Source organism: Phenylobacterium sp. (assembly GCF_030697925.1).
Classification (GTDB): domain Bacteria; phylum Pseudomonadota; class Alphaproteobacteria; order Caulobacterales; family Caulobacteraceae; genus Phenylobacterium.
Map to the genome: position 1 here is coordinate 1 of NZ_JAUYOJ010000036.1, position 54867 is coordinate 54867.

At 67.6% G+C, this 54867-nt stretch carries 54 protein-coding genes, 1 tRNA gene, 1 pseudogene and 1 riboswitch (1 of these 57 only partly in view); of the genes and pseudogenes, 34 read left to right on the forward strand and 22 right to left on the reverse strand.

Annotated features, from left to right (window positions below; all coding sequences use genetic code 11):
• Positions 1-136: 136 nt before the first annotated feature.
• A complete protein-coding gene (locus Q8Q88_RS04135; protein WP_305673935.1) occupies positions 137-1249 on the reverse strand; it encodes an NAD(P)/FAD-dependent oxidoreductase in 1113 nt (370 codons plus the stop codon).
• Positions 1250-1335: 86 nt separating this feature from the next.
• Between Q8Q88_RS04135 and Q8Q88_RS04140 the strand changes: the two genes are divergently transcribed.
• Positions 1336-2517: a serine hydrolase gene (locus Q8Q88_RS04140; protein ID WP_305673936.1), complete on the forward strand. Its 1182-nt coding sequence runs from the start codon at positions 1336-1338 to the stop codon at positions 2515-2517.
• On the opposite strand, the gene Q8Q88_RS04145 is transcribed toward Q8Q88_RS04140, so the two are convergent.
• Positions 2514-3161, reverse strand: coding sequence for a TetR/AcrR family transcriptional regulator (locus tag Q8Q88_RS04145; protein ID WP_305673937.1), 648 nt, complete (start codon positions 3159-3161; stop codon positions 2514-2516). The two genes, Q8Q88_RS04140 and Q8Q88_RS04145, sit on opposite strands and share 4 nt — an antisense overlap.
• 141 nt (positions 3162-3302) lie before the next feature.
• Between Q8Q88_RS04145 and Q8Q88_RS04150 the strand changes: the two genes are divergently transcribed.
• Positions 3303-4610 (forward strand): tetratricopeptide repeat protein, encoded by a 1308-nt coding sequence (locus tag Q8Q88_RS04150; RefSeq protein WP_305673938.1) that lies wholly within the window; start codon positions 3303-3305, stop codon positions 4608-4610.
• Between the two features lie 16 nt (positions 4611-4626).
• Here Q8Q88_RS04150 and Q8Q88_RS04155 read toward each other — a convergent pair whose 3' ends face one another.
• Positions 4627-8049 carry an indolepyruvate ferredoxin oxidoreductase family protein gene (locus Q8Q88_RS04155; protein ID WP_305673939.1) on the reverse strand — a complete coding sequence of 1141 codons (3423 nt, stop codon included), beginning with the start codon at positions 8047-8049 and terminating at the stop codon, positions 4627-4629.
• Between the two features lie 141 nt (positions 8050-8190).
• Here Q8Q88_RS04155 and Q8Q88_RS04160 point away from each other — a divergent pair, with 141 nt between their 5' ends.
• From Q8Q88_RS04160 to Q8Q88_RS04170, 3 genes are all read left to right on the forward strand, one after another.
• Positions 8191-8688, forward strand: a complete 498-nt coding sequence (locus Q8Q88_RS04160; RefSeq protein WP_254834412.1) for an Lrp/AsnC family transcriptional regulator — start codon at positions 8191-8193, stop codon at positions 8686-8688.
• A gap of 110 nt (positions 8689-8798) precedes the next feature.
• Positions 8799-9695 (forward strand): pirin family protein, encoded by an 897-nt coding sequence (locus Q8Q88_RS04165; protein WP_305673940.1) that lies wholly within the window; start codon positions 8799-8801, stop codon positions 9693-9695.
• A gap of 74 nt (positions 9696-9769) precedes the next feature.
• Positions 9770-10387 (forward strand): glutathione S-transferase family protein, encoded by a 618-nt coding sequence (locus Q8Q88_RS04170; RefSeq protein ID WP_305673941.1) that lies wholly within the window; start codon positions 9770-9772, stop codon positions 10385-10387.
• Positions 10388-10433: 46 nt separating this feature from the next.
• Here Q8Q88_RS04170 and pgsA read toward each other — a convergent pair whose 3' ends face one another.
• The 4 genes from pgsA to Q8Q88_RS04190 all read right to left on the reverse strand — a co-directional run bounded on the left by pgsA (position 10434) and on the right by Q8Q88_RS04190 (position 15127).
• Positions 10434-11060 carry a CDP-diacylglycerol--glycerol-3-phosphate 3-phosphatidyltransferase gene (gene pgsA / locus Q8Q88_RS04175; protein WP_305673942.1) on the reverse strand — a complete coding sequence of 209 codons (627 nt, stop codon included), beginning with the start codon at positions 11058-11060 and terminating at the stop codon, positions 10434-10436.
• Between the two features lie 23 nt (positions 11061-11083).
• Positions 11084-11362 (reverse strand): hypothetical protein, encoded by a 279-nt coding sequence (locus Q8Q88_RS04180; protein ID WP_305673943.1) that lies wholly within the window; start codon positions 11360-11362, stop codon positions 11084-11086.
• A 65-nt stretch (positions 11363-11427) separates the two neighbouring features.
• Positions 11428-13296 (reverse strand): excinuclease ABC subunit UvrC, encoded by a 1869-nt coding sequence (uvrC, locus tag Q8Q88_RS04185; RefSeq protein WP_305673944.1) that lies wholly within the window; start codon positions 13294-13296, stop codon positions 11428-11430.
• A gap of 43 nt (positions 13297-13339) precedes the next feature.
• Positions 13340-15127, reverse strand: coding sequence for a long-chain-acyl-CoA synthetase (locus Q8Q88_RS04190; RefSeq protein WP_305673945.1), 1788 nt, complete (start codon positions 15125-15127; stop codon positions 13340-13342).
• 453 nt (positions 15128-15580) lie between these two features.
• Between Q8Q88_RS04190 and Q8Q88_RS04195 the strand changes: the two genes are divergently transcribed.
• The 3 genes from Q8Q88_RS04195 (at position 15581) to Q8Q88_RS04205 (ending at position 18862) form a co-directional block, all read left to right on the forward strand.
• Complete coding sequence (locus Q8Q88_RS04195) at positions 15581-16357, forward strand: hypothetical protein (protein ID WP_305673946.1); 777 nt, start codon at positions 15581-15583, stop codon at positions 16355-16357.
• Between the two features lie 177 nt (positions 16358-16534).
• A complete protein-coding gene (locus Q8Q88_RS04200; RefSeq protein WP_305673947.1) occupies positions 16535-18553 on the forward strand; it encodes an ATP-binding protein in 2019 nt (672 codons plus the stop codon).
• A 96-nt stretch (positions 18554-18649) separates the two neighbouring features.
• Positions 18650-18862 carry a hypothetical protein gene (locus Q8Q88_RS04205; protein WP_305673948.1) on the forward strand — a complete coding sequence of 71 codons (213 nt, stop codon included), beginning with the start codon at positions 18650-18652 and terminating at the stop codon, positions 18860-18862.
• On the opposite strand, the gene Q8Q88_RS04210 is transcribed toward Q8Q88_RS04205, so the two are convergent.
• Both Q8Q88_RS04210 and thiC read right to left on the reverse strand, forming a co-directional pair.
• The gene (locus Q8Q88_RS04210) at positions 18863-19603 is read right to left on the reverse strand and encodes a pentapeptide repeat-containing protein (RefSeq protein ID WP_305673949.1); all 741 of its coding nucleotides are present in this window, start codon (positions 19601-19603) and stop codon (positions 18863-18865) included.
• A gap of 73 nt (positions 19604-19676) precedes the next feature.
• Positions 19677-21509, reverse strand: coding sequence for a phosphomethylpyrimidine synthase ThiC (gene thiC / locus Q8Q88_RS04215; RefSeq protein WP_305673950.1), 1833 nt, complete (start codon positions 21507-21509; stop codon positions 19677-19679).
• A gap of 38 nt (positions 21510-21547) precedes the next feature.
• Positions 21548-21656, reverse strand: a riboswitch (TPP riboswitch).
• An 83-nt stretch (positions 21657-21739) separates the two neighbouring features.
• On the opposite strand from thiC, the gene Q8Q88_RS04220 reads away from it, so the two are divergent.
• The 3 genes from Q8Q88_RS04220 to Q8Q88_RS04230 all read left to right on the forward strand — a co-directional run bounded on the left by Q8Q88_RS04220 (position 21740) and on the right by Q8Q88_RS04230 (position 23018).
• The gene (locus Q8Q88_RS04220) at positions 21740-22135 is read left to right on the forward strand and encodes a hypothetical protein (protein ID WP_305673951.1); all 396 of its coding nucleotides are present in this window, start codon (positions 21740-21742) and stop codon (positions 22133-22135) included.
• Between the two features lie 65 nt (positions 22136-22200).
• Entirely contained in the window at positions 22201-22329 is a 129-nt protein-coding gene (locus tag Q8Q88_RS04225) for a hypothetical protein (RefSeq protein WP_305673952.1), read from the forward strand.
• The gene (locus Q8Q88_RS04230; protein ID WP_305673953.1) at positions 22326-23018 is read left to right on the forward strand and encodes an aspartate/glutamate racemase family protein; all 693 of its coding nucleotides are present in this window, start codon (positions 22326-22328) and stop codon (positions 23016-23018) included. Before Q8Q88_RS04225 ends, Q8Q88_RS04230 begins: the two co-directional genes overlap by 4 nt.
• Here the strand turns inward: Q8Q88_RS04230 and Q8Q88_RS04235 are convergent.
• From Q8Q88_RS04235 to Q8Q88_RS04255, 5 genes are all read right to left on the reverse strand, one after another.
• Positions 23015-23866 carry a neutral zinc metallopeptidase gene (locus tag Q8Q88_RS04235; protein WP_305673954.1) on the reverse strand — a complete coding sequence of 284 codons (852 nt, stop codon included), beginning with the start codon at positions 23864-23866 and terminating at the stop codon, positions 23015-23017. The two genes, Q8Q88_RS04230 and Q8Q88_RS04235, sit on opposite strands and share 4 nt — an antisense overlap.
• 73 nt (positions 23867-23939) lie before the next feature.
• Positions 23940-24290, reverse strand: coding sequence for a hypothetical protein (locus tag Q8Q88_RS04240; RefSeq protein ID WP_305673955.1), 351 nt, complete (start codon positions 24288-24290; stop codon positions 23940-23942).
• Positions 24291-24323: 33 nt separating this feature from the next.
• Positions 24324-24881 carry a tetratricopeptide repeat protein gene (locus Q8Q88_RS04245; RefSeq protein ID WP_305673956.1) on the reverse strand — a complete coding sequence of 186 codons (558 nt, stop codon included), beginning with the start codon at positions 24879-24881 and terminating at the stop codon, positions 24324-24326.
• A 162-nt stretch (positions 24882-25043) separates the two neighbouring features.
• Positions 25044-25946 (reverse strand): DMT family transporter, encoded by a 903-nt coding sequence (locus tag Q8Q88_RS04250; RefSeq protein ID WP_305673957.1) that lies wholly within the window; start codon positions 25944-25946, stop codon positions 25044-25046.
• Positions 25947-26017: 71 nt separating this feature from the next.
• Positions 26018-26452 (reverse strand): PaaI family thioesterase, encoded by a 435-nt coding sequence (locus Q8Q88_RS04255; RefSeq protein ID WP_305673958.1) that lies wholly within the window; start codon positions 26450-26452, stop codon positions 26018-26020.
• A 153-nt stretch (positions 26453-26605) separates the two neighbouring features.
• Here Q8Q88_RS04255 and Q8Q88_RS04260 point away from each other — a divergent pair, with 153 nt between their 5' ends.
• Positions 26606-27001, forward strand: coding sequence for an MAPEG family protein (locus tag Q8Q88_RS04260; protein WP_305673959.1), 396 nt, complete (start codon positions 26606-26608; stop codon positions 26999-27001).
• 177 nt (positions 27002-27178) lie between these two features.
• On the opposite strand, the gene Q8Q88_RS04265 is transcribed toward Q8Q88_RS04260, so the two are convergent.
• Entirely contained in the window at positions 27179-27658 is a 480-nt protein-coding gene (locus Q8Q88_RS04265) for a nuclear transport factor 2 family protein (RefSeq protein WP_305673960.1), read from the reverse strand.
• The gene (locus tag Q8Q88_RS04270) at positions 27655-28032 is read right to left on the reverse strand and encodes a DUF4345 family protein (protein ID WP_305673961.1); all 378 of its coding nucleotides are present in this window, start codon (positions 28030-28032) and stop codon (positions 27655-27657) included. The genes Q8Q88_RS04265 and Q8Q88_RS04270 overlap by 4 nt, the downstream gene beginning before the upstream one ends.
• 87 nt (positions 28033-28119) lie before the next feature.
• Between Q8Q88_RS04270 and Q8Q88_RS04275 the strand changes: the two genes are divergently transcribed.
• On the forward strand, positions 28120-28878 hold the full coding sequence (locus tag Q8Q88_RS04275; protein WP_305673962.1) for an AraC family transcriptional regulator: 759 nt from the start codon (positions 28120-28122) through the stop codon (positions 28876-28878).
• Between the two features lie 87 nt (positions 28879-28965).
• Positions 28966-29451 (forward strand): cytochrome P460 family protein, encoded by a 486-nt coding sequence (locus Q8Q88_RS04280; protein WP_305673963.1) that lies wholly within the window; start codon positions 28966-28968, stop codon positions 29449-29451.
• On the opposite strand, the gene Q8Q88_RS04285 is transcribed toward Q8Q88_RS04280, so the two are convergent.
• The gene (locus Q8Q88_RS04285; protein ID WP_305673964.1) at positions 29452-30168 is read right to left on the reverse strand and encodes a dienelactone hydrolase family protein; all 717 of its coding nucleotides are present in this window, start codon (positions 30166-30168) and stop codon (positions 29452-29454) included.
• Between the two features lie 127 nt (positions 30169-30295).
• On the opposite strand from Q8Q88_RS04285, the gene Q8Q88_RS04290 reads away from it, so the two are divergent.
• The 3 genes from Q8Q88_RS04290 to Q8Q88_RS04300 all read left to right on the forward strand — a co-directional run bounded on the left by Q8Q88_RS04290 (position 30296) and on the right by Q8Q88_RS04300 (position 32712).
• Positions 30296-30667 carry a YciI family protein gene (locus Q8Q88_RS04290; RefSeq protein ID WP_305673965.1) on the forward strand — a complete coding sequence of 124 codons (372 nt, stop codon included), beginning with the start codon at positions 30296-30298 and terminating at the stop codon, positions 30665-30667.
• A 509-nt stretch (positions 30668-31176) separates the two neighbouring features.
• A complete protein-coding gene (locus Q8Q88_RS04295) occupies positions 31177-32496 on the forward strand; it encodes a site-specific integrase (RefSeq protein ID WP_305673966.1) in 1320 nt (439 codons plus the stop codon).
• 131 nt (positions 32497-32627) lie between these two features.
• Positions 32628-32712, forward strand: a tRNA-Leu gene (locus Q8Q88_RS04300).
• A gap of 37 nt (positions 32713-32749) precedes the next feature.
• Here the strand turns inward: Q8Q88_RS04300 and Q8Q88_RS04305 are convergent.
• Both Q8Q88_RS04305 and Q8Q88_RS04310 read right to left on the reverse strand, forming a co-directional pair.
• A complete protein-coding gene (locus Q8Q88_RS04305) occupies positions 32750-33739 on the reverse strand; it encodes a nucleotidyl transferase AbiEii/AbiGii toxin family protein (RefSeq protein ID WP_305673967.1) in 990 nt (329 codons plus the stop codon).
• Positions 33736-34353 (reverse strand): type IV toxin-antitoxin system AbiEi family antitoxin domain-containing protein, encoded by a 618-nt coding sequence (locus tag Q8Q88_RS04310; protein ID WP_305673968.1) that lies wholly within the window; start codon positions 34351-34353, stop codon positions 33736-33738. The genes Q8Q88_RS04305 and Q8Q88_RS04310 overlap by 4 nt, the downstream gene beginning before the upstream one ends.
• Before the next feature lie 89 nt (positions 34354-34442).
• Between Q8Q88_RS04310 and Q8Q88_RS04315 the strand changes: the two are divergent.
• Positions 34443-34604: pseudogene (locus tag Q8Q88_RS04315) on the forward strand (multiprotein-bridging factor 1 family protein); the annotation flags it as partial.
• Between the two features lie 75 nt (positions 34605-34679).
• The gene (locus Q8Q88_RS04320; protein WP_305674018.1) at positions 34680-38504 is read left to right on the forward strand and encodes a hypothetical protein; all 3825 of its coding nucleotides are present in this window, start codon (positions 34680-34682) and stop codon (positions 38502-38504) included.
• Positions 38505-38569: 65 nt separating this feature from the next.
• Here Q8Q88_RS04320 and Q8Q88_RS04325 read toward each other — a convergent pair whose 3' ends face one another.
• The gene (locus Q8Q88_RS04325; RefSeq protein ID WP_305673969.1) at positions 38570-39010 is read right to left on the reverse strand and encodes a DUF1993 family protein; all 441 of its coding nucleotides are present in this window, start codon (positions 39008-39010) and stop codon (positions 38570-38572) included.
• 1 nt (position 39011) lies between these two features.
• On the opposite strand from Q8Q88_RS04325, the gene traA reads away from it, so the two are divergent.
• The 7 genes from traA (at position 39012) to Q8Q88_RS04360 (ending at position 45694) form a co-directional block, all read left to right on the forward strand.
• Complete coding sequence (gene traA / locus Q8Q88_RS04330; protein WP_305673970.1) at positions 39012-40856, forward strand: Ti-type conjugative transfer relaxase TraA; 1845 nt, start codon at positions 39012-39014, stop codon at positions 40854-40856.
• Entirely contained in the window at positions 40853-41521 is a 669-nt protein-coding gene (locus tag Q8Q88_RS04335; RefSeq protein ID WP_305673971.1) for a DUF6118 family protein, read from the forward strand. Before traA ends, Q8Q88_RS04335 begins: the two co-directional genes overlap by 4 nt.
• Positions 41522-41657: 136 nt before the next feature.
• The gene (locus Q8Q88_RS04340) at positions 41658-42206 is read left to right on the forward strand and encodes a sigma-70 family RNA polymerase sigma factor (protein ID WP_305673972.1); all 549 of its coding nucleotides are present in this window, start codon (positions 41658-41660) and stop codon (positions 42204-42206) included.
• Positions 42199-42960 (forward strand): hypothetical protein, encoded by a 762-nt coding sequence (locus tag Q8Q88_RS04345; protein WP_305673973.1) that lies wholly within the window; start codon positions 42199-42201, stop codon positions 42958-42960. Before Q8Q88_RS04340 ends, Q8Q88_RS04345 begins: the two co-directional genes overlap by 8 nt.
• Before the next feature lie 20 nt (positions 42961-42980).
• On the forward strand, positions 42981-44051 hold the full coding sequence (locus tag Q8Q88_RS04350; protein ID WP_305673974.1) for a 2OG-Fe(II) oxygenase: 1071 nt from the start codon (positions 42981-42983) through the stop codon (positions 44049-44051).
• A 10-nt stretch (positions 44052-44061) separates the two neighbouring features.
• Complete coding sequence (locus Q8Q88_RS04355; RefSeq protein ID WP_305673975.1) at positions 44062-44220, forward strand: hypothetical protein; 159 nt, start codon at positions 44062-44064, stop codon at positions 44218-44220.
• A gap of 145 nt (positions 44221-44365) precedes the next feature.
• Positions 44366-45694, forward strand: coding sequence for a hemolysin family protein (locus tag Q8Q88_RS04360; protein WP_305673976.1), 1329 nt, complete (start codon positions 44366-44368; stop codon positions 45692-45694).
• 42 nt (positions 45695-45736) lie between these two features.
• On the opposite strand, the gene Q8Q88_RS04365 is transcribed toward Q8Q88_RS04360, so the two are convergent.
• Positions 45737-45979: a hypothetical protein gene (locus tag Q8Q88_RS04365; protein WP_305673977.1), complete on the reverse strand. Its 243-nt coding sequence runs from the start codon at positions 45977-45979 to the stop codon at positions 45737-45739.
• A gap of 738 nt (positions 45980-46717) precedes the next feature.
• Here Q8Q88_RS04365 and Q8Q88_RS04370 point away from each other — a divergent pair.
• The gene (locus Q8Q88_RS04370; protein WP_305673978.1) at positions 46718-47107 is read left to right on the forward strand and encodes a SulP family inorganic anion transporter; all 390 of its coding nucleotides are present in this window, start codon (positions 46718-46720) and stop codon (positions 47105-47107) included.
• Positions 47058-47588: an STAS domain-containing protein gene (locus tag Q8Q88_RS04375; protein ID WP_305673979.1), complete on the forward strand. Its 531-nt coding sequence runs from the start codon at positions 47058-47060 to the stop codon at positions 47586-47588. Before Q8Q88_RS04370 ends, Q8Q88_RS04375 begins: the two co-directional genes overlap by 50 nt.
• A 17-nt stretch (positions 47589-47605) precedes the next feature.
• Here Q8Q88_RS04375 and Q8Q88_RS04380 read toward each other — a convergent pair whose 3' ends face one another.
• Positions 47606-47761 carry a hypothetical protein gene (locus Q8Q88_RS04380; protein ID WP_305673980.1) on the reverse strand — a complete coding sequence of 52 codons (156 nt, stop codon included), beginning with the start codon at positions 47759-47761 and terminating at the stop codon, positions 47606-47608.
• Between the two features lie 344 nt (positions 47762-48105).
• Between Q8Q88_RS04380 and Q8Q88_RS04385 the strand changes: the two genes are divergently transcribed.
• The 6 genes from Q8Q88_RS04385 to Q8Q88_RS04410 form a co-directional block, all read left to right on the forward strand.
• Complete coding sequence (locus Q8Q88_RS04385) at positions 48106-50076, forward strand: right-handed parallel beta-helix repeat-containing protein (protein WP_305673981.1); 1971 nt, start codon at positions 48106-48108, stop codon at positions 50074-50076.
• 462 nt (positions 50077-50538) lie between these two features.
• Positions 50539-51744 carry an acyl-CoA dehydrogenase family protein gene (locus tag Q8Q88_RS04390; protein ID WP_305673982.1) on the forward strand — a complete coding sequence of 402 codons (1206 nt, stop codon included), beginning with the start codon at positions 50539-50541 and terminating at the stop codon, positions 51742-51744.
• A 107-nt stretch (positions 51745-51851) separates the two neighbouring features.
• Positions 51852-52178, forward strand: coding sequence for a FeoA family protein (locus Q8Q88_RS04395; protein ID WP_305673983.1), 327 nt, complete (start codon positions 51852-51854; stop codon positions 52176-52178).
• Positions 52175-54052 (forward strand): ferrous iron transporter B, encoded by a 1878-nt coding sequence (locus Q8Q88_RS04400; RefSeq protein WP_305673984.1) that lies wholly within the window; start codon positions 52175-52177, stop codon positions 54050-54052. Before Q8Q88_RS04395 ends, Q8Q88_RS04400 begins: the two co-directional genes overlap by 4 nt.
• A gap of 98 nt (positions 54053-54150) precedes the next feature.
• Entirely contained in the window at positions 54151-54471 is a 321-nt protein-coding gene (locus tag Q8Q88_RS04405) for a hypothetical protein (protein WP_305673985.1), read from the forward strand.
• Positions 54472-54694: 223 nt separating this feature from the next.
• A protein-coding gene (locus Q8Q88_RS04410; RefSeq protein ID WP_305673986.1) for an alpha/beta hydrolase crosses the window boundary here: on the forward strand, positions 54695-54867 show its beginning. It continues 652 nt past the right edge of the window; only the first 173 of its 825 coding nucleotides appear in the window; its start codon is at positions 54695-54697; its stop codon lies off the right edge, out of view.

A 54867-nucleotide genomic window follows, 5' to 3' on the forward strand; every position in this document is an offset into this window, starting at 1 on the left:
CACGAACCGAGCCACGCGATCCCGAAGATCCAGAGAATACGGCCGACCCATCCAAGCTGGCCTCCTGCCCAGCCTGGACCTTGAATCATGATCCGCAGATATCCGGAATCCCGATTCAGCTAAGAGCGGTCACGCTCTAGATCCCCAGCCGCTCGGCGACCTCTTCGCCGATCGCCAGGGAAGATGTGAGGCCAGGGCTCTCGATGCCGAACAGGGCGACCAGGCCGTCCAGTCCGTGGACCTGCGGCCCATCGATGCGGAAGTCCGGCTGCGGTTCGTCCGGGCCATGCAGCTTGGGCCGTATGCCGGCATAGTCGGGCGCCAGCGCCCCGTCGGGCAGGCCCGGCCAGAACTTGCGGATATAGCGGTAGAATTCGGTCGCCCGCTCGGGGTCGACGCTGTAGTCCAGCGTGTCGACGAACTGCAGGTCCGGTCCGAAGACCGCCTGGCCGCCCAGGTCGCGGCGATAGTGGGTGCCCAGCGCGCCGTGGATCGGCGGCGGATAGATCAGCCGCGCAAACGGCGCCTTGCCGGTCAGCCGGAAGTAGACCCCCTTGCCGTAGTGCAGCGGCGGGATGGTCGCCTTGGGGAAACCCTGGATCGTCGCCGCCACCGCCTGGGCCGAGAGCCCCGGCGCGGTGACCAGCAGCCGGCAGGTGAGCGTGGTCGGCTCCTCGCCGCCGGCCTTCACCGAGAACCCGCCGCCGTCCAGCGGGCTGGCGCCCTCGAACGGCGTCGAGGTCACCACCACCCCGCCGGCCGCCTCGATCTCACCCTGCAGGGCCAGCATGTAGCCGTGGCTGTCGAACACACCGCTCTGCGGCGAGATCAGCGCGCCCTCGCAGGCCAGCTCGGGCTCCAGGGCCAGGACCTGGGCCTTGGTCATCCGCGCCATGCCCTCGACGTCGTTGGCCTGGGCCTGCTCCAGGATCGAATCCAGCCGCCCGACCTCGTCGCTGGTCGTCGCCACCACCAGCTTGCCGCAGCGGTCGTGGGGCACCTTGTGGCTGTCCAGGAAAGCATAGAGCGCGCGACGCCCCTGGACGCACAGCCGCGCCTTCAGCGAGCCGGTCGGATAGTAGAGCCCACCATGGATCACCTCGGAATTGCGCGCCGAGACCCCCTCGCCGATGATCGGCCCGGCCTCCAGCACCGCCACGACTAGGCCGCGCTTGGAGAGCGCATATCCGCAGGCCAGGCCCACCGCGCCCGCGCCCACCACCACCGCATCAAAATCGAAATCCGCCATGGGTCTGGGGTAGCCGAACCTGGCCCGTATGCAAACCGCCCCGCCCTCTCTAGCCTGATCGCAACAAGCAAGCCGGGAGCGGGACGATGCGTGGGATGAGGTTGGCCCTGGCGGCCGTGGCGGCGGCCTTGGTTCCGGCGACGGCGCTGGCCCAGGCTTCGCCGCCCCCGGCGGGCGCCTCGATCCTGATGTGGAGTCCCGAGCAGCAGCAGGCGGGCTACAAGGCCATGGAGACGCTCGCCGCCCACCAGGTGGTCAAGCGCGGGGCCGAGGTCTTCCCGCTGCCCGCCGGGACACCTCTCGATCCGAAACTGAAGATCGCCGGGACGCCCCACGACATCGAGGGCTTCATGGCGGCCTACCGGGTCTCGGGCCTGCTGGTGATCAAGGACGGCAAGGTGCTGCTGGAGCGCTACGGCCTGGACCGCAAGCCCACCGACCGCTGGACCTCGTTCTCGGTGGCCAAGTCGGTGACCTCGACCCTGGTGGGGGCGGCGATCCAGGACGGCTTCATCAAGAGCCTGGACGATCCGGTGACCGCCTACATCCCGGAACTCAGGGGCGGCGGCTATGAGGGCGTCACCGTGCGCCAGCTGATCACCATGACCTCCGGCGTGAAGTGGAACGAGGACTATACAAGCCTCGTGTCCGACGTGGCCAAGGTGGGGCTCTCGGTGATCGAGCCGGGGGTCAATCCGGTGGTCAGCTACATGCGCCGTCTGCCGCGCGATGTACCGCCGGGCTCGAAGTTCCACTATTCCACCGGTGAGACCGACCTGGTGGGGATCTTGGTCTCCAAGGCGGTGGGCAAGCCGCTGGCGCAGTATCTGTCGGAGAAGATCTGGGCGCCGTTCGGCATGGAGCAGGACGCCATCTGGATCGAGGACGTGGCCGGCCACGAACGCGGCGGCTGCTGCATGTCCATGACCCTGCGCGACTACGGCCGGATCGGCATGTTCATCCTGGGCGGCGGCAAGGCTGGCGGGAAACAGGTGGTCCCCGAGGGCTGGACCGCCGACGCCACCCGCGCGCACGTGCAGGTCAGCCCGGCGCATCCGGAATATGGCGGCTACGGCTATTTCTGGTGGATCAATCCCGCCGTCGGCGCCTACGAGGCCCAGGGCATCTTCGGCCAGTCGATCACCACCTTCCCGAAGGACAAGCTGATCATCGTGGTCAATTCCGCCTGGCCCGCAGCCGACACGCCTGAGCTGAACGCCGCGCGCGACCGGCTGACCGCGGCGATCCGCGCGGCGGTGGCGCGCTAGCCGCCGAAGGTCAGCCGGATCTGGTCGCGATAGAGCAGCAGGTCCCGGGAGACCAGGCTGGGATCGCCCAAGGTTTTGGACACGATGAGCGCCTGGGACGTGGTGCCGAAGACGCCGTCCGCCAGGCCGATCAGGTCCGTCGGGATCTTCGGGGGATAGGCTTCCGCGATCTCCTCCAGCCAGGTCAGGAAGGTCTTGCGCCACACTAGCACCCCCTCGGCGTTCATTCGCGTCACCTCGCGGTCGAAGGCCTGGTCCTGGAAGGTGATGGTCGCCACCAGGCAGCCGGGATGGTTCTGAATCATGTCCGACATCGCCTCGGCATAGAGCTTGATGAAGATCAGATAGGCGTGCAGCGGATCGGACGAGAGCTCCCGCGCCCGGGCGATCAGGGTCTGCTGGAAGACGTCGTTCTCGGCGTGGTAGCGCTCCAGGATCTGGCGGGCGAGATCGTTCTTGTCGCGGAAATGGTAGAAGAAGCCGCTCTTTGTGATGCCGGCCTCGGCCACCAGCTCCTCGATGGAGGTGGCGCTGAAGCCCTTACGGATGATCGCGTCATAGGCGATGTCGAGCAGGCGTTCGCGCGTGCGCGCGCCCTTCGACTGCACCGGCGGTGTGGTTTTCTCGGGTAGCTCGCTCGACATCGGCTTAGCCCACCACGGGATGCTGACCCAAGTCTTTCGGATAACACGAAAATCCCCGGTCAGCCAAAACCGACCGCGCGCTCGCTAGAGGCTGAGGGCGCAACGAAATACCTCTCCCCGCCCCGAGACGAGGAGAAGCAGATGTCACAGAAAGACCAGGCCGGACTGGCCCTGACCGGCGCCAGTCCCAAGGCCGCCAAGGCCTATTGCGAGGCGCTCAGCCTCTATCACCGCATGGGCGGCGATCCCTTCACCCTGCTGGAGCAGGCTGTAGTCGACAGCCCCGGTTTCATCATGGCCCATGTGCTCAAGGCCAACCTCATGCTGGTCGGGACCAATCCCGAGACCATGATGGGCGGGATCGCCGCCCTGGAGACGGCCAAGACCCTGACCGGCACCGACCGCGAACGCGGGCACGTGGCCGCCCTGGCCAGCATCGCCGCCGGCGAGATCCGCGACGCCGGGCGCATCCTGGAGGACCTGTCCATCGAATATCCGCGCGACCTGCAGGCCCTGCAGGCCGGCCAGCTGATGGACTTCCTGCTGGGCGACTCGCGCATGCTGCGTGACCGCATCGCCCGGGTCCTGCCGCACTGGTCGGACGCCATGCCCGACTATCACGCGGTGCTGGCCATGCTGGCCTTCGGTCTGGAGGAGAGCGGCTTCTACAGCCGCGCCGAGGCCGCGGGCCGTCGGGCCCTGGAGTTGCAGCCCCTCGACGCCTGGGCCCAGCACGCCGTCGCCCACGTTTTGGAAATGCAGGACCGTCGCGCCGATGGGATCGCCTTCATGCGGCGCGAGAGCACCGGCTGGCAGCAGGACAGCTATTTCGCGGTCCACAACTGGTGGCACCTGGCGCTCTTCCATCTGGGCCTGGGCGAGACCGACGAAGTGCTGCGGCTCTATGACGGTCCGATCTACGGTGAGGCCTCGACCATGGACTTCGACAAGCTCGACGCGGCGGCCCTGCTGTGGCGGCTGAAGCTGCTGGGGGTCGATGTGGGCGACCGTTGGAGCCGGCTGGCCGACGTCTATGAGCAGGGCATCCTCGGCATGTCGGCCTTCACCGACGCCCATGCCATGATGGCCTTCGTCGGCGCCGGCCGCGCGGACGGCGTCAAGGCGGTGCTCACGGCGCAGGACCAGGCCCTAGCGGCGCCGGGCGATAACGCCGTCATGGTGCGCGATGTCGGCCTGCCGCTGATCCAGGCCATCGCCGCCTTCGACGCGGGCGCCTACGCCGCGGCGGCCGACCGGCTGCGCGGCATCCGCAACCACTCCGGCCGGTTCGGCGGAAGCCATGCCCAGCGCGACCTGATCGACCTGACGCTGATCGCCGCGGCGCGGCGGGGCGGCGACGGGCGCCTGGAAAAGGCGCTGCTCGCCGAGCGCGCCAACGCCAAGCCGCTGTCGATCGGCGACGAGGCGCTGCTCAGCCGCGCCGCCTGAGGACGAGGGCGGCGGTTTAGGCCGCCGCCTTCTCCCACTCGCGCCACAGCTTGGCCTCGTCGGCCTTGGCGATCTTCACCGAGGCGTCCTTGATGTGGCCATAGCCGCGGATCGCCTGCGGCACGGCGGCGATCTGGACCGCGGTCGGCAGGGTCTTGGCGGTCAAGCCCGCCAGAACCTTGTCGAGGCCAGCCTGGTAGTCGACGATCAGGCCCCGTTCCATCTTCCGTTCCTCGGTGTAGCCGAAGATGTCGAGGGCCGTACCGCGCAAGCCCTTCATCCTGGCCATCAGGGGGAAGGCCGCATCCAGCATCCAGCCACCGAACTGGATCTTCCTCGGCTTGCCGTCCGGGCCTTTGGGCGCGAGCAGCGGCGGAGAGAGCCAGATCGTGGTCTTACCCCCCTTGAAGGTCCCGTTCCGCTCGGCGGCGAACCGGCCGTCGGTATAGAGCCGCGCGACCTCGTACTCGTCCTTGTAGGCCATCAGCTTGAAGAGGTTGGTCGCCACGGTGCGGGTCAGGGCCTCGGAGCCGAAGATGGCTTCAGCCTTGGAAACCTGCTCGACCCGTTCCAGGTAACGCTTGGCATAGGCGGCGTTCTGGTAGGCGGTGAGCTCGCGACCGCGATGGGCGATGAGTTCGGCCAGCGGCATGGTCTCAGGCGTCGGGACGTCAGCCTCGGCCGGCCCCCGCGCCGCGGGATCGTGCGCCACCCGGCGGCCCAGTTCGAAGGCTTGCAGATTGGCCTCAGCCTGGACGCCGTTCAGGCGGATCGCGCGGTAGATGGCCCGCGAGGACAACGGGACCAGTCCCTTCTGCCAGGCGAAGCCCACCATGATCATGTTGGAAAAGATGGCGTCGCCGAAGGTGGTCTCAGCCAGATGGTGGGCCGGGCATTCGTCATAGGACTTGGTCGCCGCCTTGATCCGGCCCGACATGCTCTTGGAATCGAAGCGCACGTCGCGGTCGGTGACGAAATCGGCGGTGGGCGAGAAGTCCTCGTTACCGCAGGCCACGGTGCGGTCCTTGGCGTAGAGGGCCAGCGCGTCGGCGCCGGCCGCCGAGAGGATGTCGCAGGCGATCAGCACGTGGGCCGAAGCCGCCGGGACGCGCCCGCCGACCACGCTGTCCTCGGTCTCGCCGATCCGGACGTGGGAGAACACCGCCCCGCCCTTCTGGGCCAGGCCGGTCATGTCCACCACCGACGAGGCGCGGCCGTCCACGTGGGCGGCCATGGCCAGGATCGAGGCGACGGTCGTCACGCCGGTGCCGCCAATGCCGGTGAAGACGATGTTGCGCACCCCCTCCAGCGGCTCGAAGGACGGCAGCGGTGTGGAGTCGGCGGTTAGCGCCGGCATGGCCTTCGCCTGGGCGTTCTCACCGCCTTCGATCGTGACGAAGGACGGGCAGAAGCCGTCGAGGCACGAATAGTCGGTGTTGCAGCTCGACTGGTTGATCCTCCGCTTGCGGCCGAACTCGGTGTTCAGCGGCTCGACGGAGACGCAGTTGGACGTCTTGGAACAGTCGCCGCAGCCCTCGCAGACCAGCGGATTGATGAACACGCGCTTCGTCGCGGTCTCCATCTTGCCGCGCTTGCGGCGCCGGCGCTTCTCGTTGGCGCAGACCTGGTCATAGAGCAGGACCGTGGCGCCGGGCGTGTCGCGCAGCATCTTCTGGACTTCGATCAGTTCCGACCGCGGGCGGACGTCCACGCCGGGGGCGAGATCCTTCACGTCGTCGTAGCGGCGGGGATCGTCGGCGACGATCACGGTCTTGGCTATGCCCTCGGCGGCGAGCTGGCGGGTGATCTGGGCCGGGGTGAAACCGCTCTCGGCCGCCTGGCCGCCGGTCATGGCCACAGCGTCGTTGAACAACAGCTTGTAGGTGACATGGCTGTTGGCGGCGATCGACGCACGGATCGCCAGGGAGCCGGAGTGATTGTAGGTCCCGTCGCCCAGGTTCACGAACACATGCGGTTCGGTGGTGAAGGGGGCCGACCCCACCCAGGTCAGGCCCTCGCCGCCCATATGGCTGTTCAGGTCGGTCGACGGGTCTGAGAAGCTGGCCATATAGTGGCAGCCGATCCCGGCCAGGGCGCGGGAGCCCTCCGGCAGGCGGGTCGAGGAGTTGTGCGGGCAGCCCGAGCAGAAGAACGGCTTGCGCTGCTGTTCCGCCGCCAGGGTCACGGCGGCCATGGAGGCGGCCGAGACGCGGGAGAGGTAGTCGTGGACCCGCTCCATGTGCGGGCCGGGAGGCAGTCGGTCGGCGATGGCCAAGGCCACCTCCGCCACCGAGAGGGCGCCGAGTTCCGAAAGCAAGGGGTGGCCCTGCTCGTCGGTCTTGCCGACGATCTTGGGCCGCGCGTGGGCGGGCAGGTCGTAGAGGGCGGCGCGCGCCTGGGTCTCGATCAGCGCGCGCTTGTGCTCGATGACCATCATGGTCTCGAGGCCGGCGGCGAAAGCGCGCAGGCCGGTCGGCTCCAGCGGCCAGGGCATGCCGACCTTGTAGATGGCGACGCCCAGGTCCGAGGCCTGCTGGCTGGTGATGCCCATGGCCGCGAAGGCCTCGATCACGTCCTTATAGGCCTGGCCCTGGCAGACGATGCCTAGCCGTGGCCGGCTCGAGCCCAGCATGACCCGGTCGATGCGGTTGGCGCGGGCGAAGGCGAGCGCCGCCGGGATCTTGAGCGTCCGCAGGCGGCGCTCCTTGTCCAGGGGCTGGTCCTTCAGCCGAATGCCGACCCCGCCGGCCGGGAACTTGAAGTTCGTGGGGACCACGATCTTGTGGCGGTCCAGCGAGATATCGATGGTGACGCCCGAGTCCATGGTGTCCGCCAGCGCGATCAGGCCCACCCACAGGCCGGAGAAGCGCGACATGGCGATGCCCATCAGGCCGTAGTCCAGCACCTCCTGCACGTCGGCCGGCGACAGCACCGGCATCTCGAAGTCCTGGAAGGCGAATTCCGACTGCGACGGCAGGGTGGAGGACTTGCAGGTGTGGTCGTCGCCGGCCACAGCCAGAACGCCGCCCTTTGGCCAGGTTCCGGCGAAGTTGGCGTGCTTGAAGGCGTCGCCCGTCCGGTCGACGCCGGGGGCCTTGCCGTACCACATGCCGGTGACGCCATCGAACTTGGCGCCGGGGAATAGGTTGGCCTGCTGGCTGCCCCAGACGGCGGTGGCCGCCAGGTCCTCGTTGAGGCCTTCCTTGAAGACCACCTGGGCTTCTTCGAGGAATTTCTTCGCCCGGCCGGCCTGTTGATCCAGGCCGCCAAGCGGGGAGCCACGATATCCCGAGACAAATCCGGCGGTGTTCAGGCCCGCGGCCAAATCCAGGCGCCGCTGGTCCATCATCACTCGCAGGAGCGCCTGGACCCCGGTGATGAAGACGCGACCTTCTTTGAGCAGGAATTTGTCGTCGAGCGTCACATCTGCGTGGCGCATAGCAATATCTTTCCTTTTCGGCTCCCTAGTGCCAATAGAAGATCATATAAGTACGATGCAATTGCTTGCTAAAGGCGTGCCCCCCGCCATGGGTTCCGGGGCAAGAATGACGCTCATATGCGCCGTATGAAGGAGGAAAACTTGTCCGAGGCCCTCGACGCCGTCGATGCCAAGATTTTGGACCTGATCCAGCATGACGCCGGCCTTTCGGTCGCCGAGATCGCAGAACGGGTCGGATTGTCCTCCAGCCCGTGCTGGCGGCGCATCAAACGCCTGGAAGATTCAGGCGTCATCCAGCGTCGCGTGACCATCCTGGACCGCGAACTGCTGGGCTTGGGCTTCGAGGTCTATTGCACCGTCAAGCTGTCGCTGCCGACCAAGGACAACCTGGACGCCTTCGAGACCGCCATCGGCAAGCTGCCGGAAGTGGTGCAGTGCGCCACCGTCACCGGCGCCGCCGACTACGAGCTGCGCATCGTCACCCGCGACATGCACGCCTTCGACGACTTCCTGCGCGAGAAGATCCTGTCGCTGGGCCTGGTCTCCAATATCGAGAGCCGGATCGTCATCCGCTCAGTCAAGCACACCACCGCCGCGCCGCTCGGACTGATCAGCCCCTACGTCAGCAGCCACGGCTGACCGAGCGGCGGTCGTTCTGACCGCCCTCGGCCGCGTGCGCGCAAGCCCGCCTTCTCGGTCATGGCGAGAAAGGGCAGTATGGCGGCCGGACAGAACCCGGAGCCCCGACCATGATCGACCTCGTCATCGACCAGCGGCGCAAGGACCTGGGCGGGTTCGAGGTCGGCCGGGTCCTGCCCTATCCCAGACGGCGGATGGTCGGGCCCTTCATCTTCTTCGACCACATGGGCCCAGCCCGGTTCGAGGCAGGCTTCCCGGCCAATGTGGACGTGCGACCGCATCCGCATATCGGGCTGTCGACCCTCTCCTACCTGTTCGAAGGCGAGATGACCCATCGCGACTCGGTGGGCGTCACCCAGCCGATCCGGCCGGGTGAGGTGAACTGGATGACCGCCGGCTCGGGCATCACCCACTCCGAGCGCTTCGAGACCCTGCGCGCCCAGGGCGGCTCGATGAACGGCATCCAGGCCTGGATCGCCCTGCCGGTCGAGGACGAAGAGACCGCCCCCAGCTTCGACCACTACGCCCCCGAGGTCCTGCCGACTCATGAGGCGAACGGCATGTGGGCGCGGCTGATCGCCGGCCAGGCCTTTGGCGCGAGCTCGCCGGTCAAGACCCACTCGCCGATGTTCTACGTCCATTGGGCGCTGAAGCCCGGCGCCCAGGCGCAGCTGCCGGCGGAGTATCCCGAGCGCGCGGCCTATGTGGCCCTGGGCATGGTCGAGGTGGACGGACGCCAGTTCCATGAGGGCCAGATGCTGGTGTTCGAGCCCGGCCAGCCGGTGCTGTTCACCGCCGTGAACGACGCCATCGTCATGCTGCTGGGCGGCGAGCCGATTGGGGGCCGGTTCATCGACTGGAACTTCGTCTCATCGTCCAAGGACCGCATCGAGCAGGCCAAGGCCGACTGGCGGGCCGGGCGCATGAAGTTGCCCGACGCCGACCACGACGAGTTCATTCCCCTGCCCAACGAACCGCCGCCGGCCCAGGCGAACCCGATGTCGTGAGGCGGCCGAAAGGGCTTGAACGCCCTGGGGGAAGCTTGCTTTGAATGCCACCAACCAGATCCTGGGAGGACGGCATGAAACTCTACTCTTCCATTGGCCCCAATCCGGCGGTCGTGAACATGTTCCTGGCCGAAAAGGGCGTCACCCTCGACACGGTCAAGGTCGACATCATGGCCGGCGAGAACCGCCAGGCCCCCTACATGGAAAAAAACCCGGCGGGCCAATCACCCTGCCTGGAGATGGACGGCGGCGGACATCTGTCCGAGATCATCCCGATCTGCGAATACCTGGAGGAAAAGTTCCCCAGCCCGCCGCTGATCGGCACGACGCCGGAAGAGCGCGCGGAGACCCGCATGTGGCTGCGTCGCATCGACCTCAATATCTGCGAACCGCTCGTCAACGGCTTCCGCTACGCCGAGGGCCTTCCCCTGTTCCAGAGCCGCATGCGGACCATCCCCCACGCCGCCGACGACCTGAAGGCCCTGACCCGGGAAAAGCTCGGCTGGTTGGACGGGCTGATGACCGGCAAGACCTGGGTGGCGGGCGAGCGCTTCACCCTGGCCGACATCCTGCTGTTCTGCTTCGTGCAGTTCGGCGGAACGGTGGGCCAGCCGCTGAACCCCGACAACAAGAACATCGTCGCCTGGATGGAACGGGTGAAGGCGCGGACGCCGGCCAAGGCGCCGGCCTAAAGCTGCTTTCCTCCCCCGTTCCCGTTGGTCACGTGGGAGGAAAAGGTCAGCCCTGCGCGCTCAACGCCTTGCGCGTCTGTTCCCAGTACTGAGCGCCGGTGATGAGGGTGACGATCGTGGCCACCCACATCAGGGTGTGGGCAAGCAGCGTCACCGGGCTCTGGATGGCCGGATCGGCGGGCAGGTCGAACGCCGCCCAGGACGACGACAGCATCTCGGCGGCGAGCGCGGTGAGCTGCAGCGTGGTTTTCCACTTTGCCAGCAGTGTGACCGGCAGCTTCACGCCCTTGCCGGCGCCGACCTCGCGCAGGGCGCTGACCGTGAACTCGCGGAACAGCATCAGGCCCGCCGGCAGCACCACCATCGGCTGGCCGCCCAGGGCCAGCAGGCCCAGGATCGCCCCACACACCAGCACCTTGTCGCCGATGGGGTCGAGGATCGCGCCCCAGACGCTGACGGCGTCCAGCTTGCGCGCCAGCCAGCCGTCGAAGAAGTCGGTGACCGCCGCGATCACGAACGACCAGAAGGCCCAACGCTGCAGGCCGAACTGCATCTCGGGCGTCAGCCGCTCGCTGACATAGGGCACCGCGCCCGCCGCCGCGGCCAGGGCCAGGAAGACGAACAGGGTCAGGACCAGCCGTAGCGAGGTCAGGAGGTTGGGAAGGGCTTTCATGTCGGTCCTAGCGCGCGCATGACTCAGGTGGCCAGCGTCAGCTCGACCTTCTTAGACTGTTTTCCATAGATGCAGATTCGCTTGTCCGCGCCCTCTCGAAGCACGGCCACGCCATAGGTCTCCGTGCCCAGCGGGTGGACGATGACCTCGGGCGTCTTCATGCCGGTCGCCTGGGCCGCGGCCAGACACCTGGCGGCGACGTCGGCGCGGAAGGCGATCCAGGCATCAGGGGAACTGGCCTGGCCGATGGCGGGCGCCAGACTGGCCAGGGCCGCGATGGCGAGGATGGCGCGAGCGGACATGGGCGGTCTCCGGCGGAATTGAGCTTCAGCTTACCGCAGCGTCCGGGCGCGCCAAACGTTCCCGCTCAACCCTTGCGGAAGTAATCGAAAATCCGTTGGGCCAGGGGTTCGCTGACCCCCTCGACCTTGGCCAGGTCGTCCACCGAGGCCCGCGACACGCCGCGCGCGGAGCCGAAGGCATGCAGCAGGGCGCGCTTGCGGCCGGGACCGACCCCCTCGATCTCATCGAGCGGGTTCTTCTTGATGTCCATGGACCGGCGGGTGCGGTGGCTGCCATTGGCGAACCGGTGGGCCTCGTCGCGCAACCGCTGCAGATAGTAGAGGACCGGCGACTTGGGCTCCAACATGAAGGGCGGCTTGCCCTCGATGAAGAACCGCTCCAGCCCCGCATCGCGGTCGGGGCCCTTGGCGACCCCCACCACGGCGATGTCGTCGACGCCCAGATCGGCCATGACCTCGGTCACCGCGGCGAGCTGGCCCGCGCCGCCGTCCACCAACACCAGGTCGGGGCGGATCGCGCCCTCCCCGGCCTCCTCTTCCTTGACCAGGCGGGCGAAGCGGCGACGCATCACCTCCTTCATCATGCCGTAGTCGTCGCCGGGGGTGAGCTCGGTCCCCTTGATGTTGAACTTGCGGTACTGGCTCTTCTGGAAGCCGTCGGGGCCCGCGACGATCATGCCGCCGACCGCGTTGGTCCCCATGATGTGGGCGTTGTCATAGACCTCGATGCGCTCGGGATTGCCGTCCAGGCCGAAGGCTTCGCACACCCCGGCCAGCAGCTTCGACTGGGCTGAGCTCTCGGCCATCTTGCGGCCCAGGGCCTCGCGGGCGTTGGTGAGCGCGTGGTCGACCAGCTGGCGCTTCTCGCCCCGCTGCGGCCGATCGATGGTCACCTTGCGGCCGGCCTTCAGGCCGAAGGCCTCGCACAGCAGGTCGCGCTCGGCGGGTTCGATGCTGGTCAGGATCAGCCGCGGGATCGGCTTGTCGTCGTAGAATTGGCCCAGGAAGGCGCTCATCACGTCCGGGTCCTCGTCCGACTTGTCGACCCGGGGGAAATAGGCGCGGTTGCCCCAGTTCTGGCCGGCCCGGAAGAAGAACACCTGGACGCAGGCCTGGCCGCCCTCGGCGTGCAGGGCGAAGACGTCGGCCTCCTCGATGGTCTCGGGATTGACCTGGGTCTCCTGGGCGACGGAGGCCAGGGCCCGGATCCGGTCGCGCAGGCGCGCGGCGCGCTCGAACTCCATGTCGTCCGAAGCCGCCTGCATCTGGTCCGACAGGGTCTTCATCACCGCCCGGCTCTTGCCGCGCAGGAAGGCCTCGGCCTGGTCGACCAGGCCGCCATAGTCCTCCAGGCTGACCAGGCCCGTGCAGGGCGCGGCGCAGCGCTTGATCTGATGCAGCATGCACGGCCGGGTGCGGCTCTCATAGACGCTGTCCGAGCAGGATCGCAGCAGGAAGGCCTTCTGCAGGGTGTTCAGGGTCTTGGTGACCGAGTGGGCCGAGGCGAAGGGGCCGAAATAGTCACCCTTGATGGTGTGGGCGCCGCGATGCTTGCGCAACTGGGCGGCGGGATGTTCCCGCCGGATGACGATCTCGGGGAAGCTCTTGTCGTCGCGCAGCAGGACGTTGAAGCGCGGCTTCATCTGCTTGATCAGGTTGATCTCGAGCAGCAGGGCGTCGGTCTCGGTGCGGACCGTGACGAACTCCATCGACCGGGTCAGGTCGACCATCAGGGCGATGCGCTGAGTGTGGAAGCGGCCCTGGGCGTACTGCAGCACACGCTTCTTCAGCGAGCGGGCCTTGCCAACATAGAGGACCTCGCCATCCTCGCCGATCATCCGGTAGACGCCCGGAGCATCAGGCAGACGCCGGACCTCGTCCTTGATCAGGGCCGCGCCCTGCAGGGGCGCCGGGGTGGTGACGTCGATGGTCATGGCGCAGATATAGGCGAGTCCGGCGTCGCGCGCAGGACGCGATCTAGAGCTTCACCCCGCCGGCGGAGAGTTTCTCGAAGCCCGGCTTGGTCAGTTTGATGTAGCCCTTCACCGGGTCGCGCCAGAAGATCGCGCCCTTGATCTTGCCTGGATCGAAGCCGTCGGCCACCAGGTCCATCTTGCGGTGCTTGAACGTGCCGGTGGTCTCGATTGCCGGAAGGATGCGGACGAAGACCGGCTGGGCGTAGGGCGGCAGGTCGCGGGCCACCTGTTCCCCGAACTGCTTGATGTCGAAGCCCGACTCCACCACCAGGCCCGCCATGCCGGCGCGGCCGTCGGCGCCCTCGACCGTCACGCCATAGACATTGGCCTCGGCCACGCCGGGCACGGCGGCCAACCGTTCGGCCACCTCGTTGGTGGAGACGTTCTCGCCCTTCCAGCGGAAGGTGTCGCCGATCCGGTCGACGAAATAGAAGTAGCCGTCGGCGTCCATGCGCATCAGGTCGCCGGTGCGGAACCAGGCGTCGCCGCGTTCGAAGACGTCGCGCAGGATCTTCTTCTCGGAGGCGACCTTGTCGACATAGCCGGTATAGGCGGTTCGCGCGTCGCCGCCGATCGCGCCGATGCACTCGCCGACCTGGCCCGGCCCGCACTCGATGCACAGGCCGTTCAAGCCGCGCACCGGCTCCTCGGTCTCCACGTCGAACTGGACCAGCCGCACGCTGAACTTGTTGCGCAGCCACTTGGGCGCCCGGCCGATCGCGCCCACCTTGCCGTCGAAATTGAACAGCGAGACATTGCCCTCGGTAGAGCCGTAGAACTCCAGGATCTCCGGGATCCTGAACCGCGTCCTCATCTCGGCCCAGACGTCGCCGCGCAGGCCGTTGCCGAAGGCCAGGCGGATCTTGTGGCCGTGCTCGTCCTCGACCTCGGGATGGTTGACCAGGTAGCGGCACAGCTCGCCGATATAGACGAACATCGTGCAGCGCTCGGCGACCACGTCGGACCAGAAGTGACTGGCGGAGAATTTCCTCTTCAACACCGCCGAGCCGCCGTTCAGCAGGGCCGCGCCCAGGCCGCAGAGACCGCCGGTGGCGTGGTAGAGCGGCAGGGCCACGTAGATCCGGTCCTTGGCCGTGGCCCCCGTGGCGCCGGCGAAGGCGCGCATATAGAGCTGGGCGCGGACGTGGGTGATCCGCGCGGCCTTCGGCAGGCCGGTGGTGCCGCTGGTGTAGATATAGAGCGCGGTGTCCTTGGCGGTCATGCCGTCGCGCACCGAGCGATCCGGCGGGAGCTGGCTGCAGCTCTTCAACGCCTGGACGAGGTCGCGCTGGTCGCCATGCGCCTGACCCAGGACCCATTGCTGCATGGGTCGGTCCAGCAGGGTCTTGGCCTGCTCGAACACCGGCGAGGTCTCGCCGTCGACGATCACATGGGCCGCGCCCGAGATACTCAGGCAGTGGGCCAGGGGCAGGCCCGCGAGCTGGTTGTTGATCAGGGCGGTGACCACCCCGATCTTCGACAGCCCATACCAGATCGGGAAATATTCCAGCCGATTGGGCAGGAACAGCGCCACCACCTGGCCGCGCCGGATGTTCATCCCCTTGGCCCAGTGGGCGAAGCGGTTGGCGACGGCGTCCATCTCGCCATAGGTGAGGGTCTTGCCCTCGAAGGTCAGGGCGGGGTTGTCGCGCCAGGTCTCCACCGCAACCTGCAGATCGTCGCAGATGAGGTTGGGCGAGGACGGCGCGATGGTCTTCACGCGCTTCAAGGTACGTTTGAGCCCGCGCATGAAGCGCCAGTCACGTTCGAGCCGGGCCTTCAGTCGCATGCATTCCCTCCGACGCGCGCTCACCTTGGCGGGGGCCGTGAGCGCGGGTCAAGCTGAGCCATGGATGCGAAGCGTCGCACCCGTCTCAGGCGAACCCGACCGTGGCGGAAAGGACTCAGTGCTTGGTTAAGAAAACCGCGCCCAGGCCGATTGGCGAGAAGCGCCCAGGACCTCACTGGTCAAGGATACCCTCACGCGTCGGCAAGCTCGGCCGTCAATTGTGGCGCGGAGGCGGCGACAATCGCCAGACTATGGCGCAAAATTGGAAGTCTTTGTACGATCGTCGAAAATGAAACTTCACTGTTGGAAAAAACTTCTCGGTCAAAAAACAGTATAATTTCAGGAACTGCGGCCCTTAAGACACGGTTCGGATCAAGCGTGACGTTGGAAATCACGGAACATGTGAACGCCCAGCTCGTTCTCATCTCCGACCAACGACCTGGGAGGTCTGATATGTCGACCGAATATAGCCCGTTTGCCCGCCCCAAGTTCACCGCCGAGGACTTCGCCCGCGAAGATTCGTCCACGACCTTCGACACCGCGCCCCGTGTGGCGCCGGAAGAGCGCACCTTCGCGTCGGATGATGCGCCGCGCGCCGCCTTCGTCGATCCCGACCTCGTCCGCGAGGACCAGGTGATGGACGACACCTCGGCGTTCGCCGCCGCGCCGCGCTATGCGCAGAGCGCCAAGTCGACCGCAAAGTCATCGGGCCGCGCGATGGCGCCCATCGCCATGATCGCCATTCCCGCCGTCGCCCTGCTAGCCGGCGTCGCCTACTTCACCATGCAGCCGCGGGACGGCCTGATCGCCGAACAACCGGCCACCGTCGCCGTCGCCCCGACCCCGCCGGCCCCGCTTCCGGAGCCGACTGAACTGGCCGCGGTGACGCCGACGCCCGCCCCGGTCGAGGCCACGCCCACGCCGGCCGCCCCCATCGCCAAGGCCGCCACGCCCCGCGTGACCGCCCGCGCCGCCGCGCCCACCCGGGTCGCCAGGGCTCGGCCGGCTCCCGCCGCCGCCCCTGGCGCGGAAGACGTGAGCGCCTGGTCGCGCGACGCCAGCGCCACCCTGCCGACCGCGCCGGTCCCCTATTCGGCCACCACCCAGACGCCCAGCGCCTCGCCCGCCCCGATCATCCTGCCGCCCATCGCGGCCGAACCGGTGGCCCCAGCCCCGAGCGAGACCCCGACGCCGCTGGTCCCGGACCCGACCATTCCGCCGACCCTCTAGGGACGGGTTAGCAAGAGCGCGGCGGCCCCCGGCGACGGGGGCCGCCGTCGTCTTGTCCCGTGCCCGGGGTCGCCTTCTAGGTGCGGCGGCGGAACGCTCCCTTAACTCCCCTGCGACATCCTGGTCGCAACGAGATCTGGGGTAGGGGCCCAAATGCGGCGCGAGTCCGAGTTAGGCATGTTGGCGCCCATGGTGGCGCTGGCCGTGACCGCCATGGTGGTGTTCGTCGCCAGCCTGATGATCTGGGCCGCCGAGATCGATCGCGGGGTCCGCGCCCACGAAGAGGACCTGGTCCGGCGGGGGATCAGCGGCGACGTCGCCGAGATCGAACGCTCGATCATTCCTGAGACCAACTGGGATGAGGCCATCCTCAAGCTCGACAATCGGTTCGACCCGGCCTGGGCCGCCGAGAACCTCAACGACCACTACGCCCAAAACCTGGACTTCGAGCGGCTCTTCGTCCTCGACGCCGCCGATCGGCCGATCTACGCGCGCCATCATCGGCAGACGGCGTCGCTCGCCACCTTCGGACATTTCGAAGGCGCCGCCAGCCTAGTCGCCAATGTCCGCCGCGCAGAGGCCCGGCGCGGGCCGATCGCACCCCACCGGCCCGGCGCGCCCATGAGGCTGATGTCCCGCGCCATCCAGTCGAGCGACTATGTGTTCCACGACGGCCGGATCTATCTGGTCACCGCCACCCTGGTGCAGCCCGACTTCGCCACGGCCACGCCCAAGGGTCCCCGCGCACCCGTCGTGGTCATGGCCCTGGCCATGGACCGAGGCGGCCTGACCCGCCTTAAGGAGCGTTTCCAACTCGCCGACCTGCGAGCCGGCGTCGGCGACCAGGGCGTGGAGCGCGGACGCGCCAAGCTGGTGGTCGAGACGCTTGGCGGCCCGCCGATCGTCGTCAACTGGGCGCCGCAACGTCCCGGAGCCGACCTGCTGCGCCGCGCCATCCTGCCCGTGACCCTGGTGATCCTGGCCTTCGCGGCCATGGGCGCCGTCATGGTGGTCCGCGCCCGCCGCGCCGCCGCCCATCTGCTGGCCAGCCACCGCTCCCAGAGCGAGTTCCTGGCCAATATGAGCCATGAGATCCGCACCCCGCTCAACGGGGTTTCGGCCATCGCCGAGGCCTTGGAGCGCACGCCGCTCAACCCGGCCCAGGCCGAGATGGTCGGCATCATCCGCGGTTCGGGCGCGACCTTGGAGCGCCTGCTGTCGGACGTGCTGGACCTGTCGCGCATCGAGACCGGCGCGGTCAGCATGGAGAACGCGCCCTTCCATCTGGCCGACGCCATCCGCGAGGCCGCCGCCCTGGCCGGCGCCCGGGCCAGGGACAAGGCCATCGATCTGATCATCGACATCGACCCGGCCGCCGAGACCGCCGTCGCCGGCGACGTGTTGCGGGTCAAGCAGGTGCTGACCAACCTGGTCTCCAACGCCGTGAAGTTCACCTCCGACGGCTATGTGGCCGTGGCTGTCCGGGCCGAGGGTCCGGGCCGCTGGCGCATCGAGGTGCAAGACACCGGCGTCGGCTTCGACCCCGCCGACAAGGCGCGGCTGTTCAACCGTTTCCAGCAGGCCGACGGCTCGGTGACCCGCAAGTTCGGCGGCTCGGGCCTTGGCCTGGCCATCTCCAAGCAGCTGGTCGGGCTGATGGGCGGGGAGCTGGACGCGATCAGCAACCTCGGCGAAGGCGCCACCTTCACCGTGCGGCTGGAACTGCCGCTGGCCGACGCCGCCGGCCCGGCGGCCGCTCCGGCCCTGCAGTCCGCCGGCGACGCCGATCCCGATCGGCCGCTGCGCATCCTGCTGGCCGATGACCACCCGACCAACCGCAAGGTGGTGCAGGTGCTATTCTCCCAATTCGACGTCGACCTGGTCTGCGCCGAGAACGGCCAGGAAGCTTGCGAGGCCTTCGCCGCCCAGCGCTTCGACCTGGTGCTGATGGACATGCAGATGCCGGTGATGGACGGCCTGACCGCCGTGCGCGAGATCCGGGCGCGGGAGCGGGCCCGCAACTGGATCGCCACCCCCATCGTCATGCTGACCGCCAACGCCCTGCCCGAGCACCAGGCCGCCAGCCTGGCCGCCGGCGCCGACCTGCACATGCCCAAGCCCATCGAGGCGGCCAAGCTGTTTGCCGTCCTGCAGCACGTGGCCGAGAGCCAGGCCGTCAGCCGGGCCGCGGCTTAACAAACCGTCAATCGGCACGGCGACCCCATGCCACATTCCCAGGGGGCCGGTTCCCCGGCTAGGTCCCCGGCGCATCTGCCAATGCCGAGGGAAGACATGTTGAAGCTGCTGTTTTCGAGTTGGGGCGCCGAGTGGGGCACCGCGGCCCTGGTGTTCGCCGTCAGCGCCGCCGTGGGGCGGTTCGCCGCCGAGGGTATGAACACGCTTCAGTGGTGCGGCGCGATCACCGCTGTCCTGGCCTCGATCACCGCCGCCGTCGCCGTTCGCGTCTGGAAGCCGGAAGCCGCCAAGGTCCGCGTCGAGGACTGATTATTCCGCGTGGACGTCCACGCCCATGGCGTTCAGCAGCCGGTACTGCTGGTCCACCGTCACCTTCAGGCCATCCCGGCTGGCGAGCTCCAGCAGGTTAAGGCCGCTGACCTCCGCGCCGCGCAGATCGGCGCGAGCGAGCTTGGCGCCGGCGGTGAGCGCCTGGAACAGGTCGCACTCGCGCAGGTCCGCTCCCTCCAGGTCGGCGTCGATCAGCAGGGCCTCGCGAAAGCTTGAGCGGTTGAGATCGCAGTCGGGCAGCCGCACCTCGGTGAGGTCGGCCAGTTCCAGGTTGCAGCCCTTCAGGGCCGCCGACCACCGGACGACACTGCGCCCGAAGGCCCGGCCGAAGTCCGCCTTGAGGAACACTGCGCCGCGCAGGTTGCAGGCCTCCATCTCGATCCCGTAGAGCGCCGAACGCTCGATCTTGGCGAAGGAAAGGTCGCAGCGCGCGAACCGCGCCTCCTCCAGCCGCGAGAAGGCGAACTGCGGGCCAACATGGCCCTGGTCATCGGCGCAGACGCAGTCCTCGAACACCGCCTCGCGCAGGTCGGCATGGGCGAAGCGGCAGCGGATCAGACGGCAGGCCTTGAAGCGGACGCCTTGCAGGCAGACCCCCTGGAACTGGACGTCGGCGAAGGCGCAGTCCTCGAACACCGCATCGGTGAGATCGGCGTCGGTGAAGTCGTGGCCGGAGAGGTCCAGCCCCACCAGCCGCGCCCCGGCCTCGATCTGCGCCATGTTCCGCCCTCCGCTCACCCGCCGGGGATCGACTGTCGGCGACGCCTGCGTCGCAAGCGGTCGTAGGCGACGCCTACTCCGCCGGCGCCACCGGAACCTGGATCTCGCCGCCGGCCTCGCGGAACTTGGCGCTCATCTCCGCCATGCCCGCTTCCGCCACGTCGTTCTGCCTGGCCGCCGAGTCACGGATCTCCTGGCTGATCTTCATGGAGCAGAACTTCGGGCCGCACATCGAGCAGAAGTGGGCGGTCTTGAAGGCCTCCTTCGGCAGGCTCTCGTCGTGGTATTCGCGCGCCGTCTCCGGATCGAGGCCCAGATTGAACTGGTCCTCCCAGCGGAACTCGAACCGCGCGCGGGAAAGTGCGTCGTCCCAGGCCCGGGCGGTGGGATGGCCCTTGGCCAGGTCGGCGGCGTGGGCGGCGATCTTGTAGGCGATCACCCCTTGCTTGACGTCTTCGCGGTCGGGCAGGCCCAGGTGCTCCTTCGGCGTCACGTAGCAGAGCATGGCGGTGCCGTACCAACCGATCATCGCCGCGCCGATGGCGCTGGTGATGTGATCGTAGCCCGGCGCGACGTCGGTGGTTAGTGGGCCGAGCGTGTAGAACGGCGCCTCGCCGCAGACGGCCAACTGCTTGTCCATATTGGCCTTGATCTTGTGCATTGGCACGTGGCCGGGCCCCTCGATCATCACCTGAACGCCATGCTTCCAGGCGATGGGCGTCAGCTCGCCCAGGGTCTCCAGCTCGGCGAACTGGGCCGCGTCATTGGCGTCGGCGATGCAGCCCGGCCGCAGGCCGTCGCCCAGGCTGAACGACACGTCGTAGGCCCGCATGATCTCGCAGATGTCCTCGAAGTGCTCGTAGAGGAAGTTCTCCCTGTGGTGCGACAGGCACCACTTGGCCATGATCGAGCCGCCGCGGGAGACGATGCCGGTCACCCGCTTGGCGGTCAGCGGCACATAGGCCAGCCGCACCCCGGCGTGGATGGTGAAATAGTCCACCCCCTGCTCGGCCTGCTCGATCAGGGTGTCGCGGAACACCTCCCAATTCAGGTCCTCGGCGACGCCGTTGACCTTCTCCAGCGCCTGGTAGATCGGCACCGTGCCGATCGGCACGGGCGAGTTGCGGATGATCCAGTCGCGGATGTTGTGGATGTTGCGGCCGGTCGACAGGTCCATGACCGTGTCGCCGCCCCAGCGGATGGCCCAGACCATCTTGTCCACCTCGTCGGCCACGGTGGAGAGCACCGCGGAGTTGCCGATATTGGCGTTGATCTTGACCAGGAAGTTGCGGCCGATGGCCATCGGCTCAAGCTCGGTGTGGTTGATATTGGCCGGGATGATCGCCCTACCGCGGGCGACCTCGTCGCGGACGAATTCCGGGGTCACGAAGTCGGGGATCGAGGCGCCGAAGTCCTCGCCGTCGCGAATGAAGGGATCGCTCTCCTTGCGGCGCAGGTTCTCGCGGATGGCGACGTATTCCATCTCCGGCGTGATGATGCCGCGCCGGGCGTATTCCAGCTGGGTGACCGCCGCGCCGCCCTTGGCGCGATAGACCCGGCGCGGGGCGGTGAACTGCGGCGCCAGGTGCTCGCCCTTGGCGAAGCCGTTGTCCTCGGGCTTCACCTCGCGGGGGTTCTCGACGATCTCGATGTCGCCGCGTGAGACCACCCAGGGCTCGCGGGTGCGGTCCAGGCCCTTGTCGATGTCGATCTTTGCGGTTGGGTCGGTATAGGGGCCCGACGGGTCGTAGAGGGTCAGGGCCGGCTCGTTGGCCGAAGGGTGCACGGCCACCTCGCGGAACGGCACGCGAATGTCGGGCCAGAGCACGCCCGCCTGGTAGACCTTGCGCGAGCCGGGGCGTTCCCCCGTGGGGATGGCGTCTTTGATGGGCGTCTGAATGTTCACGCGCGGAACTCCCTTGGCGGGGGCCAGCGACGACGGAATCCGGACGATAGGTCCGTTCCCTTCGCCGGCATGACCCGGATCAGGTTCTACGGGTCGCGGGCTCGCCCGCCTCTCAGCCGCCCATGCGCGGCCCCCCGAGGACGAGGCGACCATAGGCGCGATCGAGCCGTTCGAAAAGGCCGCGATCTCGCCCTAAAACGGGGTCAAGCTTCGCGATCAGGAGACCCGCCATGAAAGCCGTCCTCATCGTCTTCGCCGCGACCGCCCTGGTCGCCACCTCCGCCCCCGCCCAGCCCGCGGCCCCCTCGGCGCCCGGCGCCTCGCGCGACTGCTTCCGGATGAGCCAGCTTCGGGGTCACAAGCGGGTCGACGCCAAGACCCTGAACATCGAGGCCGGCGACGGCTCGATCTATCGCTGGGAAATGAGCGGGTCTTGCCTGTCCGGGTCGTCGTCCAGCGACCCGCTGGTGATGAGCCCCAGCAGCGGGTCGGACCTGATCTGCCGACCCATCGACCTGGACCTGAAGGTGAAGCACGGCCCGATCCTCAGCCCCTGCATCATCAAGAGCTTCACCAAGCTGACCCCGGCCGAAGTCGCGGCCCTGCCTCCGAAACACAGGCCCTAGCCTAGCCCCGGCGGAGTCGCAACGCGCCTTGGCCGCATGCTAGTGACGCGGCCGAGGAGTTCCCCATGCATCTCGCCCGCCTGCCCTGCGCCCGTTTCGCCCACCTCCCGACGCCGTTGGGGGCCCTGACCCGTTCGGGCGGCGCCCAGGGCGGGTTCGGCTATCAGGGCGAGATGCAGGGAGCGCTGGCATGAGCTTGGTCCTGGGCGTGCTCGGCGGCATGGGCCCGGCCGCCACCCTCGATTTCCTGGCCAAGCTGCAGGCCCTGACCCCGGCCGAGCGGGACCAGGACCACATCCGCACCATCGTCGATATCAATCCCCAGGTGCCCGACCGCAACGACCCCTTCGCCAAACCCGGCCCGGTCCTGGCCGAGATGGCCGGCGCCCTGCACGGGGCCGGGGCCGACGTCCTGGCCATCGCCTGCAACACCGCCCACGCCCATGCGGATCTGATCTCGCGTTCCTCGGGCCTGCCGTTGATCGACATGATCGGCACGGCGGCGGCGGCGGCGCGCGACACCGGCGCCCATCGGGCCGGGGTGCTGGGGACGCGTCCAGCCATCAAGCTCTATCGCGAGTACCTGGCCGCCCAGGGGATGGGCCTGGTCACCCTGCCGCCCGAACGGCAGGAAGCCTTCATGGCCCTGCTCTACCAGATCAAGTCAGGCGACCGGTCGGCGCAAGTCGGCGCCGAAATGGCGCTCCTGGCCGCGGAGCTGATGGCCGACGGCGCAGAGGCGGTGATCGCCGGCTGCACCGAGGTTCCGCTGGTGCTAGGTCCCGCCGCCGTCCGCGCGCCGCTGATCGACGCGGCCGACGAGTTGGCTAGGCGCTGCGTCGCCGTGTGCCTCGGCCTGGAGCCCGTGCCGGAGCTGACCTAGAGCCGCGCCGCCTTGAAGGTGTCGCAGGCGCCCGGATCGCCGGTCTGCACGCCCGTCCGGAACCAGCGCATGCGCTGCTCGCTCGTGCCGTGGGTGAAGGCGTCGGGCATGACCCGGCCCTGGGTCTGCCGCTGCAGGGTGTCGTCGCCCACCGCCGAGGCCGCGCGGATCCCGTCCTCGATGTCCTTGGGATCCAGCGCCACCTGGCCGCCGGAGGCCTCGGCGGCGTGGGCGACCCAGACCCCCGCATAGCAGTCGGCCTGCAACTCCAGCCGGACCGCCGAACTGTCCTCGCCGCGCGAGCCGCGCTCGACGCGGTCGGTCTGGCCGGTGAGGTGCTGGACGTGATGGCCGATCTCGTGGGCCAGGACATAGGCGCGCGCCGCCTCGCCCTTCGCGCCGAACCTGGTCTCCAGCTCCTGCCAGAAGCTCAGGTCCAGATAGACCTTCCGGTCGGCCGGGCAATAGAATGGCCCCATGGCCGCCTGGCCGGTTCCGCAACCGGTGCCGGTGGCCTGGCTGTAGATCACGATCGCTGCGGGCGGCTGGTAGCTCTGGCGGTTCTGGGCGAAGATCGGGGTCCAGACGTCGGTGGTCGAGCCCTCGATCACGTCGACGAACTGTCCGGCCTCGTCGGTGGGCGCGCCGCGGACGCCCGCCTGCTCCTGCTGGGCCTGGCCGCCTACGCCTTCGACGACCGCCATGGTGGTCGAGGGGTCGATGCCGAACACGAAATAGCCGATGGCGGCCAGGATCACCCCGCCGACGCCGATGCCGCCGACCCCCACCGGGCCCATGCCGCGACGATCCTCGACATTGCCGCCGCGGCGACCGCCCTGCCAGCGCATGCGCGAAACTCCTGAACTGCGGATGGCTCAACGCGTGAGCCTGCCGGGAGGATGCGGCCTGTCAGCTTTCCTGTCAGCGCTTGTTTTGGCTGGCCTCGCGCACGCGCTTGTTGGACGCCGCCAAGGCCTCATCCGGGATGGAGGGGAACGGCCCCAGGTCCAGGGCCGCGCCGGACTTCGGGACATAGGGCGCCGAGATGGCCGGCCGCCGCGCCTGGTCGCGCAGTTCGCGCAACCGCACCTCCGTGCCAAGCCGGGCGTCCAGGGCGTTCATCTGGTTCTCCAGCGCCACGGCGCGCTGGTTCAGCAGCTGCTGTTGGGCCCAAAGGTCGTTCTCGCGTGCGACCTGGGCAGGATCGGCCTGGGCCAGGACCGGCGAGGTCGAGGCCATGCTGATCGCGAGGGCGATGAGGAGCGGGCGCATGGGTTTCAAACGCGCGCGTTCCCGTTGGGCTCCCTAGCGCCGGGAGACGCTGAAGCGGGTGAGCTGTTCGCGGGGGGCGGCCCACTCCGGATTGATCTCGACGGCCTTCTGGTAGTCGTAATAGGCCGACTTGGCGTCCTCCAGGCCCTCATAGGCCAGGGCGCGGTTGTAGTAGGCCTTGGCGGGTTCATCGACGCCGAGCTCCAGCCCGCGGTTGATGTCGGGCAGGCTGGCGGCGTAGTCGCGCTGGCCGATATAGGTCGCGCCGCGGTTCACATAGGCCTCGCCCAAGTCCGGCTTGATCTTGACCGCCTTGTCGAAGTCCTTGCGCGCGTCGGGATAGGCCGCCCGGCGCAACTTCAGGACCCCGCGGTTCACATAGGTGCCGGCCCGGTCGCGGGCGTTCAGGAACTCCGTCTCGAGGGCCAGGGTGCAGAGGTCCTGGAACTTCACTTCCTTCTCGCCGCCGATCGCCGCCTGGGAGCAGGCCTCGGCGAGGCCGCCGCCGATCACCGTCACCGCGGCCTGGGCCGAGCCCGCCGCGGCGAAGCCTATGGCCGCCAAACCCGCGACCGCAACTGCCTTGAACATGGCGCTGTCTCCGTGAGGCCAGGCCTGCCCCGAGGGCGCGCGGCCCAGCTGTATGACACCAGAGTCTTCCCGTAACAGGGGTCTGTCAACGCGAGCTTTTCTCTAGGCCAGTGGGTTCAAGGTATTGTTTTCAGGCGAAATTCTCGCGTGACCATCGTCGTCTCAGCCGACCCGGAACCGGCGCGTCTCGCGAAACAGGATGTAGACGCCGCTGGCCGCCACCACGCAGGCGCCGGCCAGGGTGGCCGGGCGGGGCAGCTCGTTCCACACCAGGAATCCGATGACGCCGGCCCAGACCAGCTGGGTGTAGTCGAAGGGCGCCACCACCGCGACCGGGGCGCGGCGCAGGGCCTCGGTGAGGAAGAGCTGTCCCGTCCCGCCCAGCAGACCGGTGCAGACCAGCATGAGCAGGGTCGTCGTGTCGGGGATCACCCAGCCGCCGAACGGCAGGCTCGCCAAGCCCAGCAGCATGCCGGCCAGGGTGAAGTAGAAGACGATGGTCGGGCCGGGCTCGGTGCGGCCGATCTCGCGCACCGCGATCATGGCCCCGGCCGCGCCCAGCGCCCCAGCCAGGCCGAACACCGTGCCCAGGGTCGCCATATGGGTCGGATCGGGCCGGATCATGATCAGCACGCCGACGAAGCCGACCATCACCGCGCCCCAGCGATGCGCGCCCACCCGCTCCTTGAGGATCGGGACCGACAGGGCGGTCATGAACAGGGGCGCGGCGAACGACAGCGCCGTCGCCTCCGTCAGCGGCAGCATGGAAAGCGCCGTGAAGCCGCAGACCATGCCGATCAGGCCGACGCTCGAGCGGGCGGCGTGGCCGAGCGGGCGCGTGGTCTTCAGCACCGAGAAGCCGCTGGTCTTCCAGACGTAGAGCAGCACCGGAACGAAGGCGAAGGCGTTGCGGAAGAAGATGATCTCCAGCACCGGCGCGCCACGCTCGGCGCAGGCCTTCACCAGGGCGGCCAGGCCCGCCATGCAGACCATGGCGATCACCCGCAGGAGGATGCCCAGGCCGTTTCGCTGCAGAACGGCATGGACGGGGACTTCGGCGGGCAAGGCGGTCTCCTTCGGCCAGGGGGGCTTAGTCCGCGTGGCCCGGTCGCGCCATCCCTCCCGTCGGCCCCCGCCTAGGATCGGCGCGGATAGAGGATGATCTGCGTGCAGCGGAAGGCGGCCATCAGCTTGCCGGTGGCCGCGTCCTCGACCCTGGCGTCCCAGACCTGGGTTGTGCGCCCGCCATGGAGCAAGGTGGCGGTGCAGACCGCCTCGCCCTCGCGGAGGGTGCCCATGAAGTTGGCCTTGACCTCGGCGGTCGTGAAGCCGTTCGCGCCCTCGGGCCAAGCGGTCGAGACCCCGTAGGCGCAGAGGATGTCAGCCACCGACAGCACGGCGCCCGCCAGCAGGTAGCCGGTGTGGGCCACCAGGTCCTCACGCACCGCCAGCCGCCCCACGACCTTGCCCTCCGCCACCTCGGTGATCTCCAGCCCCAGATGGCCGGGCAGCTTGCCGACATTGGCGTCGTTCAGTTTTTCGACGCTGGTGTGGTTGGCGGTCGTGACCATGGGCGCTCCTTCGGCGTCAAGGCTCCGCCGATTCCCGCGCATGTCGAAGCCTGGCTCGCGCGACCACGCCCAAGCTGGACCATGACTCTCGCCTGACGCCGCGTAACCCTGTTCACCTTCCCGCCGGTACAACCGAACGGGAGGCGGTGCGACATGACGATCGACCTGATGATGGCGGCCTGGACCCTGGTCCTGGCCTTTGTGCAAGTCCTGCTTTTCGATATCGCCAGGACCAGCCAGTACGGCCTGAAGTGGAACACCAGCCCCCGCGACGGCGAGATGCCGCCGCTGAGCACCCGCGCCGAGCGCCTGCGGCGGGCGCAGGACAACCTCTACGAGACCCTGCCGCTGTTCCTGGGCGCGGTGTTGATCGCCCACGTGGCGGACCGCGCCAATGCGATCACCGCCCTGGGCGCGCAGGTCTATTTCTGGGGCCGGGTGGTCTATGTGCCACTCTACGCCTTCGGGGTGCCGCAGGTCCGCTCGCTGGTCTGGCTGGTCAGCACGGCCGGCCTGATCATGGTCGCCTCGCAGATCCTGCTGCCGTAGCCCTCCTTTTCCGCCCACGCTTACGGGGGAGGGGGACCGCGAAGCGGTGGAGGGGGCGGCCTCAAGCTCAGAGCCCGGTCCCGCCCCCTCCACCACGCCTGCGGCGCGGTCCCCCTCCCCCATTCGCTTCGCGATGTGAGAGGAAAAAAGGCTGCCTGTTTCATCGAAACTAAGAGCTCAGTCCCCGACGAACTTCGCCACGAGCGCCGGGTCGGCGTCATAGACCCAGCATTCGCTGAACTGGCCGTCGCGCACGGCGTAGACCAGCACGCGTTCCAGCTCCGCCACGGCCTCGCCCTTGCGGAAGGTCTCGCGCGCCACGATCGCCCCGCGCTCGGGGCCCGACAGCACCGCGACGATACCGCTGAGCTTTCGGCCCGTCCGTCGCGAGAACTCGGCCAAGGTGGCCAGGGAGGCGGCCTTGCCCACGTGGTCGCCGGACAGGGCGTGGGTCCCGCCGTAGTGCAGGGTGAAACTCTCGTGATAGAGGCCGGCGATGGCGGCCAGGTCGCCGGCGCGCCAGGCCTGGGCATAGCGCTCGACGGTGGTGCGGATCTCGGTCTCGCGGGCGTCCATGGGGCGGTCTCCGGCGACGGACGGTATGGCCACGGCGGCAAGGGCGACGGCCAGAAGGCCGCGGCGGGCGAGCGGCGTCACGCCGACTTCAGATAGGCCGAGCCGATCAGGGCCGCGGCCACCGCCAGCTCGATCAGCAGGAAGATCCCGGGCAATCGGCCCAGGCCCTGGTCGATTCCGGCCGAGACCAAGCGGCCCGCCACCATGCCGAGGCAGCCGGCCCCGACCACCAGAGCAACCGGATTGCGCAGCTCGGGCCGTAGCAGGCTGAGGAACAGCAGGCCCGACCAGACCAGCGGCAGTCCGCCATAGACGGCGCGGATCTCGTTGAACCCGTCGGGCGTCGACACCTTGATCCCGTAGCCGCCCAGCAGGCCGCCGGGAAAGCGCAGGGCCATGACCCCCAGCCAGGCGAAGAAGCCCGCGCAGGGCGCGATCAGCAGGATCTTGAGCATGGGGTCTCCGAGGCGGGGCTGGCCGGATGCGGCGTCATGGGCCAAGCTTGCCGCGTCTTTCCCGGCTTCGGCTTTCGAGAAGTGGCTATGGCGCCGAGCGCGCGACTCTATTCCTGGGGCGCCCGCGCGCTCTTCCTCGGCCAGGCGCTCGGTCTGACGCCGCACCGCAACGCCGTGGCCGTGCTGGCGCTCGGCCTGGAAGCGCCCTTCGACGTGGCGGTCGATCCCGCCGATCCGGCCGCCGGCCGCCGGCGCTGCCGCGCCGCGCTCATCCCACCCGGCACTTTGCATCACCTGTCGGCAACCACCGGGACGATGGCCTTCCTCTATGTGGACGCCCGCAGTCCCGATCTGGCGCGGCTCCAGGGGCTGGTCCGCGATCCCGGAGCCAGGGTCGGGTTCGACCTGGACGGTGAGGCCGAGCTGATCGAGAGCCTGGCCAGGCTGGCGCGGGGCGAGGCGGACTGGGCCGCCGCCCGCCCCGGCCTGGACGCCCTGCTGTCGGGTCCCGGCGCCCGGCCGAGAGACCCCCGTGTGCGCCAGGCGCTGGACCTGCTGCACGCCGATCCCTCCGCCCGGCTGTCGCTGGAAGCCCTGGCCCGTGAGACGGGCCTGTCGACCTCGCGGTTCATCCATCTGTTCAAGGCGACCACCGGCGTGCCGCTACGCCGCTACAAGCTGTGGATCGCCATGGGCGCGGCCATGCGGGCCATCGTCGCCGGCGAGAGCCTGACCGTCGCGGCCCTCGATGCGGGCTTCTCAAGCTCGGCCCATTTCAGCGCGGCCTTTCGCGAGATGTTCGGCATGGAACCCTCGCGGCTGTCCGGCGGCCGGCTCGCCGCGTAATCCCGGAGGAACATTTGCGGCCAAGGCTTGATCCGCCGCCGCCGCCGGTCGAAAGGCGATTGTCGACCACCTTCGCGCGGAGTCTTCGTGAAGCCCAATCTGCTCGCAGGCCTCGCCGCGCTCACCGTCATGACCTACCTTGGCCAAGCCGCCTCCAGCGCCGTCGAGGAACCGGCCTATCCCGAGGGCTACCGCCGCTGGACCCACGTGCTGAGCGGCGTCTCGAACGCCAACTTCAACCGCTATGAAGGCCTGCACAACATCTACGCCAACTCGAAAGCCGTCGAGGGCTACAAGTCCTCGGGCGCCTTTCCGGACGGGTCTGTCATCGTCTTCGATCTCTTCGAGGTCGTGGACAAGGGCGGCGCGACCGTCGCCACCAGGCGCAAGTTCATCGACGTCATGGTCAAGGACAGCAAGCGCTACGCCGCCACCGGCGGCTGGGGCTACACCGAGTTCCTGGGCGAGAGCCGCACCGAGCGCGCCTTCGCCCAGGACAAGGCCCCGGGCTGCCACGGCTGCCACGAGGCCAAGGCGGGCCGCGACGCGGTCCTCACCCGCTTCAAGGATTGATCAGCCGACCGGACCCAGAGTCTCGTCGAACAGGCCCCGCATGGCGCGCCAGGTCCGATGATCGGCGGCCTCGTCGTAGCGGAAACCCGGCAGGCCCATGGCGTCCACCTCGCGGTTCGTGAAGCTATGCCCCACCCCGCCCAGCAGCATCATTTGCCAGTCGGCGCCCGCGGCGCTCATTTCGCCCACGAAGGTCTCGCGGTCGGCGGCGCTGATGATCGGGTCGTCGGCGCCCAGGCAGACCATGACCTTGCCCTTGATCGCCCCCTTGGCCGCCGGGGCCGAGGTGCCGAGCCCGGAGTGGAAACCGATGACGCAGGGCACGTCGGCGCCGCTGCGCGCCAGCTCCAGCACCGTGGTGCCCCCGAAGCAGAAACCGATAGCCGCCGTCCGCACCGGGTCAACGTTCGGCTGGGCCCGCAGCACCTCAAGCGCCGCGCGCGCCCGGCCCTGCAGGGTCGGCAGGTCGCCCATCAGGCCGGTGATGGTGGCCATGGCCTGCTCCCGGCTCTCGATGGGATAGCCGAAGGTGTCCATGGCGAAGGCCACATAGCCCAGCTCGGCCAGCATCTCGGCGCGCTGCTTGGGATGGCCGGTCATGCCACCGCCCTCGTGGGCCACCAGCACCCCGGCCGTCGGCTTGCCGCGCGAACCGTCCGCCAGGTAGCCGGTGAAGCTCTTGCCGCCGAACTCGTAGGTGATCGCCTGCATGTCCATGTCGTCCCTCCGTCGGTCCCAGCCGCCCGAACTGCGCCGGACGGCGGCCTCGGCTGTCACGCTTGGGGTTGCATCCCGGCGCAAGGCCGGTTTCGTTAGCGCAACCCCAGACAGGAGCGCTCCCCCGATGCTCTACGCCATCCTTTGCTACAACTCCGAACAGATGGTCGGCTCCTGGACCCAGGAACAGGACGACGCCGTCATGGCGCGCCTGCGAGTGGTCCATGACGCCCTCGATGGCAAGCTCGGCCCCGCCATCCGGCTGAACCCCACCAAGGCCGCCACCACCCTGATGAAGAACGAGGAGCCGCACTACGTGATCGACGGCCCCTATGCCGAGACCAAGGAAGCCCTGCTGGGCTTCTACATCCTCGATGTGGCCGACAAGGACGAGGCGCTGGACGCCGCGCGCCAGCTGGCCGTCGCCAACCCCGGCGGGGCCTACGAGATCCGGCCCATCTCGCTCTACATTCCCGGAATGGCGCTGGCCGAAACCTGAGCCCGGCGTCAACTGGCCCCGGAGGCGGCCGGCGCGGTCTGGAACTCCGCGCCATCGCCTGCTAGACGGACCCTCGTCGCCGAAACGACGCGCGGGCGTGGTGGAACTGGTAGACGCGCCGGACTCAAAAGCCAAAACGTCCAGATTTTCCGCAATAAAATCAAATACTTAGCGCAAATGCAGCGCTTGCACAGCTGTTGCACAGTTGGTCGAATTGGCGATCCACGCGTCGTCGATTCCAAGGTCTAGCCGCGTTCTTTGTCCGAAATTCCGGAAAAAGTCCGGAAAACTAGAATCATGTCGCAACAATACATCATGTTTTCAATTTCTTAGCTCTTACACACCTTCTTCCACATAAACGAAAATGCGGCTAGTAGGCCGAGCGTCATTGGTGTGCGATCCGTGGCGGCCGTGATCGCCTGATCTGGACCCTTGAGCCGCGGAATCCGATCGGCTAGGCTGCAACCTATAGGGGATGTTGGATTGGCTTAAGCGCTTGGGTCGCGAGCATGCCTGATCAGAAACTCACCTTGATGGATGGTCGACTGCACGTCTATCGGCGCGCCAACAGTCGCTTCTGGCAGTGCGCCGTCTTCATCGACGGGCGCAATTATCGGACCTCCACCCGCTCAGACAATCTCGCCGTCGCCCAAGCCTTCGCCCGCGAGTGGTACCTGGATCGTCATGCCGAGCGCCGGCTGCGCCAGCGTGGCACGACTGATGAGAGCGTCTCACCAGGCCTGCCTGACGCCAATCCGGCGCCTCCGAGGCGGCCCAAGGGACCAACCTTTCGCGAGGCGGCGGAGCACTTCCTGGCCGAGTATCATGTCATCACGCTGGGCGAGCGGAACCTGGAACACGTCGCCTCCAAGGCTCGGCACCTGAAGACGCATCTCCTTCCATTCTTCGGCGAGCTGCCAGTCGCCAAGGTCAGCGCCGGACAGATCCAGGCCTATCGGGTTCACCGCGCCAGCCCGTCGGGTGAACCCGGCGCCAAGCGGCCGGCGCGCAGCACGCTGAACAAGGAGATCGTGACCCTTCGCCAGGTCCTGAAGACCGCCAACCGGCAGGGATGGATCGACGCCCTCCCCGACATGTCGGCGCCCTACAAGGGCTCCGGGAAGATCTCGCACCGCGCCTGGCTCTCGCCCGACGAATATAAGCGCCTCTACGAAGCCACCCGGGACCGGGCCAAGGCGCCCAAGCGCGAGCGCTGGCGCGGCGAGTGCGAGCAGCTCCATGACTACGTGCTCTTCATGGTAAACACCGGGCTTCGACCCGACGAGGCCTCGCAGCTCCAGTACCGAGACATCGACACGGTCGTGGACGAGGCGACCGGCGAGCGGATCCTCGAGATCGAGGTCCGCGGCAAGCGTGGCGTCGGCTACTGCAAGAGCAGGCCGGGCGCGGTGCTGCCGATCCAGCGCATGCGCAAGCGCAACGACCCGCGGCCGACCGACCTGGTGTTCGGCAAGGTGCAGCGCGAGCTTCTCAACTCGGTTCTGGAAGAGGCCGGGCTGAAACGGGACCGGGATGGGAATCTGCGGACCGCCTACAGCCTGCGCCACACCTACATCTGCATGCGGTTGATGGAAGGCGCCGACATCTACCAGATCGCCAAGAACTGCCGCACCAGCGTCGAGATGATCGAGAAATTCTACGCGGCCCACATCAAGAACACCCTGGACGCCGGCGCCATCAACGTGCGCAAAGCGGCTATTCCGCGGAAGGGACCTTCCGCGAAAAGGACCCCGGCGAACGCCAAGGGGTCCTCCGGGGCGAACGCCCCCATGGACCTGGATCACAAGGCCTTCGCCACGGCGCGCTGATCCGATGGCGACCGTAAAATGGACGGGGAAAGCGCCCTGCTCTTCCTCCTAGCCTCGACGAGAACGAGACCGCTTCATGGTCTGGAATTCCGCCTTCGCGCCTGCTAGACGACGCCGGTCTCCAGAGGCGCGCGGGCGTGGTGGAATTGGTAGACGCGCTGGATTCAAAATCCAGTTCCGAGAGGAGTGTCGGTTCGAGCCCGACCGCCCGCACCAGCCGAACGCTACGTTCAGGCTCATCCGATTAGTCGCCTCACGCGACACCCTTCCCTATGAGCGCTTGACGATTTGATCGCAAGACGCGCGGCTTAGGCGGGCGACTAGGGTCACGCCAGGTGCCGCCATCTGGGTCCCAGGTCCCCCGGGCGCCTTCCGGCACGCCCAAGCCGGCGATGATCGGGCCGAAGAAATTGCGCAGCTCGGCCTGCAACTGTGGAAAGGGCGGCGGCTCCAGAGCCGGCGGGGTTCGGCGCAGGAAACCTGACCAAAGGTCACGCTCGGCGATGGCGGCGAAAGCGTCCGTCAAGCCCAGTGGCATCTGTGTCGGAATAGCAGTCTCGCGGCGGCGAAGGGTTCCACCGACCGCCTCGACCACGCTCGCCAGGTCGAATCGGAAGGTGCGGGTGGTGACCCAGATATCGTGGAAGTCCTTGATTCGAGTGTTGGCCTCGCCGAGGGCGACCATCGCCTGGAACTTCTCCGCCACTACGGTTTCCGGGGGATACATCAGGATGTTGGCGGCCGGCATATCCGGCAGGAGGCCGGGGAAGCTCTGGCGCTTGGGCGCCGGGTAGACGTGGTCGCCGAAGCCGATGTCGACTAGGACGCGGATCTTCGCGCCGGCCAGGGTGGCGTTCATCGCCAGACGGGCGCCTTGGTACTTGTCGGCCTCCCGCACCGGTTCGACCTTGAGCGATGCGGGGTCGAAGACGATGCCGTCGTCCTTGACCTCGACCTGCATGATGCGCGTGAAGAGTTCGGTCAGGGCGGCGGAATCCGGATTGCCTTCGCCGAGCAGGTCAAGGTCGCCGGTCGGCCGGAAGACGTGCTCGGGCCAGGTCACGAACAGCATGGCGCCCTTGAGCACGTAGCGCTCGGTCGCGTCGGTCAGGCTCAGGCGATAGAGCAGCCGCTCGATCGCATAGCGCGTCAGGATGCGGTTGTAGTCATCGCCATGCTGCCTAGCGTGGTTCAGGAGTCGCGCCCTGATCGACGCGGCGGGATCGGTGACGACCTTGGTCATGACTGCATGGCCTTGATGTAAGGTTCCATCCGGTCGGAGACACGGTCGATGGCCGCATAGATCATCAGTTCGCTGGGGGTAGTCTTCCGCTGGCGTAGGGCGTCGCGTAGGGCCTCGACGGCGACGTCCTCGCCGACATGCCGGCGGTGTTTGAAGCAGTCGGCCACGGTTTTGGCTGCACCATAGATGGGGACCAGGACGCCCTCTACTTCGACATGTTCGATGCCGGCCGTCATGACCTCGCCGGTGGCGCGGACGATCTCGAGTTTGAGGCCTTGCACTTTCGGCGTCCGGGCCTTGTGCGGGATGGTCATCCAGACGGCGTGCGGCAGTTGGGTGGTTAGCTCGTGATGATGCAGGGCGCTGATCAGGCTGACGACGCCGCCGGGAACGAGCCGGGCTGCCTCCGCCAGGTCGTGGGCGGTGTGCTCGCCCACGTGTTCAGGTTCCTGGTAGAGGCCCCGGCTGAGGCGGACCAGCTGGCCGGTCTCGGTCAGGCGCTTCAGATAGACGAGGGGGATACCGGCGGCCTTGAAGTCTCGCGCGCGCGCAATTCCGCGAGCCCGGGTCAGGCTGAGGGCGCGTTCGCGATGAGTCATATGACGTTCGGCCATGATGTTATCTATTGTCGGCAAAAATCCTAATTTGTCGACGAAAGGTACGGGTTGGGAAATCTCAACTGATGTCATATATTTCCTATGACATGAGTAACGCAAGCGCACCTGCTGAACTGACCCCGAAGCATATACGCGCGGCGCGCGCCCTGCTGGCGTGGTCGCAACAGGACCTGGCCAAGGCCGCAAAGGTCGCGACCTCGACTGTAGCCGACTTCGAGCGCGGTTCGCGCACCCCGGTGGCAAACAACGCCCAGGCCATCCGCGGAGCCCTGGAGGCGGCCGGCGTTCGCTTCCTGCCGACTGGGGCCGTGATAGGCCCGGCCGTGCCGATGATCACCCAAACCAGTCGTCCAGGGACGCCCGTCCGCTGGGTCGACGCCGACGATCTCGCCACCTGGGCCGGCCGAACGGACGGTCCGGTAAGCCTGCCGACCCTGCTCGCTTTCCTGATCCGGGCTACGCATGGCGCCGCCGTACACCTGCACTTCCCTTCGGACGGCGGCGTACGTCATTCCGGTTGGGATGGACTGACCACTGCGGACGGCGGCAGCGACTATGTCCCGCAGGGCCAGGCGGGCTGGGAGCTAAGCGCCCAGCGAAAGGGCGTCGCCCAGAAGATCGCCAACGACTACCGCAAGCGGACGGATGAGCCCGCGCCGCTTGATCCCGCTTCGTCGGCCTGCATTTACGTCACCCTGCACCATTGGCCGCAGAAGGACGAATGGGCTCAGGCGCAGACGGCCGCAGGGCCGTGGCGTGAAGTACGAGTCTACGACGCCGACGATCTCGTCCATTGGATCGAGCAGACTCCGGCCGTCGGCCTGTGGCTCGCCACCCGCCTGGGCAAGCGCCCCCCAGGGACGCGGGAGCTGGACGAGGTCTGGGAGGAGTGGTCGCTCGCCACCCAATGGCCGCTCACTGAGGACCTGGTGCTCAGCGACCGCGACCAGGATGCCGCTGAGGTACTGCGTTGGCTCCGCGGCGAGCCCTCGGTCCTGTCCCTGCAATCCACCACGGCCGAAGAGGTCGTGGCCTTCTTCCACGCGACGCTGAGCGAGCTACCCGACGACCTCGCCAACGCCTACCGCGCACGCTGCCTCGTTGCGACCTCGGCTGCGGCGGCGCGGGCCCTGGCCAACGCCCCGGCGCCCTTGATCCTGGTCCTGACCGAGCCGGACCCGGGTCTCGCCGGCACCCTCGCCGATCGGGGCCACTTCGTACTGCAGGCCTATGACGACGGCCTCACATCGCGGGGTGAGGTGCGAACCCTTGAACGCCCGTCGCGCGAAGGTATCGCCAGCGCCCTGCAAGCTGCTGGCATCGCCGAGCCGCGCGCCAAGGCGCTCGCCCGCGACAGCGCCCGCAACCTCGCCGTCCTACGCCGTCTGATCCCGGGCGCGCCGGGACGCCTGCCGAAATGGGCGGAGGAGCCGCCGCCGCGCGCGCTGCTGGCGGCGCTACTCGCCGGCGGTTGGGATGACAATGCCGAAGCCGACCAAGCCCGCCTGTCGGAGCTGGCCGACGCCCCCTACGATCAGGTGATCGCCGCCCTGACCCCCTATGTCGGTCAATTCGACAGCCCGCTGCAGAAGATCGGCTCGACCTGGCGCGTGGCGTCGCCGTCCGACGCCTGGTTCCTGCTCGCCCACCATCTGACGGCTGTCGACATCAAGCGGTTCGAGGCGGCCGCCCATGCCGTTCTCGGCTCGGCAGATCCCCGCTTCGACATGGACCCCGACGAGCGCTGGATGGCGGCCATGAAGGGCGTCAACCGCGACTATTCGGGCATGTTCCGCCACGGGATCGGCCAGGTGCTGATCCTTCTGGCGCTGTGGGGCGATCGGGTGCGCACCGTGCCGGACGCCGGCCGACGCGCCGACGCCATCGTCGGCAAGCTGCTGGAGAAGGCCGATCAACGTCGGTGGTGGTCTCTGTCCAGGGACTTCCGTCTGCTGGCCGAGGCGTCGCCCGACGCTTTCCTGTCGGCGGTCGAAAATAGCCTCGACCAAAACGATCCGCCGATCTCCGCCCTGTTCGGACATGACGACGGCGGCATCTTCGGCGCTGAGCACCTGTCGGATCTGATGTGGGCGCTGGAAGCCCTGGCTTGGTCGCCGGACTGGCTGCCGCGCGTGACGCTCGATCTCGCCCGGCTCGACGCGATCGACGTCAAGCCGCGACGCTACGTCAACGGACCACTGAACAGCCTGCGCGAGATGCACCTGCTGTGGATGCCGCAGACGTTCGCCAGCCTCGACGAGCGGCTTCGCGCCATTGATCTCATCCGCAAGCGGGAGCCGGGGACCGCGTGGAAACTGATGCTCGGCGTTCTGCCCAGCGGCCATGACAGCTCGTCGCCCTCACCAACGCCACGGTGGCGGGATTTCTCGGTTGATAAGGTTGAGACGGTGACTTGGCCGCTCATCGGCCGCGGGGCCGTGGCGCTCAGCCAACGCCTGCTGGAGGATGTTGGTCTCGACCCCCACCGCTGGGTCGAGCTCATTGACCGGACTTCCGATGTCGCCCCCGGACCTGACGTGGTGCTGGATGCGCTGGAAGCGGCGGAGCCGCGCATGACCGGCAAGGCGGACCGGAATGTGATGTGGGACAAACTGCGGCGCGCCCTGAACCACAACCGTCAGTCCCCCGACGCCGAGTGGCGGCTGCCGGACCCTATACTGGACAGGCTCGACGCCCTGTATGATCGGTTCGAACCTGCGGACCCGCTGGAACGGATCGCCTGGCTGTTTCAGAACGGTGTGGCGCTGCCGCGTCCGTCCGCCGAGGGGTGGCGGGCCAATGAGCGAGACGTCGCGGCTGCTCAGGTCGAGGCGGCCAGGGCGCTCTTCACCGAGCGTGGCATAGCCGGTGTTCTGGCGCTCGCCCGAATGACCGAGACGGCCGGTTATATCGGCAGAGCCATCTACGACGCCGGCTTCCCGGCGTCGGATATCGACGCCCTGATCGAGGCCGCGGTTCGCAGTGATGAACCGCAAGAGCGCGACGTCGCCCATGGCCTGATCATCTCGATGTTCCGTGATCGCAAGGAAGCCTGGGGCGCTGAGCTGATCGCCAAGGCCAGGACTCTGGCTTGGGGCGACACCGCCCTGATCTCCATCCTGCGAGCCCTGCCGACCGCGCGTTGGACCTGGGACCAGGTCGCGGCGATCGGCGGCGAGATCGAAACCACCTATTGGCGCCGCGCGCCGGTGTTCTGGATGAGCGAAGACAGCGAGGATGTCGGCTACGCGATCCGCCATCTGATCGACGTTGGGCGCGCGCGACATGCTCTGCCTCTGGCCGGTCGTGACGCGAAGGTTCGCCTGCCCACCGAACTGCTGGTCGAAGTGCTAACGGAGGCCGCTCGCCAGCCCTTCGAGAGCGAGGGCGACGGCAACGAAGCCACCATGTTCCAGCACTATGTCGCCGAGACGCTCGGCGTGCTCGACGAGCGTGACGACGTTGATCGCAACGCGCTGGTAACGCTGGAATGGAATTACCTGCGGCTCCTGGAGCATTCTCGTCGCCCGGCGAAGGTGCTGCTCCGCGCCCTGTCCGAAGAGCCACCGCTATTCATCCAAATGCTCAGCGCCGTTTTCCGGCCGCGTGAGGAGAGCGGCGTCGTCGAGCCTGAGCCCGCCGATCCCGAACAGGCCCGAGCCGTCGCCAGCCAGGCCTATCGCCTGCTGTCGCTCTGGAACCGCCTGCCGGGAACGCGGGAGGACGGCACGATAGACGGCGGCGTGCTTGAAGCCTGGGTCAAGGATGCACGTTTGCTGGCTAAGGCGGCCGGCCGTGAGGATATCGCTGACAGCAAAATTGGCGAGATGCTGTCAGCTTCGCCGATCGGCGTGGATGGCGCCTGGCCGGCCGAGCCGGTGCGCGAGGTGCTCGATCTCTTTCACAGCAAGCCGATGCTCGATGGTTTTCAGGTCGGCAAGAGCAACCGGCGAGGCGTCACTAGCCGCATGCCGCGGGACGGCGGTGAGCAGGAACGTCAGCTTGCCGCCCAGTATCGAGCTTGGGCCAAGGTGATCGGCTTTGAGCATCCGCACACTGCAAAGGCGCTTGGCGGCCTCGCTGATCGCTATGACTGGGACGCCCAGCGCCACGACGAGGACGCCGAGCGCCTAGACTGGGAAGCCTAAGTCTCCGCAGACCATCGCGTAGCGCCCCACTGCTTTGACCTTGTGGATGTCCTTCCGCCAGCAGTCTACGACGTTCCGAGATAGTCCTTCTTGCCGACCTCGACCCCGTTGCGCCGCAGGATCGCGTAGGCGGTCGTCAGGTGGAAATAGAAGTTCGGCATCGCCTGATCGAGCAGATAGGACTGGCCCATCACCACGCTGGTCTGGCCGCGCCGAACCAGGGTGATTTCGCGCGCCTCGGAGCCATCGATCCGGTCGGCGCCAAAGGTCCCCACATAGGCCGCTGTCTTCTCCACCCGGGTGATCAGGTCGCTGAAGCTGACTTCGTCGTCCGCCCACGCCGGCGGCTCCTCGCCGGCCAGCCGCGCGATCGCCCCCTTGGCGAAGTCGGTGCAGATCTGCACCTGCCTGACGAGGGGGAACATGTCTGGATAGAGCCTCGCCTGCAGCAGGGCCGCCGGATCGAAGGCCTTCGCCTCGGCATGTGCGGCCGCCTTACTTAGCACCGTGCTCAAACCCTTGCGCGGGTCGGCCGAGATCGTTCGGCTGGGGCGCGACGGCAAGGGCCACGAGCGGTTCACCAGCCGCGAGATGCTCGGCGTCGAACAACGCCTGGAGAGCTCGGCACAGGCGCTCGCGGAACGTCGCGGACATGGCGTCTCGGAGCTTGCGCAGACGCGCGCGGATTGCTCGGCCCAGGCGCGCGGCCTCGACCTCTCGGAGCAGCAGCGCGACGCCTTCGGCCATGTGACCGGGCCCCGCGATCTCTCCATCGTCATCGGCTATGCCGGGACCGGCAAGAGCGCCATGCTGGGCGTCGCCAAGGACGCCTGGGAAGCCCAGGGCTACCAGGTCCGCGGGGCGGCGCTTTCGGGCATGGCGGCCGAGAACCTCGAGGGCGGATCGGCAATCGCCTCGCGCACATTGGCGAGCTGGGAGCACGCCTGGGCGCGGGGTCGCGACCGGCTGGGATCGCGCGACGTGCTGGTGATCGACGAGGCGGGCCTGGTCGGGTCGCGGCAGATGGAGCGCATCCTTGGTAAGGCTGAGGCCGCCGGCGCCAAGGTGGTGCTGGTGGGCGACGCCGAGCAACTGCAGGCCATCGAAGCCGGGGCGGCGTTCCGGGCGCTGGCCGAGCGGCATGGGGCGGCGGAACTCACCGACATCCGCCGCCAGCAGGTCGGCTGGCAGCGCGACGCCACGCGGCATCTGGCGACCGAGCGCACCGCCGAGGCGCTCGGGGCGTACAAGGTCGCGGGCCTGGTCCGCGATCACGCCACACCGGACGACGCCCGACAGGCCGTGGTGGCCGGCTGGGACGCGGTGCGTCGCGAGGCGCCGGCGACCTCGCAGGTGATGCTCGCCTACACCCGCGACGACGTGGCGGCGCTGAACGGCCTGGCGCGGGCGCGGATGCGCGAGGCCGGCGCGCTTGGGCCTGAGCAGACCGTCGCGGCGGCGCGGGGCGAACGCGCCTTCGCCGCCGGCGACCGGGTGATGTTCCTACGCAACGAGCGCTCGCTCGGGGTGAAGAACGGCAGCCTCGGCGAGGTGTCAGGACTTCGGCCTGGTGCGATGAGCGTGCGGCTGGACGACGGACGGCGGGTGGACGTCGACCTGAAGACCTATGCCGATCTCGACCACGGCTACGCCACGACGATCCACAAGTCCCAGGGCGTCACCGTCAACAGGACCCACGTGCTGGCAAGTGCGCACATGGATCGGCACGCGACCTATGTGGCGATGTCGCGCCATCGCCAGGACGCGGTGCTGCACTACGACCGCGAGAGCTTTCCGACCGATCGGCGGCTCATCCAGAACTTGGGCCGCGAGCGGGTGAAGGACACCACGCTGGACTACGCGACGCAGTTCTCCGGTCGCCGCGGGATAGGGGTGGACCCGCATGCGCCTGCCGCGGATCGGCCAGGCATGTTCACGGGCTTCCGGCCAAGCGATCGCATGCCGCTCTCGGAGCCCGGCGTGAACCTGAGCGCGGCCGCCCAGGCCTATGGCCGGGCCTGGGCCGACGCTGATCGGATGTCGGACCTAGGACTGCCTGTGCTTGAACACCAGACGCAGGCGCTTGAGCGGGCCGCGCGGGCGCTCGACGCGGTGCGTCCTGGGCTGTCCGAGGCCATGGAACGCCGTCTCCGCGCTGAGCCTCACCTCGCCGATCAGGCGCGGCGCGGCGACGCGCGGGCGCTCCTGCGAGGCGCGGAGCAGGATCGGCTGAGCCTGGGAGGCGAGGGGAAGGCCGGGCTTCGTCAGGGGCCCGAGCGCGAGCTCTCCCTCGGCCAAGAGCGTCCGCCGCCCACCCGGGCGCGCGGCCTCGATCGGGGATGGGAGCGATGAGCGACGACCCGGCCACGGCGGCCTTCGATCACCTGCGCTCGGAGGTGACGCTCCTGCGGCGGGCTATCGAAGGGCTCTCAGCCCAACAGCCGGAGGCGCCGGCCGACTACGCGCCGACCTTGGCGAAGCTCAACAAGGCAGTCTCGCAGGTCGGCGAGCATCTTGATCAGATCTCGCTGAGCCCGGCGCTATCCCTCACGCCGGAGATCGTCGCCACGCAGCTTCGGAAGCACGCGTCGGACGCGCGATCTGAGGTCCATCGTGAACTGGCCCAGGCGGTCAGCGGTTTGTCCCAGGCGACCGGCGTGCTCACCAAATCGGCCGGCCTGATCCGGACGCGCGACGCTCAACGGCGTTGGCTGGCCTATGCCGCGCTGGCGGGAGGCGCCTGCGCCCTCATCGCTTGGCTGGGCTTGTCCGGGCCAATTTCACGGGCGCTTCCGGCCGCTTGGCAGGTTCCAGAGCGGATGGCCGCAGCTGCGCTCGGTCAGGATCGGTGGGCGGCAGGGGCGCGGTTGATGCGAGGGGCAGAAGATGAAACCTGGCAACGCCTCCGCCTCGGCGAGGATCTGATGTTGCGGAATGCCGACGTGATCGACGCGTGCGCGAAGCGGGCGATCCGCCTCAAGCGGTCGGTCGCCTGCGAGGTTCGGATCGGCGGTTGATGGCTCTCGGCAGACAAGCGAAGCCTTGGCTTAGGGCCTGAGGCTTGAACGTCGGCTGCCTAGCGGGATGTCGTGGGTTCGAACCCTTCGCGCGGGTCGTGGGACTAAAGTTCGAAGCTGCGGCGTATATGTGACTATGGGGCCGCTCGATCCACCGCCGATCCTCGATCATCTGGATGCGCTGCGGAGCTATGCGAGAACGCTGACGCTAGGGGGGCAGGAGGCCGACGATCTCGTCCATGACGCCCTGGTGCGCGCCTACGACAAGCGGCACACCTTCCGCGCCGACGGCGATCTTGGGCGCTGGTTGTTGTCGATCCTGCACAACACCTTCGTGAGCAACCTGCGGCGCGAGCGCGCCGAGGCGGCCAGGATCGAAAAGGCCTGGCGACCCGGCGCCGATCGCGTCGAGCCTGCGCAGGAGCACGCCGCCGAGGTGGCCCGCGTGCAGGCCGCCTTCGTCGACCTGCCGGCGGAACAGCGCGCGGTGCTCCACCTCGTCGTCGGCGAGGGCCTTTCCTACCAGGACGTGGCGCAGGTGCTGAACCTGCCGCTCGGAACCGTCATGTCACGACTGGCCAGGGCGCGTTCCGCCCTGCGTCCGGCCGATCTGCGGGGCGAGGCGGCGTCCTCGGAAACGCCCCGCAGGAAGCTTCGTATCGTCGGAGGAACTGACGATGACTAACGATCCGATCACCGATCTCGACCTGCAAGCCTATGTCGACGGCCGGTTGGGCGTCGACCGCTGTGGTGCGGTCGAAGAACACCTTGCGGCGCATCCGGAGGCCGCCGCCCATGTCATGGCGGACATGGCGAGCGCCCGTGCTCTGCGGGCCCTTCTGGATGCGCCACTTTCGCCTGCGAGCCCTCGCGTCCTCCAGCGTGTCGACGCGCTGGCCGTTGGGCTGAGCCGGGGCCGGAAGTTCCGCAGGGCGGGGGTGGCGGCCTCGCTTGCGGTGGTCTTTCTCGGGGGCTGGGCGGTCGGGCAACTTGCCTCGGCCAGCCCGATGATCCCCGATTTCGTGGACGAAGCGGTCATGTCGCGTAGGACTGCGCTGCTGCGGGCGCGGATGGATTCCCAGCCGGAAGTCGTGCGCCTCGATCGGGCGGAGATTTCGGCGGCGACCCGGATTGTCCTGCCCATCCTGCCGTCCGACTGGCGCGTGACCGACGTGCAGGTGTTTCCCTCCGACGAAGGCCCCAGCGTCGGCATGGCGTTCCAGAGCCGCGAGCTCGGGCGTGTATCGCTATTCGCCGTTCGCACTCGGGACTCCTCGCAGATCTCGCCGACCACCATCCGGCGGGACGAGGGGGTGGTGGCCTATTGGCGTCACGGCGACATGGCCTACGCGCTCATGGCGTCGGCGGGGCAGGCGAAGGTCGCCAAGGTCGCGCGGCGGCTCGCGGCGAGCACGACAAGCGCCAGCGACCACTCCTGATTGACCGCGAGACACGATAGATGCCCTTTGTCCAGCCGGGCCGCCCGGCGCCTTGGTTCGCCGCCCCGACCCACAGCAATCCCCAGTTCGCCTTCAGCAGCCTTGGCGGTCGCTTCCTGCTGCTGACCTTCCTGCCCCAGGACGAGGCCGCGGCGGCCGCCATTTGCGAGACGATCCGCGAGAACCGGGGCCGGTTCGGCATCGATCAGGTGATGGCCTTCAGCGTGGTGCGCACCGCGGCCTTGCATGCGCGTCAGCCCGAAGAGATCGCGCTGCGCTGGTTCCTCGATGAGGACGGCGCGCTCGGCCGGCTCTATGGCGCGGCGGACGAGGACGGCGAGAGCCCAGGCGGCTGGCTGATCATCGATCCGTCCCTGCGCGTCTGGTCGACCGGTCCGCTGTCGCAGCTCGACGGCGCGTTCCAGAGGATCGGCCTGCTGCCACGACCCGACGACCATGCCGGGACGCCAATCCATGCGCCCGTGCTGATCGTGCCCCGCATCCTGGAGCCCGCGATCTGTCGCCAGCTGATCGAGATCTACGAGGCCGATGGCGGCTCGCCCTCGGGGGTGATGCAGCAGGTCGGCGGCAAGACCGTGGGCGTGCTGAGCGACTTCAAGAAACGGCGCGACGCCGACATCACCGACGAGGCCCTGAAGGCCGCGCTTCGGCAGCGGCTCCATGCCCGGCTCCTTCCGGAGATCGAGAAGGCGTTCCAGTTCAAGGTGACGCGCATGGAGCGCTACATCGTGGCCGCCTATGACGCCAAGGAGGGCGGCTATTTCCGGCCGCACCGCGACAACACGACCACCGGCACGGCGCATCGCCAGTTCGCCTGTTCCATCAATCTCAACGCCGAAGACTTCGAAGGCGGCGATCTGCGGTTCCCCGAGTTCGGGACCCGGACCTATCGGCCGCCGACCGGCGGCGCGGTGATCTTCTCCTGCTCGCTGCTGCATGAGGCGACCCCAGTCACATCGGGCCGCAGGTATGCCTTCCTGCCCTTCTTCTATGACGACGCGGCGGCCGAGGTTCGCCAGGCCAACCTGGCGACCATCGTGCCCAAGGCGGCCGTGGCCGAAGAGGCCTGAGGTCGAGCCGGTGCAACTTCTCTCCAATCTGGGTTTTGGCCTCGCGATCCTGGGCCTCGCCAATGCGATCAAGCCCATGGCGGGCACGCCGTTCAACAGCCGAGGGCTGGGCCTCGGCGCCGCGGCCGCCGGCCTGGCGATCATCATCGTCGTGAACAATGTCGGCTGACGGGGCCACGGCGTCGGACACCCAAGTTGAGCTTTCGGCCTCGTTCGCCCGAACCTGGTCGAGTTGGCAATCGCGCGCGCCCGGCGTTCCCCCTAAGCTGCCGCCCGCGGCTCCGGGAGAGCCCCGCTTGGATTCCTAAGGTCAGATGATCCTCCTCGCCTCGGCCGTCGTGCTCCTCCTGCTGGTGCTCAACGGTCTCTTCGCCATGTCCGAACTGGCCGTGGTGTCCTCCCGGCGCGCCAAGCTGCAGAGTCGCGCCGATCGCGGGGACAAGGGCGCCAAGGCCGCGCTCAAGCTCTCGGAGAACCCGACACGCTTCCTCGCCGCCGTGCAGGTAGGGATCACCTTGATCGGCATCCTGTCGGGCGCCTTTGGCCAGGCGACCATAGCGGGCGAACTCGACCTGATCCTGGAAGGCGTGCCGGCGGTGGCCGCCTATTCCGAGCCAATCGCCACAGGCGTCGTCGTCGTCGTCCTCACCTACCTCTCCCTCATCGTCGGCGAGCTGGTGCCCAAACGCTTCGCCATGGCCTATCCGGAAACCATCGCCGCGGCCGTCTCCCGGCCGCTGTCGCTGCTGGCCAGGGCGCTCGGCCCCTTTGTCACCCTGCTGACCGTTTCGACGGTGGGCGTGCTTCGCCTGCTCGGCGTGCGCGACCAGAAGGGCGAGGAGATCACCCACGAGGAAGTGGAGACCGTGCTCGCCGAGGGCGCGAACGCAGGGCTCATCGAGCCGGAGGAGCAGGCGATGATCAGCGAGGTCATGCGGCTCGGCGACCGTCAGGTCCGGGTGGCCATGACGCCGCGGCGCGACGTGCACTGGATTTCGCTGTCCGATCCCCTGGCCCAGCAGAAGGCCGATGTGCGGGCCTGCCCCTATTCGCGCATCGTCGTGGCCCAGGGCGCCGACGTCGATGAACCCGTCGGCGTGGTCCACAAGAAGGACCTGCTCGACGCCCTGCTGGACGGGAGCGAGCTTTCGGTGACCGAGCTCATGGTGACGCCGCTCTATATCTCAGAGACGACCTCAGTCCTGAAGGCCTTTGGCCTCTTGAAACAGACCCCGCTGCACATGGCGCTGGTCGTCGACGAGTTCGGGGCCTTGGAGGGTGTGGTCACCGCCACCGATCTGCTGGAGATGATCGCCGGCGATTTCGACGAAGCCCACGACACCGACAGCCCGAGCGCGATCCTGCGGCGGGAAGACGGTTCGTTCCTCGTCGACGGCCGGGCCGATGTCGACGAACTGGCCCGCGCTCTCCACGCCGATTTCGGAGAGACGGGCCAGTATCACACCGCCGCAGGCCTGGTCCTCCACGAGGTCGGCCGCCTGCCGACGGAGGGGGAGGTCTTCCAGATCGCCGGCTTCAGCGTCGAGGTGATCGACATGGATGACCGGCGGATCGACAAGCTGCTGTTCCGCAAGGCTCGCCGGGGAAGCGCAAGCACGGTCACAGATTCCATCTCCGCCTGAGATCGGCCGCGCCGAAGGGCGACAGCCCTGACCGGGATCGGATCAGGCCCACCTGCGAAGCGCCTCGCGATCGGCGCGCACCCGTTGCTGTTTCCAGACGATCTGTCCCCATTCGGTGATCGCAAAGATCGCCCGACCACTCGCCTCGGGCCGCGCTTCAAGAACGCGCCATAGGAGCCCCCTGTCGCAAAGCGTGTCGAGGCGCGTTGCGCGACGCCGCTCGGGCAGGCTTGCGAGGCGCCGGTCGACGGTCAACCACCCCTGCCGAAGCGCTTGGTCGAGCACGTCGTGATCCAGAGGCTCCAGCTCATCCCAGCGAGACCCCAACCTTGAGGCCGGGTCCGAAGCCATAGTCGGTTCGGACTTGGCGCGGTCGCGGCCGCCAGCTTGGCGACGCGGGTCGTCTACGTCGTGAGGGATGCAGGCCGGGTGAGCGAGATCGCCAGCGACCTCCACGCGGTCTCGGCGGACGGACCGGAAGGCGGTCAGGTGGATGATCGGACTTGGGCCACACTTGTCGCTCATGTGGAATAGACGCGGCCAAGTCCGCTTTTAGTCCCTTCAACCTGACACAAGACGGGCGACCCCGCTACCGGGTCGCGCCGATCTGGCGACCTGCACGAGCTGTGGACCCGAGGTCGCCCTCACATCGTTGGCTCATGCTTCCCGGGGTGATCTACAAGGCTCCGACAACTTCGGTGGTTTCCGAAAGAGCCTTGGGGGTGGCGCGACTGAGGCGCCGAGCAGTGCCAGGGCGAGAGCTCAGCGCGAAATGACTGGGAAAGTCCGCAAATGACCCATGCGCGGTTCCATGCGGAATTGCGCAGCGATTCGCCGGCTTTTCGTCGCGCGCGACGAAACGCGTCGGACTTGGCTTTCAGAGCCTTGCAAACTTACACACTTTCTTACACACTTGATGAACTAGCAGAAAAAACATGAATATAATCAACTACTTATGGTAGACGCGCCGGACTCGATGTCCGCAACGTCGGCGACATGGGACAGATGCCCTCGAGCCTGCCGATGTTCCACCTCCCGATGGTTCCCCTCACCTGGGAAACCCTGGCCATCATCGCGCCGATCACGGCGACGCTGGCGTTCGTCGGTCTCTTGGAGAGCCTGCTGACCGCCAACCTGCTGGACGACATCACCGACACGCCATCCGACAAGGATCGCGAGACCCGCGGCCAGGGTGTCGCCAACATCGCCTCTGGCCTCTTCGGCGGCATGGCGGGCTGCGCCATGATCGGCCAGTCGATCATCAACGTGTCCTCTGGCGCGCGGCCGGCTCTCGACGCTCTGGGCTGGGCTGTTTCTCCTGTTCCTGATCCTGGTGCTGCAGGACTGGGTGGCGCGAATCCCGATGGCCGCCCTGGTGGCCGTCATGATCATGGTCTCGGTCGGCGCCTTTGACTGGGGCTCGATGCTGCGCCTGCGCTCGACCCCATTTCAGTCGTCTATCGTCATGCTGGCCACGACAGCCACCGTGGTCGCCACGCATGACCTGTCGAAAGGCGTGGTGCTCGGCGTGATCCTCTCGGCGGTCTTCTTCATGCGCAAGGTCGGCAAGACCATGGCGGTGACGGAGATCGAAACTCCGGAGGATGGCCTGCTCCGCTACAGGGTGACCGGCCAGTTGTTCTTCGCCTCCGCCGACCTCTTCGCCGCCAGCTTCGAGCATCACGGCCATCCGCGCCGGGTTGAGATCGATATGACCGGCGCCCACCTCTGGGATCTCACCGGGGTCGCCGCCGTGGACAAGGTCGTATTCCGCTATCGCCGTCAGGGCGCGGAGGTGGAGGTGATCGGCATGAACCAAACCGGTCAAACCCTGGTCGACCGTCTGGGCAAGCACGACAAGAACCACATGCCGTCGGGCGCCGCCGCCCACTGAGCGAGAACCGTGCGCCTCTAGCGCGGCAGACGACCCTTCGGCGGCTCGCATTTGACCACGGCGAGCAAGGCCGCCGTGCAAAGCGCATCGCCGCCCCGGCCGAACGTCTCCGAGAGGTCGGTGGCCGTGACCGCGGCTTCCAAGGCGCAGAACTTACCGACGACCAGCGCCATTTGCTGCGGGGTCCGAAGGTCTGCAGGAACGAGTTCGTGTCGGAGATGGAAGGTCGGGTGACCATGAACTCGACCAGCGACTCTCGCCCCATCCAGCACGGAGTCGAGCATGTCCGTCTATTGACCACGCCGACGGGCGGAGAACGCAGCGGATGAGCGGAAGGCGTCACCCAAGTGTCGAATCTAAATATTGGCCAACAACAATCGACAACTAGATGAATACAAGTTAACCAATCTGCTTAAGGACACCGTAAACGCGGGTACATACTTATCTCACCTAGCTGATCGTCGAGTATTTCTGACGGATTGCCCTCCTCAGAACTACGAGACCGGGGGGAGATCAAATGTCCACGATCACGGCGTCTACGACGACCCAACTGATACAGGCCCTGAAGGTCGCGCAGTCCGGGGACACGATTTTTCTCACGCCAGGCACCTATTCGAACGTGACGCTGAGCTATCTGAAGATCGCCGGTGACGTGACGATCACCTCGGCCGATCCAAACCGTCAGGCGACCTTCACCGACCTGACCGTGCGCGACAGCAGCGGCCTGAACTTCAGCAACCTTGAGTTCGTGGTCGATCCGGCGATCTCCAACGGCTTCAAGGTGCTCAACAGCAGCGATATCCAGTTCGACAAGCTGAACGTCCACGGGACCCTCGACGGCGACCCGACCAACGACAGCTCGGCCATGCAGATCCGCGGCAGTTCCAGTGTGAGCGTCACCAACTCGGAGTTCCAGCAGCTCTCCAATGGGCTCTCCCACCTCGACAGCGAACACATCACCATCTCGGGCAACAAGTTCCACGACATCCAGATCGACGGCGTGCGCGGTGGCGGTTCGTCGTTCGTGACGATCAGCAACAACCACTTCACGGACTTCTATCGTGAGGACGGCAATCACCCCGACGCCATCCAGTTCTGGACCAGCAACACCACGACGTCGGCGCATGACATCGTGATCGCCAACAATGTCATCGACCGCGGCGACGGCGGCCCGATGCAGGGCATCTTCCTGAAGGATGAGAGCGGCGGCAGGTTGCCCTACCACAACGTGACGATCACGGGGAACGTCATCGTCGGCTCGATGTGGAACGGCATCTCGGTCAACGGCGCCGACGGGCTGACCATCAGCAACAACATCGTCGCTGGCTTCGCGGACATGAAGGCCCGCATCGCGCTGAAGGACACCGTCGACGTCACCCTGACCAATAACCAGGCCACCGACTATATCCGCGTGGACATCGTCCAGATGACCACCGACACCGGCAACATCCGCATCGCCGTTCCCACCGACGGCGGGATGGCCATCCTCAATCTCTGGATGGACAACCATCCCAGCAGCATTGCGGCCGAACTCTATGACACCAGCGTCTCGGCTCCTTCGGAAGACACCGCTACGACCACGCCCCCCCCGACGACCCCGACAATTGGATACAAGTCCGGCAGCCCCGGCGCCGACACCCTGACAGACGCCGACGGCTCGACCACCATGGCCGGCGGCGCCGGCGACGACGTCTATGTGGTCGGCAAGGCGACCACCGTCATCACCGAGCTCAGCGGCGCTGGCCAGGACCTGGTCAAGTCTTCTGTATCCTTCACCCTAGGGGCCAATGTCGAAGACCTGACTCTGACTGGAACCGGCAATATCAACGGCGTCGGCAATGAGCTGAATAATTACATCACCGGCAATGACGGCAGCAACCACCTGGTCGGCGGCGCGGGCGACGACACGCTCGAGAGCCGGGGCGGCACTGACCTGCTGGAAGGTGGCGCGGGTAACGATACCTACGTCGTCAACGCGAACGCGAGCGTGGTGGAAGCCGCCGGCGCCGGGATCGACACCGTGAAATCGATGTACGGCATCACGATGAGCGCCAATGTCGAGAACGCGATCCTGATCAACAAGGGCGGGGCCGGCGTGGTCGGCAACGCGCTGAACAACGAGATCACCGGAAACGTCGGCACGAACCGACTGTCCGGCGGCGCAGGCGCCGACACGATCGACGGCGGCGCCGGGGCTGACGTCCTGCTTGGCGAAACCGGGAACGACGTCCTCACGGGCGGGGACGGCGCGGACCGGTTCATCTTCGGCCGCGGCAGCGGCAATGACGTCATTACCGACTTCGGCGTGAGCGGCGCGCGTGAATCGATCGACTATTCCGCCTACGCCAAGGCGGGTGTGAAGCTCACGATCATCGACCTCGGCGCCGACACCCTGATCCAGTTCGACACCGGCAACTCGATCCGCCTGACCGGCGTCGACCCGCACGAACTGCAGTCGACCGGCACCAACTTCGTCATCAACGGCTAGGGCCCCCGGCGCCGGAGACTGCGGACTATCTGCGTCGTTCGAAAGGCCAAGCCTGTGAACGAAGTGACATCCATTCCGCCGCCGATCCATCCAACCGGCACGCCGATCTGCCATCAGCTGAATGTGCAGCCCAGGGCGCTACGGGATCAACGTGATCGGAGATGCGGTGCCGGGGCCAGGCACCGCCTGCGCCGGCCCCTGTGCGGACGCGAAAGTTACACACTTTCTTACACACCCTGGCATTCAACAATAAAAACATCAATTATATCAATAAGTTACTGTAGACGCGCCGGACTCAAAATCCGGTTCCGAAAGGAGTGTCGGTTCGAGCCCGACCGCCCGCACCATCAGCAGCGGCCAAGGCGACCCTGCCCTGGCGTGAACCTTGTGGCCGCCGCCCCGAGCGCTAGGGTGGACCGCGAACGCAGCCGACCTGGCTGCCGCACGATCAAGGGGACCGACATGGCGGATTTCGGAGGCGAGCCGAACCTTGAGGCCTTCCGCGCCGAGGCCCGAGCTTGGCTGGAAGCCAATTTCCCACCCGCCCTCGCAGGCAAGGGCGCCCTGGCCTCGGCCGAGATCTCGACGCCCAATCCCGACCTCGCGGCCTGGCGCAAGGCCGTCGGGGCCAAGGGCTGGGGCACGCCCACCTGGCCGGCCCAGTACGGCGGCGGCGGGCTCTCGCCCCAGGAGGCCAAGGTGCTGGCCCAGGAGATGGCCAAGCTCGGCGCCTTCAACCCGCTGATGTTCGGCATGGGCGTGACCATGATCGGCCCGACCATCCTGGACTACGGCACCGAGGCCCAGAAGGCCCAGCACATCCCGCCCATCGTCCGCGGCGAGGTGCACTGGTGTGTCGGCTATTCGGAACCCAACGCTGGCTCGGACCTCGCCTCCCTGCAGATGCGGTGCGAGGACGCCGGCGACCACTATGTGATCACTGGCCAAAAGACGTGGACGTCCGGGGCCCAGTACTCCGACTGGTGCGGGGCCCTGGTGCGCACCGACTTCGCGGCCAAGAAGCATGACGGCATCAGCTTCATGCTGATCGACATGCATCAGCCGGCCATCGACCCGCGCCCGATCGCCCTGATCGCCGGGGCTTCGCCGTTCTGCGAAACCTTCTTCACCGAGGCCCGGGCGGAGAAGGACGGCCTGCTGGGCGAGCTGAACCACGGCTGGACCGTCGGCAAGCGGCTGCTGCAGCACGAGCGCGCCAGCCAGACCGGCGCCTCCGGCGGCGGGCGGGTGATCCCCTTGCAGGACATCGCCAAGCGCTATGTCGGGGTCGATGAACAGGGCCGGCTGGCCGACAGCGACCTGCGCACCCGGCTGACCCAGCACCTAATGGACGCCAAGGTGCACGGCCTGACCCTGGCCCGCATCGTCGCCGAGTCGAAAGGGGCCTCGGGCGCCAACACCACGGCCTCGATCCTGAAGAACTCCGCCACCAATGTCGCCCAGACCCGGGCCGAGCTCAGCCTGGAGATCTTCGGCCATCAGGGCCTGGGCTGGGAGGGCGAGGCCTTCAGCCAGGACGAGATCGAGACCGTGCGCGGCTGGCTGGGCGGCAAGGCCATGTCGATCTATGGCGGCTCGTTCGAGATCCAGAACAACATCATCTCCAAGCGCATCCTGGGCCTGCCGGACAACACCCAGTCGAGCTGACCTCCCGAACCTGGACCATAGGCCGCAAGCCTCTTCTACCGTGGAGGCTCGACGGCGTGCGTCGTGAATGATAATCGTTCGCAATTGAGGCGCGTAAGGACCTCGCGATGAACGATCTATCGGTGCAACACGATCTGGACGCGGTTCCCGCCGAGGGCCTGGTCGTGCGCCTGAGTTCGGCCCAGGTCGGGGCGAGCGGGGTCATCGTCGATGTCCGCGCCGAGAGCGCGCCGTTGGCCCACGGGGTGGACGTTCACGAGCTGCAGCGCCGCCTGCTGGAGTTCGGCTTCGTGGAGGGCGCCCGCATCGAGGTGCTGCACGAGGGCGCCATCCGCCACGATCCCATCGCCGTGCGGGTGGACGACACCCGCGTGGCCCTGCGTCGCCGCGACGCCGAGGACGTGTTCATCCTGCTCGACACGCCGCGGCAATGAGCCAGGCCGCCGCGCTCGCGTCCGCCAGGGTCGCCCTGGTCGGCAATCCCAATTCCGGCAAGACGGCGCTGTTCAACGCGCTCACCGGCGCGCGCCAGAAGGTCGCCAACTACGCCGGGGTCACCGTGGAGCGGAAGGAAGGCGTGGTCACCACGCCCGCCGGCCGCAGCCTCCACATCCTGGACCTGCCCGGCACCTATTCCCTACGCGCCCGCAGCCCCGACGAGGTGGTCACCCGCGACGCGGTCCTGGGCCGGCTGGAGGGCGAGGTCCCGCCCGACGTGGTGGTCTGCGTGGCCGACGCCACCAACCTGCGCCTGGTGCTGCGCCTGGCCCTGGAGCTGAAGGCCGTCGGCCGGCCGATGGTGCTGGCGCTCAACATGTATGACATCGCCCAGCGCCAGGGCCTGCGGATCGACCTGGAGGGCCTGTCGCGCGAGATCGGCGCCCCCATCGTCACCACTGTGGCCACCCGCAAGCGCGGCATCGAGGATCTGGTCGCCCAGGTCGATGCGCTGGCCGCCAGCGGGGCCCTGCCCGGCCAGAACACCTGGCGCGAACCCGACGCCGCCGAGATCCGCCGCGCCCATGCCGAGGCCCAGCGGATCGTGCGCACCTATGTCCGTCCGCCCGAGCACCCCGACACCTGGACCGGCCGCGTGGACGCGGTGCTGCTGCACCCGGTCTTGGGCCTGGCGATCCTGTTTTCCCTGCTGTTCCTGATGTTCCAGGCGGTGTTCACCTGGGCCACTCCGGCCATGGACGGCATCGAGGCCGCCTTTGGCTGGCTGGGCGGCCTGGTGGGCCAGTTCGTCACCAACGACCTGGCCCGCAGCCTGATCGCCGACGGGGTCATAGCGGGAGTCGGCAGCGTGCTGGTCTTCCTGCCGCAGATCCTCATCCTGTTCCTGTTCATCCTCCTGCTGGAGGACTTCGGTTACATGGCCCGGGCGGCCTTCCTGATGGACCGGATCATGGGTGGGGCCGGGCTGCACGGGCGTGCATTCATCCCCCTGCTCTCCTCCTTCGCCTGCGCCATCCCCGGGATCATGTCGACGCGGGTGATCGATTCCAAGCACGACCGGCTGACCACCATACTGGTGGCCCCGCTGATGACCTGCTCGGCGCGGATCCCGGTCTACACCCTGATCATCGCGGCCTTCATCCCCAACACCCAGGTGTGGGGCTTCATGAGCCTGCAGGGCCTGGTGATGTTCGGCCTTTACGCCGCGGGCATCCTCAGCGCGCTCGCCGTCTCCTTCGTGACCCGGCGGCTGTTCTGGCGCGGGGCGGTAGAGCCGTTCCTGATGGAGCTGCCCACCTACAAGCTGCCCGACCCGGCCAACGTGGCGCGCAACCTGTTCCTCCGCGCCCAGATCTTCATCGAGCGGGCGGGCCGCATCATCCTGCCGTTGATGATCCTCATCTGGGTGCTCTCGACCTTCCCCTACGCCCCGGCGGGCGCCCCGGGGCCGGCCATCGACTACAGCTTCGCCGGCATGATCGGCCACGCCATCCAGCCCCTGCTGGCCCCCATCGGCTTCAATTGGCAGATGTCGATCGCGCTCGTGCCCGGCATGGCCGCCCGCGAGGTGGCCGTCGCCGCGCTCGGCACCGTCTATGCGGTGGGCGACGCGGAGAACAACACCGGGACCCTGGCCTCGACGCTCAAGGGCCACTGGTCGGTGGCCACGGGCCTGTCGTTCCTCGCCTGGTACATCTTCGCGCCGCAGTGCGCCGCGACCCTGGGCGTGGTGAAGCGCGAGACCAACAGCTGGCGCTGGCCGATCATCATGTTCGTCTACATGACCGCCCTGGCCTATCTGGCGGCCTTCATCGTCTACCGCACGGCGGTCGCCCTGGGCGGGGGATGAAGCTTCACCATAAACAACTTTTAGGGGAAATTAATTGCGCGCTTTAAGGGATCGCTAAAACTAACCGCCATAGCGTTTCCTGATCGGGGAGCGACAGGATGCAAGTAACCACCCAAAAACGCCGCAGAGCGGCGGCCAAGCCCGCCGCGAAGCCGGCGAGCGACCATCTGGTCGAGCGTATTCGAGAGACCCTGCTGCTGTTCGGCGGCGAAGCCCACCGCCGTGACGTGATCGCCAATGTGGCGCGCGAGACGGGTCTGGACGTCAAGAACATCCCCCAGGATTTCGAGGCCGCCGTCATCCTCTCCTTCGAGGAAACCGTGCGCGATGAAGTCCGCCGCGCCGCCCATGGCTTCTATCTGAAGTTCGGCGAGGGCTCGCACCGCTGGAGCGTCAAGCTCCCGGAGACGGCGCACTAAGAATTCGCGATACTTCGACCGAGATCGAAGCACCCTCAGCGGCAAACGGTCGATCCTGGCGATCCCAGCCAGGAGTAGCTCGATGACGAAGACTATAGTTGCGTGCGCCGCGATCCTCGGCGCGCTGGGGGTCCCTGCGACTGCAGCGGAAACGATCCGACTGCCGGGCGCGGTCGGCGAGCCCACCCTTGCAATCAGTCACGAACCCGGACCCGGGCCTAGCGTGCTCTTTGTGCACGGCGCGACCTTTCCCCAGGCGCTATCGATTGGCTACCGGCTGGCGGGTCGTTCCTGGATGGACGACCTACGCGCCCGCGGCTTCGACGTGTGGGCCTTCGATTTCGCCGGCTACGGCGACTCGGACCGCCCTGCGGCCATGACCGGGACCGCTCCCGT

Coding starts and splice junctions, on each gene's coding strand:
- Q8Q88_RS04135 (WP_305673935.1), bottom strand. CDS start 1,249: ATGGCGGATTTCGATTTTGATGCGGTGGTGGTGGGCGCGGGCGCGGTG.
- Q8Q88_RS04140 (WP_305673936.1), top strand. CDS start 1,336: ATGCGTGGGATGAGGTTGGCCCTGGCGGCCGTGGCGGCGGCCTTGGTT.
- Q8Q88_RS04145 (WP_305673937.1), bottom strand. CDS start 3,161: ATGTCGAGCGAGCTACCCGAGAAAACCACACCGCCGGTGCAGTCGAAG.
- Q8Q88_RS04150 (WP_305673938.1), top strand. CDS start 3,303: ATGTCACAGAAAGACCAGGCCGGACTGGCCCTGACCGGCGCCAGTCCC.
- Q8Q88_RS04155 (WP_305673939.1), bottom strand. CDS start 8,049: ATGCGCCACGCAGATGTGACGCTCGACGACAAATTCCTGCTCAAAGAA.
- Q8Q88_RS04165 (WP_305673940.1), top strand. CDS start 8,799: ATGATCGACCTCGTCATCGACCAGCGGCGCAAGGACCTGGGCGGGTTC.
- Q8Q88_RS04170 (WP_305673941.1), top strand. CDS start 9,770: ATGAAACTCTACTCTTCCATTGGCCCCAATCCGGCGGTCGTGAACATG.
- pgsA (WP_305673942.1), bottom strand. CDS start 11,060: ATGAAAGCCCTTCCCAACCTCCTGACCTCGCTACGGCTGGTCCTGACC.
- Q8Q88_RS04180 (WP_305673943.1), bottom strand. CDS start 11,362: ATGTCCGCTCGCGCCATCCTCGCCATCGCGGCCCTGGCCAGTCTGGCG.
- uvrC (WP_305673944.1), bottom strand. CDS start 13,296: ATGACCATCGACGTCACCACCCCGGCGCCCCTGCAGGGCGCGGCCCTG.
- Q8Q88_RS04190 (WP_305673945.1), bottom strand. CDS start 15,127: ATGCGACTGAAGGCCCGGCTCGAACGTGACTGGCGCTTCATGCGCGGG.
- Q8Q88_RS04195 (WP_305673946.1), top strand. CDS start 15,581: ATGTCGACCGAATATAGCCCGTTTGCCCGCCCCAAGTTCACCGCCGAG.
- Q8Q88_RS04200 (WP_305673947.1), top strand. CDS start 16,535: ATGTTGGCGCCCATGGTGGCGCTGGCCGTGACCGCCATGGTGGTGTTC.
- Q8Q88_RS04205 (WP_305673948.1), top strand. CDS start 18,650: ATGTTGAAGCTGCTGTTTTCGAGTTGGGGCGCCGAGTGGGGCACCGCG.
- Q8Q88_RS04210 (WP_305673949.1), bottom strand. CDS start 19,603: ATGGCGCAGATCGAGGCCGGGGCGCGGCTGGTGGGGCTGGACCTCTCC.
- Q8Q88_RS04220 (WP_305673951.1), top strand. CDS start 21,740: ATGAAAGCCGTCCTCATCGTCTTCGCCGCGACCGCCCTGGTCGCCACC.
- Q8Q88_RS04225 (WP_305673952.1), top strand. CDS start 22,201: ATGCATCTCGCCCGCCTGCCCTGCGCCCGTTTCGCCCACCTCCCGACG.
- Q8Q88_RS04230 (WP_305673953.1), top strand. CDS start 22,326: ATGAGCTTGGTCCTGGGCGTGCTCGGCGGCATGGGCCCGGCCGCCACC.
- Q8Q88_RS04235 (WP_305673954.1), bottom strand. CDS start 23,866: ATGCGCTGGCAGGGCGGTCGCCGCGGCGGCAATGTCGAGGATCGTCGC.
- Q8Q88_RS04240 (WP_305673955.1), bottom strand. CDS start 24,290: ATGCGCCCGCTCCTCATCGCCCTCGCGATCAGCATGGCCTCGACCTCG.
- Q8Q88_RS04245 (WP_305673956.1), bottom strand. CDS start 24,881: ATGTTCAAGGCAGTTGCGGTCGCGGGTTTGGCGGCCATAGGCTTCGCC.
- Q8Q88_RS04255 (WP_305673958.1), bottom strand. CDS start 26,452: ATGGTCACGACCGCCAACCACACCAGCGTCGAAAAACTGAACGACGCC.
- Q8Q88_RS04260 (WP_305673959.1), top strand. CDS start 26,606: ATGACGATCGACCTGATGATGGCGGCCTGGACCCTGGTCCTGGCCTTT.
- Q8Q88_RS04270 (WP_305673961.1), bottom strand. CDS start 28,032: ATGCTCAAGATCCTGCTGATCGCGCCCTGCGCGGGCTTCTTCGCCTGG.
- Q8Q88_RS04275 (WP_305673962.1), top strand. CDS start 28,120: ATGGCGCCGAGCGCGCGACTCTATTCCTGGGGCGCCCGCGCGCTCTTC.
- Q8Q88_RS04285 (WP_305673964.1), bottom strand. CDS start 30,168: ATGGACATGCAGGCGATCACCTACGAGTTCGGCGGCAAGAGCTTCACC.
- Q8Q88_RS04290 (WP_305673965.1), top strand. CDS start 30,296: ATGCTCTACGCCATCCTTTGCTACAACTCCGAACAGATGGTCGGCTCC.
- Q8Q88_RS04295 (WP_305673966.1), top strand. CDS start 31,177: ATGCCTGATCAGAAACTCACCTTGATGGATGGTCGACTGCACGTCTAT.
- Q8Q88_RS04305 (WP_305673967.1), bottom strand. CDS start 33,739: ATGACCAAGGTCGTCACCGATCCCGCCGCGTCGATCAGGGCGCGACTC.
- Q8Q88_RS04310 (WP_305673968.1), bottom strand. CDS start 34,353: ATGGCCGAACGTCATATGACTCATCGCGAACGCGCCCTCAGCCTGACC.
- Q8Q88_RS04335 (WP_305673971.1), top strand. CDS start 40,853: ATGAGCGACGACCCGGCCACGGCGGCCTTCGATCACCTGCGCTCGGAG.
- Q8Q88_RS04340 (WP_305673972.1), top strand. CDS start 41,658: ATGGGGCCGCTCGATCCACCGCCGATCCTCGATCATCTGGATGCGCTG.
- Q8Q88_RS04345 (WP_305673973.1), top strand. CDS start 42,199: ATGACTAACGATCCGATCACCGATCTCGACCTGCAAGCCTATGTCGAC.
- Q8Q88_RS04350 (WP_305673974.1), top strand. CDS start 42,981: ATGCCCTTTGTCCAGCCGGGCCGCCCGGCGCCTTGGTTCGCCGCCCCG.
- Q8Q88_RS04360 (WP_305673976.1), top strand. CDS start 44,366: ATGATCCTCCTCGCCTCGGCCGTCGTGCTCCTCCTGCTGGTGCTCAAC.
- Q8Q88_RS04370 (WP_305673978.1), top strand. CDS start 46,718: ATGTTCCACCTCCCGATGGTTCCCCTCACCTGGGAAACCCTGGCCATC.
- Q8Q88_RS04375 (WP_305673979.1), top strand. CDS start 47,058: ATGGCCGCCCTGGTGGCCGTCATGATCATGGTCTCGGTCGGCGCCTTT.
- Q8Q88_RS04380 (WP_305673980.1), bottom strand. CDS start 47,761: ATGGCGCTGGTCGTCGGTAAGTTCTGCGCCTTGGAAGCCGCGGTCACG.
- Q8Q88_RS04385 (WP_305673981.1), top strand. CDS start 48,106: ATGTCCACGATCACGGCGTCTACGACGACCCAACTGATACAGGCCCTG.
- Q8Q88_RS04390 (WP_305673982.1), top strand. CDS start 50,539: ATGGCGGATTTCGGAGGCGAGCCGAACCTTGAGGCCTTCCGCGCCGAG.
- Q8Q88_RS04395 (WP_305673983.1), top strand. CDS start 51,852: ATGAACGATCTATCGGTGCAACACGATCTGGACGCGGTTCCCGCCGAG.
- Q8Q88_RS04400 (WP_305673984.1), top strand. CDS start 52,175: ATGAGCCAGGCCGCCGCGCTCGCGTCCGCCAGGGTCGCCCTGGTCGGC.
- Q8Q88_RS04405 (WP_305673985.1), top strand. CDS start 54,151: ATGCAAGTAACCACCCAAAAACGCCGCAGAGCGGCGGCCAAGCCCGCC.